Here is a 57,671-nt window from a genome sequence, read left to right on the forward strand (position 1 = left end):
TACTGGGTAAGCGAACTGCGAACTATGGTCTGGATTATCCCTTCCCGATGGGGAATGTAAGTTCCCATACCTATACATAGGCCAACAAACGATCATTTGCTTGCGGTTTGGAAGAAAAAAGTGGGAAAACGGTGGACTGGCACCACCGCTTTCTGCCAGATATAGAAGCCACCTTAGTTAGAATGAAGGATGGGTGATCTATGGCTTGATATAGCGCACAGTTTCGGAATAGGGTACTTAAAAAACTCCTGCCTCCAGAGAGCCGGTCGGCGGTCTCGTCGGCCCGAGAATACAATCTTTCAGTGACGACCATCTATGGCTGGAAAGCAAGGATGCGACAGGGTACACTGCAAGAAGATGAAGGAGTGCTTTCAAACCGAGAGAGGCCATTGGCAGAGATGCTTTCGCTCTTGCTCGAAACCCGAAGGGTTAGCGATGGTGCAGGACCTCAGGGACGACTGGTAGCCGAAGAGCGACGGATTGCCCTGCGAGATTCGATCGAGGATGCGGTGAAGCACGGTGCGCGCCTGGCTCCCATATGCAAAGCGCTGGGTATTCATCCATGGACCTAAGAAGGTCCGGTAATCAGGTGATAACTTGCTTGACAAAGAGCGGTCTCTCTCTTGATGAGGATGAAACTACAAGAAATAGTAGAGTTTTTATTAAGCAAAGGATTTAAGCAAGAATACAAACAATAATTTATTTTTCGAAATAGATACAAAGGATGGCCGTTGTTACGAATATCTAAAAGAAACATTGCTAGAATTGATCAATCCTTCCTGAAATGGCAACCCACACTTCGTTTATCATGCATGGCGGCTCGGACTACGAGTTGGGCCGTTTCTACCCCATTCCGTAACTCAATAATGTCCCGGGTAAGTTCTGCTTCTCGATAAAATTTATAGATTCGGTGGGCATGATAATTAAGGTCCGACATGGCCCGCTCAAGACTTTTCTTTGTTCGCACGATACCGGCGTGGTACCACATAATTGACTTAATTAAGTTCCAATCTTGATATATCACCATGGGTTCAAAATACTCTGGCGAAGCCGGTTTTTCCCAATCAGGAATGGCGGCAAGTCGCTTTTTGGCAATGGGCCTATGGGTTTTGCTTATATGTTCCGCCGCACGGATTCCCCACAGGAGTCCCTCCAGGAGGGACGTAGAAGCCAGCCGATTGGCCCCATGAACGCCGGTACAACTGACTTCCCCCACCGCATAGAGCCGTTGAATCTGGGTCTTCCCATTTTCATCAACCTTAATTCCACCACAAAAATAATGGGCCGCCGGCGTTACCGGAATAGGCTCCCGGGTAATATCGATTCCCCCCTCTAAACAGGTGGTATAAATCTTTTTGAACCGTTCGGGAATGGGTACTTCTCCTTTGTAATAGTGCGCCAAATCGAGATACACATAGCTTGTACCAAGCCGGGCCATTTCTTCGAAAATAGCCCGGGCTACCACATCCCGGGGCGCCAGATCTCCCAGCGGAGAGTACCGCTCCATAAAAGGTTCACCAAGTTTGTTAATCAAGCGGGCCCCTTCGCCCCGGAGACTTTCAGAAATGAGAAAGCGACGAATATCCTTATGATACAGGGCGGTAGGATGGAACTGCACGAATTCAGCATTGATAATATCCGCTCCGGCCCGGTAGGCCATGGCGATACCATCACCTGTGGCCTCTTTAGGGTTCGTCGTAAATTGATAAATGTTCCCAATACCACCGGTGGCCAATATCACCGCATCAGCAAAAAGGGTATGTACTATGCCAGTGGCGTTCTCCAACACATAACAACCAAAAACTTCCCGGGTTTTATAAATTTCCTGGCAATCGGTAGAATGGTGATTGTTTGTTATCAGATCGATAGCGGTCCAGCCGGTTTTTATTTCTACCCCTATTTTCAGAGCATAGGCGATAAGATATTCTTCGATAACATCGCCCGTATGGTCCTGAGCATGAAGGATCCGCCGGACCGAATGGGCCGCTTCTTCGGTATAGTCGTAGTCACCATCCCGACCACGACTAAAGGGTACCCCTACCGTATCAATAAGAAAATCGAATACCAGCCGGGGACCTTCCCGGGCCAACAACGTTACCGCTTCTTTATTATTATAATGACAGCCCGCTTCATAGATATCCCGGGCAAGAAGTTCAGGATTATCATTTCCATTCCAGGCAATAATGCCCCCCTGGGCATAGTGGGTGTTACATTCCCAGATTTCCTCTGCCTTGGTAATAACAAGGACATGCATGCCCGCCTGCCGGGCTCGAATGGCCGCTGAGAGTCCCCCAATACCAGCACCAATCACCAACACATCCACATGAAGCGACATCGTTTATCCTTCCGTTAATTCTATCATGCGAGAAAGGGCTGCCTTCGCCTGAGTTTTTGCAAGGGGAGGCACCGAAACCACAGAGAGTACAGTTCCCGGCGCTCCATTTTCGTAGTCCAGAATAAGACGAAGGGCTTTCAGCACTTCTTCAAGACCTATGCGCGCCATGTTAGGGCATAGGGATTCCCGCAGGGGAACAATCTTTTTTTCAGGGAATTCCGCTGCCGCTCGATACACAAAATTAAGCTCCGTACCAATAGCCCAGCAAGAGCCAGCCGGCGCCGCCCGTAGCATTCGGTACAACCATTCGGTAGAACCGGCGCCATCGCTGGCCGCAACCACCTCAGGGTCACATTCAGGATGTACCAGTACCTTTATATCAGAATAACAAGCCCGCACTCGTTCTACATCTGCCACCGTAAACGCCTTATGAACATGGCAATAACCATCCCACAGGAAAAGCACTCCATCCGCAGGTGGAAACATGCTTGCGACGACTCCCCCACTCAGGGAACTTACATTCCCCTGTTGATCGATTTTAAAAATTTTTTCAAGAGAAAGACCAAGGCGGCGGGCCGTATTAATACCCAGATTAAAATCGGGAGAAAAAAACACCGGTTCTTTACCTTCCATATAATGTGAAAGAATTTTTTCTGCATTACTGGAAGTGCAAATCGCCCCTCCCCTTTCGCCGGTGAGAGCCTTTACCTCTGCGTAGGAATTCATATACGTAAGAGGAACTACAGGACGGCCCACTACACCATCAAGCTGTTCCAGGGCTTTCAGCATGAGGGGAAGATTGATCATATCCGCCATGGGACAGCCCGCCCGAAGATCGGGGCTTATCACCATCTGGTTTTCCCGAGCCAGGATTGCGGCACTTTCGGCCATAAAACGGACACCACAAAGGAGGATATACCGGGCCGAGGTTTTTGCAGACTCCACCGCAAGCCGATAGGAATCCCCAATACAATCACTTATAGCAACAACCTCACCCCGCTGGTAATGATGGGCCGCAATAAAAAGTTTGTCCCCTAAGGCTTTTTTGATAGAGCGGATTTCCTCTTCTATCCCATGAATTGTGGAAGTGATATTCATGTGTTTCCCTTTGTATAATATTCAGTTCCCTTATTGCCCACTGCTCTACTTCCTCCTGGAACAGCCCCATCAAAGCCCCATTAGGATCGTCCTTTTTCATGCTTTAACGAAAAATCAAAGGCCCGGACGCTGTGGGTCAATTCTCCAAAGGAAATATAGGTAAGGCCCGTCCCCGCCAGTTGGGCAAGCCGTTCTTCGTTCATATTACCCGAAGCTTCGGTTTCTATTCGTCCACCTATAATTTCAAGGGCTTGGCGGATTTTCTCATTATCCATGTTATCCAGCATGATCCGATCCACCCCGAGGGCCAGGGCTTCCTGTACATCCGCCAGGGTCCGGGTTTCGACTTCTATTTTGAAACGGCGCCCCCACTTTTTACGGACCCGTTCCACCGCGGCGGTAATTCCCCCTGCCGCATCGATATGGTTATCCTTGAGCAGTACCATATCGTACAGTCCTATCCGATGATTGGCAGCCCCACCGGTGGCCACCGCATATTTTTGGAGCATCCGAAAACCCGGCAGGGTTTTGCGGGTGTCAAGAATTTGAACCGGCCGGGATCCCCCATACTGGCGGGAAATGCTTACTAACTGGTGAGCTCGGGTGGCCACCCCTGAAAGATGGCAAATAAAATTGAGGGCCGTCCGTTCTCCCATCAAAATAGATTTTACCGATCCCCGTACCTGGGCCACTATATTCTGAGGTTCTAGAACAGCCCCATCGTCATAGAACCACTTTATGGTTATCCTGCGATCAATCTGACGAAAAACTTCTTCAAACACCGCATTACCACAAAGAACCCCTTTGTCTTTTGCTATGAGTCGAAAGGTTCCCTTTTCTTTCCCTGTAAAAACAGCGATGGTCGAAACATCCCCTGCTTTTCCCAGGTCTTCTTTCAGGGCCTCGCGCACAAGACGAACATAGTATGCTTTTTTAAGTTCCATGGGCGTACTATATCAGAACTAGAGGAGCTTAGTAAATGTGTGGCGAGAATGTTTCCTCTTCGCATTGTTCCCAGCCCGCATGGTGTTTTTGATATTCCCCGGGAGATAGTCCTACCGCTTCCTTAAAGGTTTTCATAAAGTATTTTACATCCCCAAAACCAGAGCGCTCGGCGACCTCATACACCCGGTAACAGCCTTTTTTTAAAAGTTCTCTAGCATGGGAAAGACGTAAATTTTTTAGGTACTCATTAAAATTAACTCCCATGACTTGTTTAAACACTTCAGAAAAATAGGTATAGTTTACTGAAACGTGATTTGCCACCACCGTCATATTAATGGGCTCAGTAAAATGACGGTGAATATATAAGAGGGCTTCCTGGATAAACGGATAGGGATGTCTTCTTTCCGCAAGTTGCATATCCAAATACAGGAGTAAATCCTGCCAGTCCTTTTTGTATTCTTCAAACGTATAATAGTTAAAAACTTCTTGAAGACAAAGATATTTAGCATAGAGATAGGGGTCCTGATAGAGGGTTTGTTTAAAGGGGTCTCCCACCCGGTCATGTAAAAGTTTATGCAGACCCCATAACCATACCCCCTTCTTTTCGTCCCCTTGCGTCAGAGGGGGGGCAAAAATCCGTTGAATTTCCCGAAGCAAAGAAACCGTATCGCCACTTCCTATCTGATACACAAGGCGCTCAAAACTTTCAGAAAGTTTTCTTTCCCCTTGTTCATATAACGATACGGCGGGCTCTCCTCTCTCTAAAGAACGGTCATCCATATCCTCAGAACCCGAAAATTCATGGTGATACACAACCACGGGCTCACTACTGAGATAGGTGGCCAGGCATGCGATGCGGGCTTCTTCTAAAGCCCGGGAAGCGGTAGTAAGATAGGTATATACGTTTCCATACCCAACCTGCAGGGAATATCTGGCAAGGATGTTCTTTACTTTCTCCCAATCCTGTTCATAGATAAGGCAAAAAAGGGCATATCGTTTTTCTTCTATTATGTATACTAACTTCTTTAAATCTTCCAGCGACTCTACCTGTTCTCTTTCGTTAAAACGGATTCCCGCTATTCGATAGGGTCTAGCCAGCTGGGGAGACCGCCCCTGTAAGGGGGACTTCACCCGATTCCAGTATGCAAAATGCTGCAGGTTCTGTTCCAGCATCAGTTTTTTACGATGATGGATTTTTTCGAGGGCCCGCTCAATGGTCTGGATTAATTCCTGTTTATCAACTGGTTTTAAAAGATAGGCGGAGGCACCGGCATTGATGGCCGAGCGGGCATAGGCAAAATCATCATATCCCGAAAGCACAATAATTGCAGGCCGTTCATGTTCCGGATGCCCTTTGATATATTCCAGAAGGGCAACCCCATCCATCCGCGGCATTTTGATGTCCGTAATCACCACATCCACCGGCTCTTTTTCTAAAACTTCCCGGGCCGCTTCCCCATGGGAAGCCTCGAGAACTTCCATGGTCGCATCAAAATGTTCTCTGATAATTTTAGCAAGCCCAGCCCGAATGGGTTTTTCATCATCTACAAGAAGAACCCGCATTTATTCAATCCTCTCGATATGTTCCTTACTGCCAGACGCAGGAAGAGGAATACGGACTACCGTACCTACTCCCATGGCGCTTTCAATCTCCAGGCAATAGGAACGGCCAAAAAAGAACCACAGCCGCTCCTGAATATTCTGTAGCCCCACCCCGCCGGAGGCATCCTGCAGGGCCTGTCCTTTTTCAAGGGCCAGCCGAACCGCCGTAAGCCGCTCGGGAGACATCCCTATTCCTGTGTCCTGTACTTCTATCCAAATATACGGGGTTTTTTCGGTTACCGTGATGGAAATAGTCGCATCTTCTCCCCGGGGCTCAATTCCATGTTTTACCGCATTTTCTACGATAGGTTGAATCAACAGTTTAGGTATTTCCAGATTTTGATAGGGCCCCAGCGGGGCCACGAGCAGGGTAATTCTATAATCATTTCGAATATTTAAAAATTGAATGTAATCCTGGATATAGTCGATTTCCTGTTGGAAAGGGACTCGAGCATCCCGTAACCGCAAGGCATAGCGCATCAACCGCCCCAAAAGGGTAAGGCTCTGAACCACATCAGCCTGGTCATATACCTCTGCCTGCATTTTAATCGATTCCAGGGCATTATACAGGAAATGGGCGTTGATTTGATTTTGCATGGCCCGAATCTGGGTCTGGGCCACCAATTCATGTTCCTGTTTTGTTTCCTCTAAAAGGGTATTGATTTGAGCTACCATGGCGGTAAAAATAGTGGCCATCTCGGCCACCTCATCGTGGCCTTCCACCGACAGGGAGACCTGGAGATTCCCATCCCGAATCGCCCGAAGCCCATTCATGATAACAAAAAGACGGCTAAATAAGCGCTGGGTAGCCATATGGATAAACCCGAACATGAGGAGAATCGAAGCAAGTAGTATCATCGATGCCCCCAGACGGATAAGGGTAAGAGAAGCCACTATTGTTTTCATCGACCGATAATGGATAAGGGCTAGATCAAGCCGGGGGATGCGGGCAAACGCTACAAGATACTCATTTGCCCGGAATCGATACCTAAAATAGCCTGCGGTTTCTTTGGGGTACTCCTTTTGCAGGTAATTCAAAAGTCCCTCTTCGAGCATATTCGGTTGTACAAAGAAATTTGAACCGGCCATGACCACTGTTCGCCCTTCGGGCAAGGCATCAAGCCGCGTCCCCTGCTCCATAGTTCCTCTCATAGTGGGATGGTTATAGGCAAAGGGGGCAAACTCTTCCATCCGCACCCCAATCTGAAGGATACCAACATGGCGCTTGTTGAGTTGCAATTCACTGGTAAGGTATACCGCCGGTTCTATCTGGAGGGCCACATCGGAAATAATGTGATTTTCATAATTAAATATCCATCGGGGAAAATTCTTATTCTTGATGCGATCTTCCCGGAACACCAGGGGCCATCGCTCGGGGACAATGGGGTTTTCGATAAAAAGATGCACCTTATATATCATAGGCTGGGCAAAAAGAATCCGTTCCAGCGCTTTTGTATGATAGAGAAGGTTTTCTACAATGGTTCCCGTATCCTCAGGGCTAGAAAAAAGAAAAAAATGAAGAAGGGTGTAATCGCTTCCTATAACGCTTTCAAGCCGTTCCATCTGATCTATCATCGTTTCCATATAGGTCCGCTGGTCCCGGACCGTCCGCTGGGCTTCTAAGGCAAGAGATTCAATAAGGGAATTGCTCAAATACTCGGATCCCCCAATGATCAAAATAAAGAGGGGAATCGCTATTATTACCGTGTATACCACGGCTGCCTGGGTAGAAAATTTCCAGTGTCGCACAGGAACATTATACCAGCACCTCGGCGACCGATGTCAGAAAATATCTTCGGTTTGGTGTCTTTTTTTCGGTTTGAGGGATTTAGGTGTGGATGGCGGGCCCTCGCGAGAAAAAAGCCCGGCTCATAACGGGCCGGGCTTTTTAGAACCAGTCCTTGCATGGACCGGTCCTCTCCCGATCTTCAGCATCAGACCGTTCGGTTACTTTATGCCCAGCTTCTGTTTATTGATCTTCATCTTTTCAGTCTGGACAGCCTGGACCTTTGCGATTCCCTTATCCTGCTTAAACTTCTGAAGTTCGTTCCAGATCTGGTCAAACTCGGCATCGGTCTTGGCTCGCAAGAGCCGGGGCAGATCTCGGCCCCAGCGCCGGGCTATTTCTTCGGCAATAAGGGCTTCGTCAGAACCGGGGGTAAGCTGGAGATTGTCGTAGGCCGCAAAGGAACGTACATAGGGCCGGGTCCACAGCTGGGGCTGGGCCAGAGCAGGAGAGTACTTGGCTCCCCACTGATCTGCCCAGGGGTTATCCATGAGCATCCAGTAGGTATACTGAACACCATACTTTGTCTCCTGGGCATTCTTGTCAGTCTGATCAAGCTTTTCTATCTCCGGCAACAACTGGGGAACCCCATTTTTCATGGTATAGGTAACATCGGGGATACCAAAATAGGTGTCAAACTGCCCTTCCTCGCTGATTAAGTAAGTTAAGAATTGAATGGCCCGGGCGGGATCCTTACAATTTTTTGAGATAAGGGTGATGGTCCACCCGGAAATTCCTTGTCCCCCCAGGGTATGAGGATCCTTGCGGGAATTCTTTGGTCCATCCACCGCGATGTACACCATGTTGGGATCCCGGTTATACAGGGCCATCTGGGCGGCCTGCATATCCCAGTTTTGATATAAGAGGGCAAAATACCGCCCCTGGGCGGCCTTTTCTTCGATCTGAGAACGTTTATCTACAAAGATATCGGTAACCAAGAGCCCTTCTTCATTGGCCTTGCGGAACATTTTAAGCCAGCGGATGTAGTCCGGATCGGTACTGCGATCGTAGATTTTGCCATCCTTTTCGTAGGGAATAGCCAGGAAGTTCTGGATATACCCCTCGAGGGAAGCATTCCCCACATCGGTAAATTCCTGGAACCCAATCGGAATAAGGGGCTGACCACCCACGGTGGGGAACTTCGCCTTTGCGGCCCGCAGGGCATTCAAGAAGCCCTCGGGGGTGGTCATGTCGGGCTTACCAATGGCTTCGTAGATATCCTTTCGCACCAGGAAGGTCTGATTGCTGGTCAGTTTCCCCTTCAGTTTTTCGTAATCCTGGGGAGTATAGGATGCGTTAGGGTACCCATACACATGCCCATCGGGCTGGCGGTACCAGCCAAGTTTTTGAGGATTGGCTACCTTAAAGAAGTAGGGGTCATACTGCTGGGCGAGCACATCCAGAGGGAGCACCAGACCCGCATCAATCATCATGGGGACCTGGCCTTCCCACCACCCGATGGTGATAAGATCCGGCAGGGTATTCCCCGCAATCATGGAGTTCATCTTTTCCGCTTCATTCCCTGCGGGGACAATGAACCGAACATTCACCCCCGTTTTCTGGGTGATATACTTGGAAACCGCCGAATCCCCCCATTGCCGGGCAAACCAGCTAAAATTGATGTACCAGTCAAAGGTGATGGGGGTATCCTTGTTCAACTTCCACCCCGGCGTAGAACCCGTACCGGCGACCGTCTTTGTCCCGGCCTTTGGGGCTCCTTTATCCTGGGACCCTTCTGCGAACACCACAGCCCCTACAAGCAATAACGTCAGGGCTGTTCCAAGCAATTTCTTTACCATACAAAGCCTCCTTCTAACCCTTTATTGAACCTATCATGATCCCCTTCACAAAGTACTTTTGGAGAAAGGGGTAAATCACAATGATGGGAGCGGTGGTGACCACCATGGTGGCCATTTGCACCGATTGGGAGTTTACCTGCCCCGCCGAAATACCCACGGGCATGGCCACCACCGCCCGGGATGCGGTGGCACTTGCCACAACCCGATACAAAAAGGTCTGGATCGGCTGGAGATCGGGGTTGTTAATGAAGATCACCCCCATAAAGTAGTCGTTCCAGTTATAGACCCCATTAAAGAGGGCGATGGTCGCAAGAACCGGCATTGAAACGGGAAGGACGATACGTAAAAAGATAACAAAATCGTTAGCCCCATCGATCCGGGCCGATTCTTCCAGAGCCGCGGGCAACTCCCGGAAAAAACTCACAAAGATGAGCATGTTCCAGAAGCTAAAAAGACCGGGAATAATGTAGACCCAAAAGGTGTCGTAAAGACCAATGCTTTTAAGCAAGATAAAGTAGGGAATCAGGCCCCCCCCAAAGAACATGGTGATGGTCCCGAGGAGCATATAGAACTTCTGGCCTACGAGGTACCGCTTGGAAAAGGCATAGGCCACCATAGAGGTAAAGAAAACGCTCGTAATCGTACCAATCAGGGTTCGCCAGATCGTCACATTAAAGGCCTTAATAATGTTCTTATCCAGGAAGACAGTTTTATAACTTTCCAGAGTAAACTTTCGGGGCCACCAGTAAATTCCCCCCAGCATGGTATCGGCGGACTCGTTAAAGGACAGAACTACCGTATACCATACGGGGTACAGGGTGATGAAACAGACCAGAACCATCACGAGTTCTAAAATCCGCTCGGCAACCTTTTCTCGTAAGAGCTGTCTATGTAACGAAGCATGATGATGTATAGACCCAGACTTCACGGTTTCAACTCCTTCTCCACAGGTTCCCTAAAACAGGGAAACCTCATTCAATTTTTGGGTTACCTTATTGGCGATAAAGAGCAAAATGAAGGCTACCACCGACTTAAAGAGCCCAATAGCAGAAGCATAGGAGTACCGCATACTCCTCATGGCCACATGGTACACGTAGATATCAATCACATTAGAACGGGGCGCATTCAGGGGGTTCCACAATACCAGGATTTGATCAAAATTAGAATTCAGTAGCCCCCCGACGGCCAGGATGAAAAGGATCGTTATGGTTCCCTTGATACAGGGCAAAGTAATAGAAAACATCTGTCTAAGGCGGCTTGCACCGTCAACCGTGGCAGCCTCGTACAACTCCGGGTCAATCCCCACAATCGCCGCCAGGTAAATGATGGCGGACCAGCCAAGCTCTTTCCAGATATCAGAGATAATCACCACCCACCAGAAATACTGAGGTTCTGCAAGGAACGTTATACCCTCCTGGGTAAGGCCGGCTAATTTTAAAAGCTGATTCACCAGTCCCGTGTTGGAAAGCCAGGTGGTAAGGATTCCCCCAAGGACCACCCAGGACAAAAAGTGGGGCAGGTATGAAATAGTTTGCACCCACCGTTTAAACCGGGGACTGCGGAGTTCATTCAACAACAGGGCAAAAATGATAGGCAGGGGAAACCCGATAAGCAACTTAAGGATAGAAATCCCCAGCGTGTTGGTAAGGATGTTTAAAAATTCCGGATCCTTTATAAAATTGATAAAATGCTGGAAACCATAATTCGAAGCCCAGGGGCTCTGCAAGAAATTCCAGCTGAAAAGGGATTCGGTAATCCGGTAATTCCGTTTAAAGGCCACTAAAATCCCATACATGGGCGCATAGTTAAAAATGAGCATCCACAGAACCCCCAGCAGGGCCATGACCTGGAGATACCGTTGTTCTTTAAATTTGCTCCACCAAGTTCTTTTCATACCGTTCCTCAATACAGATGCAGTATACGGGGGGCTGGTAGAAGTTGGATAGCGTTGCATTTTTCATATTGGTGTTTTTTTTTCGGTTTTCGTCCTCTCAGCGCAATCGATTTCGTTGACCGGCAAAAAGGGAGATTCTATACTGGAAGAGTAGGAAGCAGACAGAGAAACATACCGGCCCGGGGAAACAAACCGGGAGCGTCGAGAGAGGCGGGTCTGGTTGCTTGTTTGCACCGCCGGCCATTTTGAAGGAACCGGTAAGATTCTCTAGCAGCGAAGAAAACATGAGCGCAGGAATATGTGATAAGGAGTTTGGGTATGCCAGACATAAACGGCTATTTTACCACTTTTCTGGAAGAAACCTTTTATAAAATCGAGCACTATGACAGGATGCCCTCATTTTTCATGACCCTGGTAAGTGCCTCCGATATATGGAATTTCCTCTGGTCCCATGGGGGGCTAACCTGTGGCCGCCGGGATGCGGACCGGGCAATCTTTCCCTATTATACCGCCGACAAAGTCGCCGATGGGCGGTTTTACACCGGGCCCTACACGGCTATACGTATCAGGGAGCAGCACGGAGATGGCATGGGGACTTCCGCGACGCATACCATGGTCTGGGAACCCTTTGCGGAAGAGAAAAACCCTGCATGGAATATTGAGCGGAACATCTACAAAAACACAAGCAGCTCTAAAGTATATTTTGAAGAAATTAACCATAGCCTGGGGCTTTGTTTTCAATATGGATGGCTTTCCAGTCATCGGTTTGGCATTGTACGCCATGTGCGGCTCATATCGCTTAAGGCGGAAACTCGCTCTCTAGAAATTCTTGATGGCTGTCAGAACATCCTGCCCGCCTGCATCACCGCAACGCTCCAGAACGATACCAGCGTGCTCCTGGATGCCTACAAAAAAACCGATCTCGAGCCGGAAAGTGGACTTGCCATCTTTGGGGTTTCTTCTATTGTTACTGATCGGGCGGAACCCAGCGAAGGACTATTGGCCAACGTGGGGTGGTTCAGCCACACCACCAGCGTATACCTCCACCCCACCACGGTTCAGGCATTTAAAGAGGGACGCCCTCTTCCGCAGGATACCTGTATCAAGGGTCTGCGGCCAAGCATGTTCACCTATCAACAGATAGAGCTGGGCTCCGCAAAATCTCAGGCCGAGTGGTATCAGGTATTCAATACGAGTCTTGATGCCTGCGCCATCGTAGAATTGGCGAACCTGCTGAAGGATCGAAGGGCCGCTACCGCCGCCCTCGAGCAGGATATACAGGCGGGACAGGCTCAGCTTGAAGCATACCTGGCCGCAGCGGACGCACACCAGCAGGGCGGAGACGAAATGACCTGTGTACATCACAAAGAAAACGTGCTTTTCAATATCATGCGGGGTGGTATCTTTTATGATACCTATCAGGTGCCCCTGGCGGATGTGCAGGATTTTATCGCCCACCGGAACAAGGCCCTTGCCCCCCTGGCAACGCAGTTATTCGGGGGGATGGGAGAAACTACTTCCTATCAACAGCTTTTAGAAAGGGCAGGGGCATCCCAGAATCCCCAATTTGAACGGCTCTGCCTTGAGTACCTTCCCCTTACCTTCTCCCGCCGCCACGGAGACCCCAGCCGCCCCTGGAACCGCTTTTCCATAGAAATCCAGGATGACCAGGGGAAACCCCGCCTGAATTACCAGGGAAACTGGCGGGATATTTTCCAGAACTGGGAAGCCCTGGCCTATTCGTATCCGGTCTATGTGCCAGGGATGGTAGCTAAATTCCTTAATGCCCTTACCATCGATGGCTATAATCCCTATCGGATCACCCGGGAAGGGATCGACTGGGAAGTCGCGGAACCGGACAATCCCTGGTCCAACATTGGGTACTGGGGCGACCACCAGGTTATCTATCTGCTTAAACTTTTAGAGTTGCTTGAAGCAACCCAAAAAGAACAGGTATACCGCTACTTGAACAAAAAGGTTTTTTCCACCGCCAATGTCCCCTATCGTCTTAAAACGTATCAGGAAATCCTTAAAAACCCCCGGGATACCATCGCTTTTGACCATAGTCGGCACCGAAAGATTATGGAAGAAGTAGAACGGTACGGGACCGATGCCAAGCTGGTCCGTTCCTCTGATGGGGAGGTGGTGCTCGTGAATATGACCACCAAATTACTCACCGTCCTTACGGCAAAGCTGGCCAACTACATCCCGGGTGGTGGCATCTGGCTTAACACCCAGCGGCCTGAATGGAACGATGCCAACAATGCCCTTGCCGGTTGGGGACTTTCCATGGTAACCCTCTACTATCTCCATCGTTACGTGTTGTTCCTGGAACAGGTGTATCAAGCGGCCCCCCAAACGGAGCATGAATTGCCTGAGGAGGTGCACCAGCTTTTCAGCCAGCTTGCCCACAATTTTGCCGGCACACCCCCCGAAACGCTCCAGGACCCCCTGGAACGACGGCGCTTTGTAGACAAAAACGGCCTTCTGTACGAAGAAGCCCGTACCAAGCTGTACGATCATGGGTATTCGGGAAGGACAAAAACCCTTTCGTCCGCGGAACTGCTAGCGGGTGTAGCGGCCTTCCGCACTCATATTCAATCCTGTATACGGCAAAACAAACGGGTCGACGGTCTGTATCATGCATATAATACCTTAAGCCTTGATACCAAAGGGGGCATGCATATCGATTATCTCGATGAGATGCTCGAAGGCCAGGTGGCAGTTCTTTCTTCCAATTACTTAAGCGAACAAGAAGCCCTGGACCTTTTCCGGGCCATCCGGAGAAGTCGCCTCTTCCGGGAAGATCAATACTCGTATCAACTGTACCCCGAAAAGGAACTTCCCCATTTCCTTGCAAAAAACAGGGTACAACCGGCAGAGTATGAGAACATTCCCCTCCTTAAAAAGATGGTAGAACAGCAGGATCGACGCATCCTTGCCATCGATATCGAAGGGATTGGACACTTTCATCCCAGTTTCCGTAATAGTTCGTATCTTGAAAGAGCCCTGGACAGGCTACTGGAAACGAACGCCTACGATCGGACTCTTATTGAACAGAGCCGCGGGGCCATTCTTTCCCTGTATGAAAAAATCTTTAGCCACCGCACGTTCACCGGTCGGTCGGGAACTTTTTACGCCTACGAGGGATTGGGCAGTATCTACTGGCATATGGTATCCAAGTTACTCCTGGCCGTGCAGGAACAGGCCCTGCGGACCCATACCCCGGCTATTCGGAAAGCCCTTATCGAAGCCTACTATGATGTTCGCAAAGGGCTTGGTTTTAACAAAACCCCGTCCCATTACGGAGCCTTCCCCATGGATCCCTACTCCCACACCCCCGCGGGACAGGGTGCCAAACAGCCGGGTATGACCGGCCAGGTAAAAGAAGGGGTCCTTACCCGCTGGGGAGAATTGGGTCTTCGTTATCAGGAAGGACTTCTTTTTATTCAGCCCCAGCTTTTACAGCACCGGGAATTTGATGAGCATCACCAACTGCATTTTACCTTTTGTGGGGTTCCCTTTACCTATGAACTGAGCCCCAATGAAAGAGCCCTTCGCGTAAGTACCAGCACCGGTACCTATGAACGCCCTATCGATGATTTTTCCCACTGTCATCTGAGTCGTGAAGAAAGTCAGGCCCTTATGCAGCGGGATGGGAGCATCCAGCATATTCACATCATGATTAAGGAAGAAGATCTATGGAAATAATTTCGATTATTGAAACGGCCAAGGGGGAAACCCCTTTTCAGAAATGGACAGGGGATGCCCTTTTTCAAAAGATAAAAACTCCTACCGAAAGGCCAAAGAGTCTTGTAGGGCTCAGGATTTTTCCTCAATCCCCACAGCAGGTCATTTTGGGTTTTGGGGGTGCCCTGACAGAATCTTCCGCCTACGTACTGAGCCTGCTCCCCCAAGAAAAACAGGAAGAGGTTCTGTTCGCCTATTTTGATTCTTCTGAGCACAACTATACCTTTGCCCGAACCCATCTTAATAGCTGTGATTTTTCCCTTGGAAACTGGGTATGTATGGGAAGCCCACCGCCCCCTGGCAGCGATCTTTCCGCAACCTTAGAAGGTTTTACCATGGAACGGGCCAAGCGTTATCAGATTCCCCTGCTCAAAAGGGCCCAGCAAGCCCATGGGACTCCGCTGAATCTGGTGCTTAGCCCCTGGAGTCCCCCCGCATGGATGAAGGACAACGGGGATATGAACCACGGCGGTAAGCTGAAAAAGGAATACTATTCCCTCTGGGCTCGATACATCGCTCGCTATATTAAAGAATTAAATTCCGAAGGGATTTTGGTTTGGTCTCTTACGATACAGAACGAACCAGAGGCATCCCAGGTGTGGGATAGCTGTCTCTGGACCGCCAGGGAAGAAGCGGAGTTTGCGGTTCACTATTTGCGGCCGGTTCTCCGGGAAGAAGGACTAGAGCATATCAAGATTCTTATCTGGGATCATAATCGGGATCGTCTTTGGGACCGGGTACAGGAAAGCCTTTCCTACCCTGGTGCGATAGAGGCAATCGATGGAGCCGCCTATCACTGGTATTCCGGGGATCAGTATGAAACGGTGCAACAGGTAGCTACCGCCTACCCTGATAAACTCCTGATTTTTACAGAGGGATGTATTGAAGCGGGGCCCCATCATGGGGCATGGTACAGCGGTGAGCGGTATGGCCACAACATCATCAATGATTTAAACCATGGCTGCCAGGCATGGATCGATTGGAACATCCTTTTAGATATGCAGGGAGGGCCTAATCATGCGGGGAACTACTGCGATGCTCCAATTTTAGCAGACCCTGCAAACGGGACAATCCATTACCAGAGTTCTTACTACTATCTTGGACACTTTAGTCGTTTCATTAGTCCCGGGGCACGGTTAGTACCCAGCCGGGTGCTTGGAGACTGGTTCCCGCCGGGTATCGATGGGCGTTTGCATAACCTGGTAGAAGCCTGTACGGTCAGGAACCCCGACGGAACCCTGGTGCTGGTGGTCATGAACCGCTCAGAAGCCCCTGTGTGGTATCAGCTTCAGTTCGAAGAACAAACCTGCTGGTACATCAACCTTGCGCCCCGGAGTATTCAGACGGTACAGATGAAATAAACGAGGATAGAATAAAGGCCAGGTTTGAAAGGAGAAATAACAATACTAACCATGAGACAAAATATATAAATTATAACAGAAAAAATCCTCCTAAAACCGAAAATTCCCACCATTTACAAGAGAAAAAGCCCGGATGAAACTTGATAAATTGCATTTTTATCCGGAAAGGAGGATTTATGAAGAAAGGGCTATGGTGGGGAATCGGTGTTTCCCTGTTCTTATCAGCCTGCAGCATGGGTATGCTGGATTCCGGAAAGGTTCTGGAACAAAACATGACGTCCCGGGCACTTACGGGTACCAATGGCACCCTGGAAATCACCAACATGACCGGCACTGCCATGACCGTTACCTGGAAGTCCGGAGTCCAGGTAAGCTATGCTCGGCTTTATGTATCGGAGGGGAACGGCACAGGCCTCGTGCTTGCAGCAAAGGACATGAATTATTCCAACGGAGTGTATTCTTATACACTGAGCCATCCCACTTTTACTTCTGGAGCAAAAATATACCTTACGGTCCTTAAAAACCAGAACGGTGTAGAAACCTGTATTCCCCAGGGTATTCTGTCCCAGACCACAAGCTGGGCACAGATCACCTATGGAGATGCTTCTCTTGGCCCCGAGTCCAGCGGCTCCACAGGCACCGGTGATTTAGTAGAAGGCGCAATATACAAAATTACCGCCGCCTGTTCGGGCAAAGCACTTGATGTTGCGGAGGTATCCAAAAACCCTGGTGCTAACATTCATCAGTGGGAGTTTGTACAGGGCGAGAACCAAAAGTGGAAGCTCGTATCCAGTGGCGACGGGTACTGGTATATCGAATCGGTGTGGAGCGGCCTCGTTTTGGATGGGGATGGCTGGGGAACCGCCGATGGGACTAACGTTATCCAATGGACCCGAGGAAACAACCAGGCGAACCAGAAATGGAAGATTGAGCCCAACGGAGACGGCACCTACCGCCTGACTAACCTTCACGCCAACAAGGTCCTGGATGTATCCGGCGCTTCTACGGCAAACGGCGCGAATGTTCAACTCTGGACATGGAATGCTTCATCGGCCCAGCGGTGGACCTTTACCCGGCTGGATTCGACAAGCGGAACAGGCGGGTCCAGTACCACGAACTTGATTCCTCTCCAGCCAAACATGGAAATGACTATCCAGTTCGTCAATAATACCCGGGGAACCTATTCAAATGACCGCATCTGGATTTGCGTTATCGGCCGCAATCAGGCGCAGCAATTCTGCTATCTCAAGCCCGATGGGACCCTGGTTCCCATTACGGCGAATCAGACCAGTACTGACTGGTCTTACAGGCTCAGTGATATTACTGGATTCCAGGTTCCCCAGAACATGAGTTCCGCCCGGCTCTATATTTCCATGGATAATTGGGTTGTCATGCGGGGTATTGTGGATGGCGCGGGCAACATCGGCATTGTGCAACCGGACCTGAACAATCCGGCGGATCCAAACAGCACCCTTATTTTCGATTGGATTGAATTCACCGTTGCTCCGGGAGCTTTCTGGGGGAACACTACCCAGGTAGATCAGTTTGGGTTCCCCATTGTCATGGAAATGTTCAATGATTCTGGGGCCTCCTATGCATCATTCAAAAAAGTCGGCATCAGCAAAACCAGGGAAGAAATTTTCTCTGCCTTTGAGCAGATACCCCAGGCAGAATTCCGCTCCCTGGTTAAACGGCCCTACCGCATCATTGCCCCCTGCAAAGGCGAATTCCGCGTCGGCAGGACCTACGGCACCTATATGCAAAGCTATGTGGACGAGGTATGGAACTACTACAAAACCAATACGCTTACCTTTAACCATCCTCTGGGGACATTTAACGGCCGTGTTCTCTCAGACGGGCGCTTTGAATTTACCCGAATCAGCGACGGCGGAAAATTCTACATCGCAAGAAAGCCCAATAATGATGAGGTTTTCGAAGGATCCGGAGTTCTCGCCTCCGGCAATACGGTAGAATTGGCCATTCAGGCCCAAATCTGCGCAGCCTTTAACCGGCACATTGTGCAGGATCCCGCTAATTGGGCCAATCCCAGCGCATACTATCAGGCAGGACCGGCCAATTACTACGCTAAATTCTGGCATGACAACAGCATTAACCCCCTGGCGTATGGATTCTGCTATGACGACGTCGCAGATCAGAGTTCCCTTATCGAAAGCCATGCGCCCCGGGGACTCGTATTAACGATCGGATGGTAATAACGACATGCAAGGAGGAAAATTGATGAACGGAAAACGTTATCCATTACTATTCATGGCTGCCACGCTGCTGGGACTCTTAGCATCATGCAACCTTGGCACTCTGGAATCCCCAGCCTTGGCCGGAAGTCCTGATTTAAGCCGCGCCATTACCGGACCGAATGGAAGCATCGATGTCACCGGTATGACCGGGACCAGCATGACCGTCACCTACAACGCGGGAAGTCAAATAAGCTCTGCAAAACTCTACGTTTCAGAAGGTAACGGTACTGGACTTGTTCTGGCCGCCCGGGAAATGAACTATTCTGGAGGTGTGTACAGTTACACCTTAAGCCACCCCACTTTCACAGCGGGGGCTAAAATTTACCTCACGGTTCTTAAAAATGTAAACGGTGTAGAAACCTGCGTTCCCCAGGGAACCCTGGCAAACACCCTAAGCTGGGCCAGTATTACCTATGGAGCCAGCAGTTCCGACACATCGAGTGGAACACCGGCCACTTTAGCATCCGGAGCAACCTATACGCTGGTCGCCAAATGTTCCGGCAAGGCCCTCGATGTAGCAGAATGGTCTACCACCGCAGGTACCATCGTCCATCAGTGGACCCTTGGAAACAATCAGGCAAACCAGCAATGGGTTATCACATCCACCGGCGATGGGTACTGGTACATCAAGTCTGTTCATTCCGGCTATGTATTGGATGTTAAAGACTGGTCACTTGAAGATGGAGCCCAGATTGTCCAATGGTACTGGGGAAACCAGGCAAACCAGAAATGGAAAATCGAGCTCATGGAAGACGGATATTACCGGTTAACTAACCAGCATTCCGGGAAAGTTCTGGATGTCTCGGGCGCTTCAACCCAGGATGGGGCAAAGGTACAACAATGGACCAATAACGACACGAGCGCCCAGCGATGGAAGATTACCCAGGTTACCGGATCTTCCTCAGGTGGCGGTACCGTGACCCCTGAAATACCGGGCTACCGCCTTGTATGGGCCGATGAGTTTGATGGTACAGCACTCAACGGAAACAACTGGGTTTATGATATTGGGACCGGCTCTGGAGGCTGGGGCAACAACGAGCAGCAGTACTACACAAATCGGAGCCAGAACGTCAGTGTTTCCGATGGGATGCTTAAGATTACGGCCCTCCGAGAAAACTACAATGGATCAGCCTGGACTTCCGCACGGATCAAAACCCAGGGGAAAAGAGAATTTACCTACGGGCGTATAACTGCACGGATTAAGCTTCCTAATGGGACGGCCCTCTGGCCTGCATTCTGGATGCTGGGAAGCAACATACCCCAAGTCAGCTGGCCCGCATGCGGCGAAATAGACATTATGGAACATATCAACTCAGAAGCCACGGTCCATGGCACTATACATTGGGACAGCAACGGTCATGCAAGCTGGGGCCAGCCTACCAACAACAATTACTGGAACAATTTCAATGTCGACGTCACCCAATGGCATGAATACACAATTGAATGGGACTCATCTTCGATAAAATGGTATGTGGACGGAAAACAGTTCATGGAAGCCAACATCGCCAACGGTGTTAATAGTACAGAAGAGTTCCACCGTCCCTTCTTTTTCATCATTAACCTTGCGGTGGGCGGACAGTGGCCCGGCTACCCAGACGGAAGTACCCCTTCTTCTGCATCCATGTACGTGGATTATGTAAGGGTCTACCAAAAATAAGGTTTTCTCAAAACCAGCAACGCTTTTTTAGAGGTACCACAAATGGACAGGCACCGTCAGCCTAGGAGTGGCTGTGGTGCCTCATTTTATGTTTCCCGCTGAATACCATACAATTCGGTGGTAACTTTTTAAAAATTTGGAATTGACAAAATGAAAATCTGGGTGAACAATAGTACTGTCTATTTTGTTCTTTCACTGTACAAACTAAAAGGAGGTTTGAATGAAGGCCAAACAGAACCTGATTCGGTGGCTTACGGGTATGCTGTGTGCCGTAAGTCTATGGTCATGCGCGAACCCTTTTAACTTAGGGCAGCATGTCGTGAAAAAAGAAGCAGCCGCAGCCAGAGCTGCAACTACAGGGTCGAGCCGCCGGGTCGTCGGCTATTTTGTTGAATGGGGTATTTACGGAGCCCATGACAATTATTATGTGACATCGATACCCTTCAACAAAATTACCCATATTAACTATGCCTTTGTGGGTATTAATCCAACGACCTTTGCAGTAGAAGTCTATGATCCCTGGGCATCCTTAGAAATAGTCTATCCCGGTGAAAGCTGGGATACTCCCTACAAGGGTAATCTGGGGATGCTTAGAAAGATGAAACTCCAGTATCCTCACGTAAAGGTTTTAATCTCCGTTGGCGGCTGGACCAAGTCCCATGGATTCCATGCGGCAGCCATGACCGAATCGAGCAGACGGACCACCGCCAAGAATCTGGTGGCCTTCATGAAACAGCATGGACTCGATGGTATCGATATAGACTGGGAATACCCCGGAATTAATCGGCCCGCTGATCCCAATGATCAATACGATAAGGGAGCCCCCGGCGGCCCCGAAGATATGGTCAATTTTCCGCTTTTCCTAAAGGCAATTCGGGAAGAACTCGACGCCCAGGGGGCTATCGATGGACGGTATTATGAGCTTACGGCAGCTATCGGTGTTGGCTACGACAAGATTGCAGTCACCGATCCAGCGGAATACAGCAAATATCTTGATGCACTTAACCTGATGACCTACGACATGCACGGCGGGTTCGAAACAACAATAGGGCATCAAGCCCCTCTCTACCCCAATCCCAACGACACCCATGAGCCCTTGGTGAACGAACGGTATAACATCGATTGGGCGGTAAAAAAGTTTTTAAGCCTCGGGGTGCCTGCATCCAAACTTGTATTGGGCATCCCCTTCTACAGCCGGGGCTGGAACAATGTTTCAGGGGGCTGGGATGTAAACGGCGACGGCAAAAGCGACGGAATGTTTGGAACCGGAGGGGGAACCCTGCCGGGCAAATGGGGTATCGGAGGCCAGAGCCCCTATTTCGCTATAAAACAGCTTGAACAGCAGGCGGGCTGGGAAAAATTCAGAGACCCCTACAGCAAGGTCCCCTGGCTTTTCAACAGAAACACCAGGGAACTGTATACCTATGATGATGCAACATCGGTTTCGGTTAAGATGGACTACATCCTTCAGAACAACCTTGGCGGCGCCATGTATTGGGAATTTGACGGCGACGACTGGAAAAATGGCTACGATCTAGTAAACATTATAGCGGACAAAATGCTTTCCGGAGGAACCGTTTCCCAGGACCAGACACCGCCTACCATACCGGCAAACCTTAGAGTTACCGCAAAAACCGCCTCATCCGTAAGTCTTGCCTGGGACGCAAGCACCGACGCGAACGGCATTGCAGGCTATGAGGTATTGATAGCCGGCTCGGTCAAAGCCACAACCACTACCACTTCGGCGACCATAAGCGGCCTGGCCGCAGCCACTTCCTACGGCTTTCAGGTCCGCGCCTTTGATCCATCAGGGAACAGGAGTACCGCAAGCCCGACCCTTACCGTAACGACCGAGGCAGACAGTACCGGAACTCCGGATAATCCTCCTGCCGAAAACGGACCAGCTACGGGTGTACCTGGGACACCCTTCCTGGAACAGACAAAATGGAACGGCGAGGCAACCTTCAGTCTACGGATGAACATGTGGTGGGGAAACAATGGGACCAAGCTGGAAATTTTGGAAAATGGCGTAGTAGTGGTAACAAAAACCTTGGTTGATAATTCCCCCAATCCTCAAAGTGCAATAATAGAATTTACAAACAAACCCAATGGGACCTACCGTTACAAGGCACGGCTCAGCAACCGGTTTGGCGCAAGCGAATCTTCTGAAATCACTTATACCGTAACCCAGGGAACAGGTGGATCTACCGGAGGCAGTACCGGCAGCGGAGACAGCGGCAGTACGGGGGGAACCACAGGAGGCTCAACGGGCGGTAGTACTGGCAGCGGGGACAGCGGCAGCACAGGGGGAACTACAGGAGGCTCAACGGGCGGGACCACCCCGGCCTGGACACCAGGAACCTATTATGCGGTAGGAGCTGTTGTTTCTTGGAATAACTATCTTTGGACATGCCGTCAGGCCCATACGGCCCTGGTAGGCTGGGAACCGGGGAATGTGCCCGCCCTTTGGCTTCAGGGTGAGAGCGCCGGAGGGAGTGGAGGAGATACGGGCACACCGGCCATACCAGGTATTCCTGGTGGGTTGAGCGCGACAGCCCTGGGAACGACGAGCATTCTCGTCCGCTGGGATAGTGTATCCGGTGCGACAGGATACGATATTGAAGCCGATGGAACCGTTATTTCATCGGTCAGTTCGCCCTGGACGCACAGCGGACTTGCCGCCGGCAGTTCCCACAGATACCGGGTAAGAGCAAAAAACAGTGCGGGCACTTCCGCATGGTCATCAGAAATACAGGCTGCAACCACCAGTAGTTCCGGAAACACAAGCGGCACACTCCCAAAGCGGATCATGAGCGGCTATTGGCATACCTGGACTGGCGGCCCTGGCTTTATCAAACTGCGGGACGTTAATCCATCCTGGGATGTTATCAACATAGCCTTTGCCGAACCAGTCAGTCCCGGGAGTGGAGACGGCCAGATGAAATTTGTTATCTCTGGACTCACCGCGGACTACACCATCAACGACTTTAAGAACGATATCAAACTGCTCCAGGGCAGGGGTAAAAAAGTGGTCCTATCCATCGGTGGCTATGAAGGTTATTTCTCTCTGAACAGCGCCTCCGCTGTTTCTACCTTTGTTAATGCTATATCTGGTTTTATTACTGAATACGGCTTCGATGGTATCGATATTGATCTTGAACAAACGTCAGTAGCCCTGCTCAGCGGGGCAGATCCGGATTTCCGCAATCCCCAGTCTCCCAAAGTGGTTAACATGATCAGCGCTATCCGCCAAATTTGTGATCGGTTTGGCCCTAACTTTATACTTTCCTGGGCACCGGAAACCTTCTATCTCCAGATGGGACACCAGTTCTACGCAGGACTTAACGCCTATGTGGATAACCGCTCCGGATGTTATATTCCCATGATTCATGCCCTCCGGGACAAAACTACCTATGTGCAGGCCCAGCTCTATAATTCCGGCTCCATCATGGGCAACGACGATAGGCCCTACAGCATGGGGACTGTGGATGGCATAGTCGCCATGTGCGAAATGCTGATCACAGGCTTTACCGTTAATGGGAACGCAAACTACTTCTTCCCCGGTCTGAGGCCTGACCAGATCGTCATCGGCGTACCCGCTTCTTCCTCTGCTGCCGGCTCTGGCCAGATATCAAACGCAAATTTACAGCAGGCATTTTCTATTTTGGAGAGTCGGTATCCCGGTATCCGCGGCATCATGGCCTGGTCCATCAACTGGGACAACTACCAGAACAACAACAGTTTTGTAGTTTCGAATAGGAATTATTTAAATACTTTACCTTGAGAGCACACACTTTTTTCTAACGAAAAAAGTAACCCCTCATAATAAAAATTTCTTTCATTTTGGGCCTCCCCTTTAGAAAGGGGAGGCAAACTTTACAAAAAAACTACAACCACATAACCTATTTCCCTACAGCGCCCATGCTGACCCCTTCCATAAGGTATCTATAGAACAACACAAAAAGAATAAGGGTGGGAAGAGTAGAAACGAAGGCCCCTGCCATTAAAACACCAATTCCTCGGAAAGGATCACCCCAGCCAGCAGTAAATCGTACCAGAGCAATAGGTAACGTGAGTTTGTCCGGGGAATTAAGTACTAAAAGGGGCCAGAGGAAACTATTCCAAGAACCTATAAATGTCATAAGAGAAAGAACGATAAGGGCTGGTCGCACAAAAGGCACTACTATCGAAATCATAAAACGAAAACGAGAACAACCATCGATCCAGGCCGCATCTTCAAGGTCTCGCGAAATCCCAAGCATATACTGTCGGAGCATAAACACACCAAAGGTACCCCCAAGGCCGGGAATAATAAGCGCAGAAAAAGAATCCATCATACCCAGAGCATGAACAATAAAATAATTGGGAACTAAAAACAAAATCCCGGGGAAGGCAAGAATGGCGATATATGCCCAAAGTACAATTTTTTTGCCACGAAATTCGAGCCGGGAAAGAGCATATGCTGCGGGGACACAAATAACTATCGTCGCAATGATAGAAAGGGCTGCCACAATCAACGAGTTCTGGATACCTTTAAGAACACTAATTCCACTGGCAGGAGCAAAAAGAAGTTTATAATTCTCAAAAGAGATTGTTTCAGGTATCCATCGGGGGACTCGTTCTGCCGCTGCTAGCTGAGAATCTTTAAGAGAGGTAACAAACATCCAAATAACAGGAGAAAACCAGAGGAGACAAAAAATCCACACAAGGATTGATTTAATCCAGACCCATTCTTTCTTATTGAATCCTAAACGACGCCGTCGTTTTTTAAGGAGCCCCGTTTTTTGTTCCATATCACATCTCCTCCGCATTTTTTATAGAACGGGTTAAACCAAAAAGTTGAATCAATGCAAATATAAGAACCACCGCAAAAATATACCAGGAAATAGCCGCAGCTCTTCCTAATGCTTGTACATTAATTCCGGTAGAATACAGGTAATGGACCATCGTTCTGGTACTACCTGCTGGGCCCCCGCCCGTAAAGAAATACACTTGGTCGAAAAGACCAAAGGCTAAAAGAACCTGTCGAACCACATCAAAAAAGAGAACATTCCGAATCCATGGCAAGGTAACATGAATAAAACGAAGCCAGGGACCTGCTCCATCCAACTCTGCAGCCTCGTATTGTTCTTTGGGTATCCGTCGCAATGCTCCTAAATAGAGAAGAACGCTAAAACCAACAATCCACCATACGGTAACAAAAATAATGATAGCCCACGCCCGACTAGTATTTTCAAACCAGGAGACCGTTTGACTAATAATTCCTAACTTGTGCAAATAGTAATTTGCAAGGCCCCCTGGATGGGATGCAAAGATCCATTTCCAGGTAGTAAGAATTCCCACAGAACCAAAAAAGGTCGGCGATACCAAAGCCACAAGGATCCACAATTTCCCGTAAATATTTTGATTTAAGAGACTAGCAAAAAGAAGCCCCACTATAATCACCAAGGGGAAACTAATAATCGCGAAAACAACCGTATTTTTTACCGCAAGCCAGAATTTATCATCCGTAAAAATTCTGACAAAATTTCCAAAACCTATAAAAGATTTATTTCCCAAAAGACTCCAATTATAAAAACTAATAACGCCGTTTATCACAAGAGGAATTACTATAAAAAGGAGGAATAGCGCCAGATGGGGCAACAAAAACAACCAGGAACTCATTTCTTTCCTAAGGGCATAAGCCGATTTCTTTTTCATGGAAACACCTCAAAAAATATATACCCCTACTACACAAAGGGGGAGCGAGCTCCCCCAATTCTTACTTTAGAGGGCTAGTGGGTTGCCCAGTAATCATTCAGAATAGTCTGTACCGCCTTAGCAGCCTTGTCCATTGCTTCTTCGGGACTCAATTTTTTAGTAAAGAGACAATCTTCGAGATACACCGCTATTTCATCCTGAACTTCCGATATATAGGGGAACATCTGGAAAGATTTCACATACTGAACCTGTTGAGCTACTGTCCAAATATGAGGAAGCTTCTCTTTCAGTTCCTTCCCTTCTGCAATAGACTTACGAGACGGAGTTTGACCTGCGGCATACCAGTCAATCATATGATCCCAAAGGTATTTTACCCAGCGCATGGCTGCTTCTTTTTTCTTTGCATCCTTCAGCATAGTATCGGTGAGCGCAATAACATGGGATCCCCCAAATACGGCTTTGGTGGTACCTAGCTGCGGGGCGACTGCATATCCGAAATCTTTCCCTAACAGGTTCTTCCAGGAATTGATTGTCCAAATGCCGGTAATAAGTACGGAAGCATCTCCCGATTCAAAAGCAGGACCTGGATCAACAATTCCCGAAGGAATAATATTTTTCTGCTGGAGTTCGAGCAAGAATTTCAGCACTTCTACACCCGCCTTTTGGAAAGCCGGAGCCTTAAAGTCGGGAGTTAAGAGGTCTCCCCCAAACTGCCACAAAAGATGGGTCCAAATCCAGGTCCAGTTCATGTTCTCATAGTAAGGAGTAACCCCTTTTGGCGTTACTTTTACCAGAGCTTCCATGGCTTTTACGAATTCCTCCCTTGTATACGGGGGTTTCTCTGGATCAAGACCTGCTTTACGGAAATTCGCCTTGTTGTACGCCATGTAGAAAATCCAAACATCGAGGGGTATTCCTATCAATTTACCTTTATACTCAAGTCCTGAAAGAAGATTAGGATAGATATCATTTACATCGATCCCATATTTTTTTAACTCATCTTTAGTAAATCCAGAAAACTGATCCAGATACAAGGGCATATCAAATTTTCGGATCAAAAGAACCTCTGGGGCAGTTTTGGTAGCCACACCGGTAGAAAACTTTTGCTTATACTCCGTAGAAGCTCCTACCACAAGATGGGTTACCTCCACATCAGGATTTGCCGCATTAAAGGCTTGGATAATCTTATCCATGTATGCCCCATCGGCCCCTGAAAGAGGAGTCATAAAGGTAATCTGGGTTTTACCCCCGCCTGTTGTTTTTTTACCAGTATCTTTCTGCCCCTCAGCAAAAAGACTAACCGATAAAACCGTACACAAACAACCTAACATTGCCCGTTGAAATATCTTCATATGGGCCCCTCCTTACTTAAAGGATTATATTACAAGACCGTGCTTCTCAGGCTTATCGCCCGAAAGCGGCTTGTTCCCATAACTTCAGATGCCCCTCTAAAATCCCCGAGAGGAACACATGTTTTATATCCCCGCATTACTGCGGTAACGAACACGCCTCTAACTCTTTTAAACCTCTCGATGATTGTACGGCACCTTCTGAATACTGTCAAGTTTTTTCTAAACTATTATAGACTTTTTTTAATTTTTGCCCTATAATTTGCTAAAGACCCCAGTAGAAGAAAAGGTAAAATACTTGTATTTTAGTTTTAGATATACTATCATCGAATCGTTAAAACAAAAGCGAATCCTAAAAGGATTATATTATGATCCATTTAAAAGACATACGGGAAGGAACAAAGATTTTTTTAGCCCTGGGCTCAGAAATTCGGCTTGAAATCTTAGCTCTTATCTCTGAACATGGCAAACTTAATATGAATGAACTGGCTGAACTATTGGGGCTTACCAAAGGGGCCCTTACAAGTCATATCCGAATGCTTCAGGAAGCTAATCTTATTCAGATCACCACCGCCACAGGGAAACGAGGAACCCAGAAACTCTGTAGTCTTTCCCATGATACCCTTGTACTGGACTTTAAACATAATACAGTTAATGATTCTACGTATGAAATCGAACTGGATGTAGGATTGTATTTTAATTATGCTATTACTCCCACCTGTGGGATAGCCACGGTAGATCATGTTATCGGCAGCTTTGATGATCCTCGTTTCTTTAGCCACCCTGACCGAATTAATGCTGGCATCCTCTGGTTCGCGATGGGCTTTGTAGAGTATCGGGTACCCAATTTCTTAAAACCCGGACAAAAAATGGAAGAAATGGTAATCAGCATGGAAATTTGTTCTGAAGCGCCGGGGGTTAATGAAAACTGGCCCTCAGATATTTATTTTCATATCAATAATACCTGTATTGGCTATTGGACCAGCCCGGGGGATTTCGGATCTCCTAAGGGAATGTTAACCCCTTCATGGTGGTACAACAATTTGAATCAATATGGCCTGCTCAAAGTTCTTACCATAAATCATGAGGGGACTTTTATTGATGGTATTCAGATTTCACCGATTACTATCGATGATCTCGACTTAAATCATCAAAGTGAAATTTCTCTTCGTATTAGTTCTCCCAAGGAAGCAGAACATTGCGGAGGGGTAACTATTTTTGGCAAAGGTTTTGGCAATTATAACCAGGGTATACGAATCCTGGTAAAATGGGCAGAAGCCACATAAATTGTGGACTCTGCAATAAAAACCGACTCCCCCATCAATCTTATATAAAGGACACAACCAATGAACAACAGAGAGGACTTTTCTGTACCAGGACTTAAGAACCCCCTTATTGTACAAAGGGCTGATCCATGGATCTATCGTCATATTGATGGGTACTACTATTTTACAGCTTCTGTCCCTGAATATGACCGTATAGAACTTCGTCGGAGCCGGACTCTAGCCGGCCTTGCCGAGGCCCCCACAAAAGTTGTGTGGTGGAAACATCAAAAGGGCCCTCAGAGCAAACACATTTGGGCTCCGGAGATTCATTACCTCGATGGCAAGTGGTATATCTATTATGCTGCAGGGCGGGCAGAGAACATCTGGCACATCGAAAAGTATGTGCTTGAATGTGAAGAAGAAGATCCCATGACAGGCCTGTGGTATGAAAAGGCCCGGATTGAAACAGGGGCCACCCATTTTACTCTAGACGCTACTGTGTTTGAACTTCGGGGGAAACGATACCTGGTATGGGCCCAAAAGCCAGACGATACTCCTACCGTAAGCAACCTAATGATCGCGGCTCTTAAAAACCCCTGGACCATCGAAGGAGAGCCTGTACTTCTTAGTCGCCCTGAATACGAGTGGGAACAGCGGCTTTTTCATGTAAACGAAGGTCCAGCGGTACTTATTAAGCATAACAAAATCTTTATTACCTATTCAGCTAGCGGGACCGATCATAATTACTGCATCGGCCTTCTAATAGCACCAGCAGAAGCAGATCCTCTTGATCCTTCAGTATGGCATAAGAACCCAGAACCGGTTTTTAAGAGTTCTGAAAAAAACCATATCTACGGTCCAGGACACAGTTGTTTTACCACCTCCGAAGATGGAAAACAGGATCTGCTGGTTTACCACGCTCGAGATTACAAGGAAATCAAAGGGGATCCCCTCTATGACCCCAACCGTCATACACGGATCCAAAGAATTTTCTGGACCTCAGATGGTATGCCAATCTTTGGAGAACCAATTCCAAACACTCAATAACCCAAAAGAGGCGTGGAACGTCGTTAAGGACCTTTTCAGGGTCTCAATAAAAAAGCTGGGCACCCCAAAAGGGGCGCCCCATGAAGAAGGCTCTTTTTTTATATTCTACCCTTTTTGAGGGGTATTTTTATGTTCTGTATCCCGGCCTAGTTTTATTTATCCTTTCGCGTTTTCAATGATTCCACGATACCCGTACTCAACTTGCTCTATCTAGTCGGCGTAATCAAAGGAATCGTCCCCGCTTCATCATAGGTAAGATAATCCACACAAACCGAACGCCGGTAGGATCCACCCCCCGGTAATGTGCCATTATGATAGAAAATGTACCATTTCCCTTTAAACTCAACGATTGCATGATGACTGGTGTTGCAGTTTTCCGCATGGTTCATAAGCTTACCCCCTGGAACCCAAGGACCAGTAGGCTTGTCACTCGTGGCATAGACGAGTTGTTCTTCCCATCCAGCGGCCCAGGAAAGATAATACCGTCCCTGATATTTATGAATCCACAGGGCCTCGGTAAAAGGCAGTCCCGCAACAAAGGGGAGCAAGAGTTTCTGGATCCCCACCTTCTCATCGAAGCTTATCATGTCTTCGTTAAGCTTCACATATTTAGGATAGGTGTTGCCAAAATACAGGTATGCCTGCCCATCATCATCAATCAGGACAGTAGGATCGATGTCATCCCAGCTCCAGCGGGGCTGACCTGCAAAACGGGTCATTTCTGAGGTAATGAGCGCTTTTCCAAGGGCATCCTTAAAGGGTCCGGTAGGTTTATCCGCTACGGCTACCCCTATTGCCATTCCTCCCGTCGCCGCCTGTGCCACACTCACGTAGTAATAAAACTTGCCGTTCCGCTCCACTACCTGGGCTGCCCAGGCATTTCCATCAGCCCACGCAAAATCCTTTACTGACAATACTGGCCCATGGTTCGTCCAGTGCACCATGTCCTGGGTAGAATAACAGTACCAGTCGTTCATCACATAGCTTGTCCCACCGGCGGGCGCTTCATCATGCCCTACATACAGGTACAGCGTATCTCCAACCACAAGGGCCGCAGGATCCGCAGAATAGATATCCCGAATGATCGGGTTTGACCAGGGAACTGATTCCTGTTGCACAGCCTCTGAAGTAACACAGGAAACAAGGAGTAGCCCCACAGAGAGGGAGATTGCAACAAATGAAAAATAGCGCCCTCTTTTAAAAAGAGAATACACCCCCAAAATTTCCTTCACATATCTCCATCTGTTCTGTTTCATTTCTTAGTCCTTATTCCCAAAGAAATATTCCCCTGTTTCGGGACAGAAAGTAGTAAACGTTATAGTTTTCCGATTCGTATTATCCTTTCGAGCCCAATCTACCGCTTCAGAAACAATCCCTTTGTAAGTCCCAATAGGGGAACCACTCGTAGTTTTAAGGATAATCGTAATATTAGAGCCACTCACAGACCATGTCCCAGTATAAGCCCCCGAAACAGTACCATCCAAATTCAGAGTTATTGCCACCGAAAGGGTTTCGTTCGCATCTTCTGTATTTACATTGCTACTACTCTGAACTCCTTCGTAATTGGTAAACTTAGCCCAGGTGGCACCCCGTATGGTATGGATTACCTTATAGGAACCCGACACTTCCTGAACCGTCATCGTTCTGAGGGTTTCGCCGTAGTATTCATTAGGATTCACGACCGGCCATCCATCTTCAGTAAAGTACAGTTGCCGAACCTGAAGATAAAACCACCAACTTTGTTTGAAATTGGTTCGGGTATGATGGGCCATAAAAATTTTGCCATTTTGAGCCACAAGGATAGATTGACCACCGGGACAACGCCAACCATATTCCCCACTAAATTGATGGGCCCCAAGAATTTTATTCCCATACTGATGGGAATCATTCCATGTCAAAGTAGTTAGGTCCTTCCCAGAGGCATCGTAATACGGCCCTGCGATTCCTTGAGATACAGGGCGACGACCAACCCGCACACTGTAATCGTACCCAAGATCTCCAAGGGAATAAAACAAATAGTAGTAATCTCCATAGCGGAAAAGACAGGCTCCTTCTGAGGCAACGCCGTTACCACCTGCAATTTGAGTTCCATATCCCCCACTTATTGTATCCGCCGGGTAACCACTTAGGGGCATTCCTGTATCATTATTAAGCCGAAGTATAGCTATACCCCCTTTCCAGGATCCATAGGTCATCCACATGTCCCCATTAGCATCCCAGATTATCTCAGGATCGATAGCTCCAAAGCCCTTATTCCAGGAACCGGCTCCCTCGTTCAAACAGTCCGCATCAATGGTTCCAGTGGTACGGGTAAAAGTGTAGCGAACTACCGTGGAACTCGTATACGTATTTGGGTCATACTCATGGGCGGGGAGGTATGGCCCTGTCACTTTATCAGCGATTGCAAGGCCAATCCATGCCCGGGGCCGGTTAGCGTTATCTGCCACATCCACAATCACGCCATGGTACATATAGTATTTCCCTTTGAATTTTATAACCGTAGGGGCCCAGGTATAGGCTGCATCATCGCTCGTAAAACCACACCAGCTTTTAAGATCTTCGTCCCATTTCCCCAGAGCAGGCGTAGAAAGACACTCCCAATTGATAAGATCCTTTGATTTTCGGACCTGAATACCCCCCTGCCAGGTATTACCAATACTTGCATCGGTGGAAAACACATAGTACGTTCCATCATCATCTTGAAATAGCTTTGGATCGTGGGTATTTACCGGCCCCCACGTTGCAGGATTAGTATCCGTGATAGTTTTTGTGTATTTATCGATAAGAATCGCAGTATCGCCAGTGGAACTGGAATACTCACTGGTAAGACGACAAGCGCCTAGAAATAAAAAGAATACCCCTCTTATCAGCATTTTAACCCATCTATTTGTTGTTAGTAGAAAGGGGGAATGAGAAGATTTAACCAATTGCATAGGGATTATCCTTTCTACCAGGAATCTTCCGTTAACAGGAAGACTCCTGGTAGGAAAATATTTATTTTTTTACCGGGATGCCCTTCATGAGGGCCTGGATTTGTTTGTCCGTGTAGGCCACATCGGCGATAAGGATCTCATCCATCTTCCCAACAAAGAGGGGATCGGGCCAGTTGCTTGCCCCAATATAGATTCCGTTCTTTACCACCACCGAAGGCAATAGTTTGGTATACCCAAAGGCGGCCTGCTTTCCATTTACGTACATCGTCATCTTCTGGCCATTCACAGTAATCGCAAGGTGGACCCATTCTTTAGTTGGAAGGGAAGGTCCTAATACAATCACCGACCCCTGGGGGGCAAAAATATCGGCCCGCATTACTGCTTCGGCGCCGCTAAAACCAAACCACATATCTGCCGTTGCCCCATCACCAAAATCGAAGATTCGGGCCCATCGAGGCCACGCCTCGGCATTTACCCAGGCTGCAAAGGTCCATTCTTTTCCTTCGAGGACCGTTGGTTTTAAAACGATGTATGTCTCTGCCCCATCAAATACTAAAGCCTTACCAACCTTTCCTTCGGTGGTTTTAGGTGTATTCTGGCTAATTTCCGCATGGTTCCCTTTACCAGAACTGTCCTTCAAAACGTTCCCTTCAATTTCATCCATCGTGTAAATTGCCAGAGCGTGTAAATCAAAATCTCCTGGAAGACTTTCCTGGGCAGTTTGAGCTCCGGAAGCACAGCTTCCTAAAGCCAAGATTGATGCAATAACAAGCCCCATCCAAAGAACTCGGTTTTTATTAGTATAGGTCTTCATCTCTAACCTCCACAAAACCTCTCGACAATCGTGGGGCCCTTAAAGGGACGCCCACGATCTCTTTACTTAGTACTGCAAAGAACAAAGTACCTTTACGTAACACCCTCAACCGTATGTCCTAGAACCAGAAGGCAATATTGAGGGGGATATAATGGCTAATAGCCTGAGCGGCACTTTTTGATTCATAGCGATTGAACTGAGCTTGGTACCCAATCTGGATATAACCATTAGAGAAATTCTTTTTGAGGTACACGTTCGCTCCTGCACCGAGGGCCATGCCAGAGGTTCCGTCGGTAGGTTTGGTTGGGATATAGGCCGCATCGATATTAGTAGAAAAACCCAGATCTCCACTATCACCATCCACATAGCAGCCCACCTGACCAGAAGAATCAGATATATACGTAAAGTTCGCCCGGAATCCCGCCTGAACCTGGGGAATAGGAAGATCGTACAGCGTATCTAGAACCACCCGATCTAACAGAATTTGCTTTGCTACAGTATGGAAATTATTCGCATAAGCAAAACGGTTACCCAGAGCAAGACGGAGCCCCGCCATAGGTCGAAAAGCTCCTGAAAGGTTGATATTATGCTTCATCCCCTGGGTTGAGGTCTTGTACTGGAAATTATACCCTGCCGCAAGATCAAAGCCGGTACCCATAAAATTGGAACTATCCCCACTAAGGTAGGCTTCTCGTACTACATCATCATCGCCTTCCCAGTTACTTGCACTATATTGAAGGCCATGGTAATACCCTGCTTTCAGATTTATCCCGATAGGCAAGGTATACTTCACATTGATCTTAAATTGATCGATAAGGTTCTGCCAGTAGTTGTTTGCAGGCATGCTCCCCCAACCATCATTGGTTCCCCAGGGTTTAATGGGAAGCCCCGCCAGAATAGAAAGCCCCTGAACCATCGGTGGTTTAATCTCGACAGCCGTAAGATACTGTCCTACATCCCGGTCCGCCACGTTGCTCGCATAAATAAAGCCCCAGGCCTGATCATAGGTGATGTATCCAAAGGCCTGCTCTTCGAATTTACCCGTAAGCACATCCAAATAGGGGGTCACGTTGATTCGTACATTTCCCTGATAAAAGGGAACATCGTCCCCATAAATGTCGTACCAGGTGTCAAGATCCGCCGCACCAAGACGAATTCCCAAAACAAAATGAATGTTTTGGGAATCCACAAACATGTTTACTTCGGTGCGTCCACCATACCAGGAACCTTGCCCTGCCCCATATTCAAACTGTTCCCAGCTACCACCCCCACTTTGCCGGGCATAGGTGGTTAACAAATAGTTAGAATAATCGGCATACCCGTGAAACGTGACCTGTTGGGCCTGGGCTACCAAGCCAAGGGCTAGCAGCAGGCTAGCCATAATACCTATTCGTTTATTCATATACATCCTCCATCTTTTGTTTTGTGCTCTCAAGAGCAACCGCCATGTAATGATTTCTTTCTTACGGAAGTGTCCCGTTATAAAGCTGGGTTACCTCGCTTGCCGAAAGGGCCCGATCATAGATGACCACATCGTCGAGAACCACCCCCTGGGCCTGCCAGGTATCCTGACCAAACATGATCGAAACCTGGGCAGCGGTAAAGTTTTCATAGGCGGTGTCATAGGTTCCCACCGCGGTTCCATTGATATAAAGGGTAGCTACCCCACTGGTATCCATCGTCTCAGTGACATGGAACCACTCACCCGTGGTAGGCAGGGTGGCAAAGATATCGCCCCAATTGTCAGCAAGGTCGTTCCGGTTACGGGCATAAAAACTCGTATCACTATTCGCTCCATGGCTCACAAAGCCTTCCCAGGGACCACTACTGGTCTTAAAAATCATGTGGGCCAGGGCGCCCCAACCAGTATTCCAGGTCCCCACCTTGGCCCAATAGAAAATGGTGAAGGTTTTTCCTACTAGATTATCAGGAAGGGTAAGATAAGCGACATTAAGAACGTTTGAAGCATTACTCAGATTCAATGATTTGTTACGATACCCTATTACATAGGAAGTACTCCCTGTAGCAGTGGCTGTATTATTGTTTCATGATTCATCATTAAGGTTCTCTTCAAATTGATACACTGCGACAGCCGTAGAATTGGTAAGATTGAGAGCAGATGTGGTCTCTGGCGCCTCCTGTGTGGTATTTCCACTACTCCTCCCAATCGTGGGCATCCCACAACCAACCATAAACATTCCAATCCCCACCAAGAAAATCGTTCTGGTTAAAACGATTCTGCTAACACCGGGCATATGCCCTCTTGAGCTTTTCTTCATGCTCAACCTCCTTCGCTTAAGGCATTCATTTTCTCAAAGGGGTTGATCATTACTAATTTAGGTATTCATGACAGGCAGCATTCTCTGCGACTCCCCCAAACAGAGAACACCTACCTAACTCTAGCTATTTTTCCTAGCCAACAAGTTTAAATTCAACCGATATTTGTCATGAAAAACCTAAACTAATAACCACAACCCCCTTATTTTTTCTGTATTTTACGGCACATATCGAATATTGTCAAATTTTTTCTAAACATTTATACAAAAATTTATACCATTAGAATCAGGATGAAAGGGATTAATAAAACAAGAAAATTATCAAAAAAATAGTTGCAAAGAAATATTTTATGTACTATTTTATTTATATCTAAACTTTAATCAGGGAGTTGCCAAACCCATGATTCATCTGAAGGACATACGGGAAGGGACCAAAATTTTTAAGGCTTTAGGATCCGCTGTTCGACTGGAGATTCTCTCTCTTCTTTCAGAATACCAGTATCTTAATATGAATGACCTGGCAGAATTGCTTAAAATCTCTAAAGGAGCGCTAACCAGCCACATCCGAATGTTACAGGAAGCGAATCTCATCGATGTAACCACCGCTATGGGGAAAAAAGGGATCCAAAAGATTTGCAGCCTTCCGCATGAATCATTAGTAGTGGACTTAAGTAACGACACCATCCCTGAATCGATGTATGAAATAGAACTAGACGTGGGGCTTTTTTTCGATTTCAAAATCAATCCTATCTGCGGGATTGCTACTATAGAGCATCTTATTGGAAGTTATGATGATCCCCGTTTCTTTGCTCATCCAGATCGGATTAATGCAGGGATATTGTGGTTTGCATCGGGTTATGTGGAATATCGAATTCCTAATTTCCTCAAATCTAATCAGAAACCAGAAGAACTTATTTTGAGTTTTGAAATAAAAGCAGAGGCCCCCAAGGGAAGCGACCGGGCTTCGGATATTCTTTTTTCAATTAATGACATTCCTTTAGGAACGTGGTCTAACCCCGTAGAACCGGTTACTCAAAAAGGGTTGCTCACCCCTACATGGTGGGAACCGACCTGGAGCCAATGTGGATTTATGAAAATCCTTTCCATCCGAGAAAATGGGACATTTATGGATGGGCTTCAACTTTCTAAGACCACTATTCATGATCTTGGGATTACCTCTACAAGCGACATCTGTTTCCGCATCAGTGTTCCCAACAATTCTGAAACCACCGGCGGACTTACTCTTTTTGGGAAAGGTTTCGGGAACTACAATCAGGGGATCAAGGCCAAGTTAAAATGGCACCCCCTCTAATTTCGCAAGCAAACTCCCCCACAGATTTTTATTCAGGAGGATATTTTTATGAAACACCAGCGGGAATGTCGAAAAATATCGACTATTACAATACTTAGTTTAGCAGGAGCGGTAAGCATGTTTTCAGCCTGTGCAGAACTACCCCATCGGATAGACCCGGTTACTCTTAAAAAATCTTCTTTACGTACTGGTGTCTCTGTACACGATCCTTCTATCGTAGCGGCAGATGGGAATTATTACGTTTTCGGCTCTCATATGGCCTCGGCCGTATCCAAGGATCTTATCAGTTGGCAGCCCTTACACTCGGGAGTTACAAAGTACAACAAACTATTCGACAATCTTTTTGATCCAGATTTAAGGGCTTTTAAATATGTAGGACGTAATAGTGAAGGGTCCTATTCGGTATGGGCCCCCGATGTTATTTACAATCCCGTGATGGGCAAATGGATGATGTATTTCTGCACCACATCGACCTATATCAAATCTAATCTTTGCTTTGCCACCGCCGACTCTGTAGAAGGGCCCTATCACTTTCAGGATATTATTCTGTATTCCGGTTTTACACGAACAACCATTAAGGAAACCAATGTGGAAGCGGTTGTAGGCCCAGAAAACACAACTCGATATTTTCATTTTAATAATTACAAAAATACTCTCTGGCCCAACGCTATCGATCCGGCCCTGTTTTACGATGCAGAAGGACGCCTATGGATGACCTATGGATCATGGTCGGGGGGTATTTTCATCTTGGAAATTGATCAAAAAACAGGGTACCCCATTCATCCTAAAGCCAATCCAGCAAAAGGCATTGACCCCTACTTTGGACGGCATTTAGCAGGAGGGTTACACAACTCAGTTGAAGGCCCTTATATCATCTATGACAAAACAAGTGGTTACTACTACCTTTTTGTATCTTATGGGAGCCTCCAGAGTAACGGGGGATACCAGATCCGACTGTTCCGATCTAAAAATCCTGATGGACCGTACACTGATAAAAAAGGAGAAACCCTCGATCAAGGGAAAGCAAACCATACTCCTTACGGAATAAAGCTGATGGGAAACTACAAATTCCCCACCTTTTTACAGGCCTACATGGCACCGGGACACAATTCAGCTTTAATAAATGAAACTGGTGACATTTTCTTAGTTCATCATACCCGTTTCGATGGAGGAAACGAATATCATGAAATCCGGGTTCGTCGCATGTTCCGTACCAGCGACGGGTGGGTTGTAGCAGCCCCCTTTGCGTACAACGGGACAGAAAAACTCGCCACTGGCCATACCATAGATGAGGTTTCAGGCTTTTACTATTTTGTCAACCATGGAACAACCATTAGCTCGGTAATCGAAGAGGGAAAAGAATATTTCCTACAGACAAACGGACGGGTCCGGGACAACACTGGTCGAGACATTGGTAGTTGGACCTACAATCCAACCACCGCAGACATACAGTTAGCATTAACAAACGGCCACTTCGAAGGAGTTCTTATCCAGACCAACGACGAAGCAGGCAACCCAACCCTTTCACTTACCGCTATCTCTGAAAATAATGAAGCCCTTTGGGGCGTTCAGTATTTACAACCATAAAGCGCAGCAAAGAGGAGCATACGAATGAAACACACAGCAATCATCAATTTAGATGCACCGGGCCCCACTATAAACAAACACATCTATGGGCATTTTGCAGAGCATTTAGGCCGTTGCATTTACGGAGGTTTCTACGTCGGCGAAGATAGCCCTATTCCTAATAAAGATGGTATCCGGCTTGATGTGGTAGAGGCCTTCAAAAGGCTAAACATCCCCAATCTCCGCTGGCCAGGAGGTTGCTTTGCCGACGAATATCATTGGATGGACGGGATTGGTCCTAAAAACAAGCGGCCCACCATGATCAATACCCACTGGGGTGGTGTTACAGAAAACAACCATTTTGGAACCCACGAGTTTATGGAACTCTGCGAACTTTTGGGAGCAGAACCATACATTACCGGAAATGTGGGTTCTGGTACGGTTCATGAAATGAGTCAGTGGGTAGAATATCTTAATTTTGATGGCCAGAGCCCCATGACCGAACTACGAAAACAAAATGGTCGGGACAAACCCTGGAATGTCCGTTTTTGGGGAATCGGGAACGAAAACTGGGGGTGTGGTGGTGGCATGACCCCTGAATATTACGCCGACAAGGCTCGAAATTATTCGGTATATTGTCGGAATTACGGGAATAAGCGGCTGTACAAAATTGCAGGGGGGCCTAATGTAGACGACTACCGATGGATGGAAACCCTCATGAAGAAGTTAGTATATTGCCCCTCAGGGCTTCCCGAAGATCGATTCGTCAATGGCATATCCCTTCACTACTATACTTTTGCAGGAAGCTGGGAACAGAAAGGGAAAGCCTTAGAAGCAGACAGCGACAAATGGCTTATATTAATGAAAAATGCCTGGCGCATGGATGAGCTCATTACCCGTCATAGCGCTATTATGGATCAATACGATCCTCGCCGAAAAATAGGTCTTGTGGTAGATGAGTGGGGCACCTGGCACCAGGTAGAAGAGGGTACCAATCCAGGTTTTCTTTATCAACAAAACACTATTCGGGATGCCCTTTCCGCAAGTCTTCATTTAGACATCTTCCATCACCATGCCAATCGGGTGGTGATGGCAAACCTAGCGCAGGCGGTCAACGTACTCCAGGCTCCCATCCTTACCGAGGGAGAAAAAATGGTGCTTACCCCTACGTATCATGTTCTTGAAATGAAAAAGGATCATATGGATGGTACTGCCCTCCCTATCATTTTGAACCCCGAAAATCCTGTGCTAGAATACAACAATACAACCTTCCCAGCCCTTTCAATTTCTGCATCTCGAAAAAATGGAAGATTCTTGCTTTCCCTCACCAATATAGATCCCGAGAAATCATACCCCATAAGCGTCGATCTGCGGGGTGGAGAGGTACAAAAAATGACTGGCAGAATTCTCACAAGCACAAAGCTTAACGGCCACAATAGTTTTGAAAATCCACACGAAGTAGAACCTCAAAATTTTACCGATTTCTCCATTAAAGGCGGTACGCTTCACTGCACTATTCCGGCTCATTCATTTATTACTTTTTCTTTTACAAGCACGGTAAACTAAAAAAATAGGGCTACGCCAGGCATTTCCTGGCGTAGCCCTTTAACATCGCCCAGACCTCAGAATTTTAAAATTTTGAAGTTCATCTCCGAAACATCAAGGTGGCTTGGTCATAGTTCGATGTTTCCTCTCGTACAGCCTTCCTATGGTGCTTCCGTAAGCACCCGAAGCTCCAAAATACCACCGGCATAACTCGTACCACCGGTGGTGGCGAAACGAAGCTCCGCAAAGACAAAGCCATTTTCATCAGCAGGGAGATTTTTAAGAATCTCAGGATCAATCCGATACTTCACATCCACCGGTCCATCGACCCCTTGAGGGTATAATTCTTCGGTGGCTATCACCGTCCCATTGACCGAAATAGTAAATTTCCGTTTAAAAGCTCCTACGGGGCCATCCAGACCATAGTACGCCACTAAGAGTGTATTAGCCCTATCTTTTTTGAATTTCATGCGATACGAGAAGTAGGATCCTAAGCCGCGGGCATCACGCCAGGTCATATCTACTGAAGGAAGATATCCCGAATAGGATTGCTTGCTCTTAAGATCGTGTTCAATTTCCGATTGCTGTTGTCCCGGGTACACCTTGTCGATGGTCTGGGGACCATAGATGTCTTCTCGACTGGGGGCTTTATACTCCTGAGAATCAAAGTAAATGGTATATCGCTCATGATGCAGGGCAAAATAGGGAATCAAAATGAAGCGCTGCCCCTCTGAAAAAGCGCCAGGGAGAGATTCAAATTCAAGACGGGTAGGATCTTTTATTTTTATCCACTGGGATGAATTCTGAGGGTCCCCTAAGAAGGCCCCTATTTTCGTAGGATCTGGATGATACATCAATGAAAGATGATCCGCCACTACATCGGTGGAAGGGAAATTCTCCTTGCCAAGCCGGGCCGCCAATACCAGAGGGCCATACATAAAAGCAATTCGCCGTTCCCTATCCCGGGTTACATAGACATGCAGACCCATATTCCATTCAAGCTGAATTGAAGACCCAGAAGGAAAAGGCCCCGGAATGGTTATGTATCCGTACTCTTCGGTAGTGTAAACTTTGTCGTTATACGAAACTTTAAAAGACTCCCTAGCCCAGGCAGGGCGGCGAATACGAATCTGAGAAATTCCCTGGGAAGAAGAGGTTCCCCCGGAGGAACTAATTTCAATGTGAGCTTTCGTTTCATACGGGAAATTGGTAATTAATTGAAAAACACTTCCTTCGTTTTCATATCGAGAAGGAATAAATAGATTTACATACAGGGTATTTCCTTCTCGCACCCAGATAAAACGATTATAGCGAGCAGGATTTTCCATTCCTGTGCCGGTACAACACCAGAAAGAATTATCTTCTGTACCATATACTTTAAAGTGCCCCGGATCGGTGGACATAAAGTAACATTTTGCCCCCGTTTCAGGTTCCTGTGAAGCCAGAATATGATTATACAAGGCCCGCTCATAAAAATCGGCATAATACGAACTGGGGTTCCATCGAAACAGGTGTTCTGCCAACTTGAGCATATTGTAGGTATTACAGGTTTCGCAGGTATCCCGGGCAAGGCGTTCTTGATCTAGGGGCCCAAAGTGTTCACGTACCGAATTTCCACCAATCACATAGGAACGATGGTCCACCACATTTTTAAAAAAGAACTCCGCAGCCCGACGATATTCTTCTTTTCCTGTAAGTTCATATAAGCGAGCCAAACCGATTACTTTGGGGATCTGGGTATTTGCATGGAGGCCCTGGAGCACATCAATCTCTTTCATAAGGGGATCCATAATACGATGATGGATAAATCGTTCCGCCATAGTAAGATATTTCTTCTCTCCCGTGAGGGCATACAATTCGGCAAAAACCTCACACATGCCCCCATGCTCACATTCGAGCATCCTTTGGAATTGCTGTTCGGTCATAGCGGAAGTTCTGTTGATTGCCCAGTCGGCCATCCGACGCACGATGGATAAGGCAAGGGGATTTCCCGTAGCCACGTACACATCTATGAGTCCCGCATATATCTTATGAATTGAATACCAGGGGACCCAATAGCCAGCGAGACTAAAGGCTTCTACCGAAAAAGTTCCTGTAGCGGCTATATCAAAGGGACGGCTTTCCACCCCTCCAAGATAGCCATCGGATCGTTGCAGACGGGCAAGTTCTTGAAGTACATAGCGAATCCGTTCTTCAATACGGGAGTCCCCTGTGACCTGCCAGAAAGCAGCCAGGGCAGACAAATAATGACCTAAAGAATGACCCGCAATCTGGCGACTTTCCCAACCACCGTAGCGGGCGGCCTTCGCTTCTGAGCCACGACCAAGGGCCTCAGACACTGGCGCCAAGAGTCGATCCGGTTCGAGACGAAGCACGTATTCAAGGCCCACCCTTTGAGATTGACCAAACAGAGAATTTTCTTGAAGCCGTACGATAGCCATCATTTTTCCCATGTCAGAAGGATTCATAGAAGCTCCCTTTTCCAAACTCTTACAGGATAACGATATAAATATGAGCAAAAGAATAAGAATACATCCTAAATACCGAAGTCCCTGCATAAAAAACTCCCCCTTTTTACCCAGAAAGCTCATACTAGGCTTTTTTAGGGATATTCTAAGGGGGAACTCTATTTTTTGTCAACAAAAACAATTACTATTTTAAACTAATCTAAACAAATCCCAAGCCTTTATCTCACTCCACCCCCCAGCCCACCGGGAAGAGGGGTTTTTCGTTCCCTTGAATAAGGGTATCCAGGGGAAGCTGCTCCACCGAACGGGGCCAGGCACAGGGAAGTCGGCCAGTACTGGGAACATGTCCAAGAAGGATATCTACCACACCGGCTCCCTCGGTACCGGGAAGCCAAGCCGCAAGGATGGCATCGCAGGATAGGGACTCCTCATCCAAAACAAGAGGACGACCACTTATAATCACCAGGATAACCTGCTTAAAGCGAGTCCGGGCTTCCCGGAGGGCTTCTTGCTCCCGGGGAGGAAGTTCGGGTCGTGCCGTATCACCCTTTCCTTCTGCATAGGGAAATTCGCCGGCCACCACGATACAAAGTTCACCCCTGTCCGATGCAGTCTTTGCGCCACTTTGAGGGGCATTCTTCGCTCCTGATCCTGAACCGGCGCCACTTCCCGGGGTTTCCTCAAAGTCAGCCCGCGGGTCATAGATGATTTCTACCCCAGGAAGAGCTTCTCGCAGGGCTCCTAGGATGGTAGTGCCGGCGGTGATGTTTCCGGGTTTACCCTGCCAGTCGATGGTCCAGCCGCCACATTGGATACCGATATCGTCGGCGGCCCAGCCGGCCACGAAAAGGCGGCGGGGACCGGTACCGGCTCCTGCTACCCCTCCCTTCTCTGCCCCGCCGGCCTTTTCGGCCCTGGCCCCGGTGGTCCCCGAGCCAGACCCACCTAACGGCAGAATCCCATTGTTTTTAAGGATCACCACACTTTTTGCCACCGCCTCCCGGGCCAGGGCCCGGTGGTCCGCAGAGCGGACCACCGAAGCCGGCTGGGCCGCAAGCACGGCCTCAAGGGGCGCATCAAACAAACCCATCTCAAACTTTACCCGCAAAATCCGGCGAACCGCATCATCAATCCGGCTGAGGGGAACCTTCCTCTTTTGTACTAATTGCTCCAGGGTGTCGATAAAACGGGGAGCATCGTAGGGGACCATCACCATATCGATCCCCGCATTTATTCCCTGTTCCACCGCCCGGGAATAATCCGGATCAATCTGATCAATACCGCCCCAATCGGACACCACAAAACCCGTAAATCCCCAGCTCTTTTTAAGGACATCGGTAATCAATTCCCGATGGGCGTGCATCTTGATGCCATTCAAACTGGAAAAGGATACCATGATGGTCCGTACCCCCGCTTCAACCGCCGCCTTATAGGGGGGAAACAGCACTTCCTCAAGATACGTCCTATCCGCCACCGTATCTCCCTGATCAATCTTATAGGTATCGGTTTTTGAAGTTCCCCAGCGGGTGCCGCCATCACCAATGAAGTGCTTTGCCGTTGTTACCGGCCGCACCGGCAGTAAGGCCGCCGCATCTTTAAAGCCTTCGATGTAAGCCCTTCCGAGGCGGGCTACCAGGGCGCTCGATTCTCCATAGGATTCATAAAAACGGCCCCAGCGGGGGTCCCGGCCAACCGCAATACAGGGGGCAAAATTCCAATACACGCCGGTGGCAGCCATTTCCAGGGCGGTGGCCTTTCCGATACGGCGCACCAGGTCCGCATCTCCCGTAGCACCCAGCCCGATGTTATGGGGAAAAATCGTAGCGTTTTGTAGGTTATTGTGCCCATGAACCGCATCGACTCCGTAGATGATCGGGATCTGGAGGCGGGTTGCGAGGGCCTCTTCCTGATACCGGCGGATCATGTCCTGCCAGCCCTGCACCGTGTTAGGTCGAGGGGCTCCGCCTCCACCACTTAACACACTACCCAGAAAATAACGACTGATATCCCCGGGCCGCAGGCTTCCCCGTTCAATCTGGGTCATCTGACCAATTTTTTCCTGGAGGGTCATGCGAGAAAGGAGATCCTCCACCCGTTTTTCAACAGGAAGTCCCGCATCCTTATAGGGAGCGTTCTGAGGAACCTTACCTTCCGCTGCGTTTTGAGTACGACACCCTATGACTCCTCCTGCGAGCAAAGAAAAGAACAAAGCCCCACCAACAAATCTCAGGATGTTTTTACCAAGAGAGGGTCGGTTTTCTTTCATAAGAAACCTCCTTTTCATCGCATAAAGCACCGTCAGTATACTATCGAAATCGATTTCGCTCAACAAAAGAAGGGTCCCTCCAGAAAATCTTCCTCCTTTTCTGAAAAAAAAGCGGCCCTTATCATTTCATCTTACCTTTTACAAACAAAAATGATAAAAAATAATTAGAAAAAAGGTCCCCAGAAAGGGGAAGTGTCTTCCTTGTTATAAAGCTGAAGCCTGGATGGAAGAAGGCAACCCACGGAGCGTCACCGGGTTGCAAAAAAGGAGGTTAACCATGAAACGAATCGCGTTAAGTGTCCTTGGTGCAGTATTGCTCTGTAATGCCGTAGGAGCGGGAGATTTCTCCTTGAATCTTCTTGCGGCCTATTATCCACCGAACCTAGGGGGCTACCAATCAAGCGGATTTGCCCCCATTAACTACACCTATATAGAAGGGCAGGAGCCCCCATCGGCCCTGAGAAGCCTGGGTTCCACCTGGGGTGGGGCAGAAGCGAAGGCGGTTCTTTCGTATACCCATTCAACACCTTTTTTAGCAGGGCCGGGGCTAATGGCAAACAATGCCGTAACCGGGAAGGGTTCCCTTGAACTTTCACCGGTTTCCATAAATGGCGTGGGACAGTGCTCCCTATCGCCCATCGCCTTTCTGGTCTTTGATGCCGGCGCAGCCCTTGGCACCGGCTGGACTGCCGGCCCCTTCCAGGGACTTGGGCTGAATCCGGCCAGCAATGACCTTTCCCTTCAGCTCACCCCCTTTGGAGGCCTTGTCTGGCGAGTCTGGGGGGCGGGGACGTTCCAGTTTGATGTGGCAGCCCTCTTCCCGGGCGAATGGAATCACCTTGTTTTTGTGGTGACCGCTAAAGTGGAATATAAGGCGTATACTGGCGCCACCGATCATCAGGCATGGCTCTACGAAGCCGATGGGGGAGAAAATTTTAACGGTACCAAATTCTACGGCACCTATATTGTCGGCTACCAGATGCCGCTCCTGGTGAACTTTATAGGTTTTATGGCTGAAAGCGAAGAATGGATCGACGAAGTGCGAAATTACAGTACCATGGCATCAGGCGGATGGGGATCAGACTTTCGATTCTGGCAGCTTAGTTCCTTGATCAATCTTAAGCTTGGAGAAAAGGATAGTCTTCTTCTCCTCTTTCAATTTAAACGAGATCGGGACTATACGGACGCCACCACCAGGAATCGCTCCTTTGAAACCCGGGTATTCGAAGCTCCCTACTGGTATTTTAACCGCATTGCCCTTTCGTATACCCACACTTTCTAGACTGCTAAAAAACGGCCCAAAAGGAAAGATGGGGAGACATTGCTCCCGGCAAGGGGAAACGGGGGGCATCCCCGGCGCCACCAGGGAGAGGACCTAATAAGGCCCGGAGAGCATGCATCAGACCATTAAAGTTTCGTACCGCGGGAGCTACCGGCAAATATCGGAAGTTCCAGCAAGCGGGCCCGGTTATATCGCTGAATGAGAATAAAGGGAACATTGGCCAGGAACGCATAGGCAAACATGATAAGGTTTGCCGGCCAGGGGTTCCAGAAAAGGCAAAGGGGATAGAACAGAAAGGGCAAGAGGTGAGACAGTTCGGCCCGGCAGGTTTCTAAAACAAAACGGGCAAAGTAGTCCCGATCATGCTGGGCCAGGTGGGATTTATCAAAGGGATGAAAAGGGAAGAGGGCCCCCGCCTCTGGCAAGCGATCCTTCCATGTATGAATTCGGAATAACCGACGATACAGCGAACCACGGCGTTCCCATCGGTGGAACCGTCATCCACAACGATGATTTCCCGGGGCCGCAGCGTCTGTTTCTTTAGGGACTGCAAAAGGCCAGGAAGCCGCCGTTCTTCGTTACGGGCGGGGATAATCACCGAAAAAAGTGGCACCGAAAGAGAAGGAATTGGCCTGGCATCCTCACCGGTATCACCGGGCTTAGAATCAGGGGGATCCAAAGAAAGCAGGGAGAGGGGGGCCGTATAAAAACGGCGCAGTCGCAGAAGCCCAAGGGATGCAAGACATATAAAGATACAGAACTGTATCAGGTCCCCCATGATACCTACTATACTGACTTGGGGACACAAAGAAAAGGGCGCGATCCCTTTTTATTTACCCCCCCCGATTCAGAGCCGTTAGAGGCCTTGGTTTCAGCAAGCCTCAGAAAAACGCGCAGGTCCCGCTGGGTAACGATCCTGCGGGCGCTTTCGATAAATTCATCCATGTGAGCAAACCCCTCGGATTTAAGGAGTGCCGCCTGAATCCCCATCTCTAGCCGGTCTAGTTGACGAATAAAACGAGCCTCGGGGCTGGTACCGGCTTCAAATTCTTCCCAGAGAGCAAGGAATCGCTCTGCCTGCGGCAAACCCGCCACGACCCTGACAAAGGCTTCCCGCTCCCGCCGGTATTTTTCTTCTTTAGAAATGCCATCGGCGGGGGTAATATCCCCCGCATACACTTCTCCCAGTTCATGAATCAGGGCCATTTCCACACAGCGATGGGCATCGAGGCCGGCAAAATCCTCGGTTTTACCGAGGTGGTCCGCCAGAAGTAACGCCAGCAGGGCCGTACCGAAGCTATGGTCCGCCACCGATTCGGCCCGGAGTTCCGGCACCCCGCGCTTAAGCCAGCCCTGCCGATACAGGCCCTTCAGGTCCATCATCCGAACAAAGGCCCGCAGAACCGTTTCGGCCACAGGAAGATCAGCTGGTGACATCCGATCTTCCTGGATCGGTTGTTTTGATTTAAATAGCCGTCCTTCACTATCCTTAAACTTGCGTTTCATACGACAAAATCCTTCGATCCCAGCGATCCACCGCGATGGCAAGTACTGCCCAAAGAAGGCATATCCCAGCGGTAGCTAGCCATAAAGACCTATAACTTCTTTCCGCAATGATCCATCCGCCTATCAACGGTCCAATGACCCATCCCCCCGAATAACATACTCCTACAAAAGATTGAAACGAAGCCCGCCAGTTGGCCGGAGAATGTCGGGCAAGAAAAACCCCTGTATTCGTGGCTGCGATAATTTCACCTATCGTCCATATCACGGTAGATAAGGCAAATCCCCAGAACGAAAGTGGGAAGGATAACATCCCAAAACCAACCACATAAAAAAGACCTGAAAGAAATAGGCATCGCATTGGAGTCCAGAAACGTAAAAGACGCGCAATCGGGATAGAAAATAAAATAACCATTATCGCATTAAGAGACATAAGGTATCCCATAGTTCGTGGTCCCTCATTCCCCATGAGACGAGATACCGTCATAGGCAAGCCAAACCCCGTTTGCGAATAGGTAAGATTAGAAAGAAAGGCAATCCCTGAAAAAGCCATAAGTATAGGCCTAGACACAAAGGCCAGAAAAGCTCTCCGATCATCGTGATGTTCCAATGATGAGGCCACATGACATTCCTGTGGTATTTGAACTCCAGTAGCAATGAGCAATACTGAAAACACGGTAGTAAGAGCATCGCCCCTAAAAAGCCAGGGAAGAGAACGCTCAAAAAGTACCGCCGCCACAAGAGGTCCCAGGGCAACACCCACATTAATAGACCAGTATTGGAGACCAAAGACCTCTTTGCGTTTATCCGTAGGAGCTAGATCAGTAAGAACAGCACTAATAAGCGGTCGGGCGCCACCTCGAAAAAGGCTCCCTAATATAATAAGCGAGGGAACCCATGAGGCATGAACCATAAAACTCAAAACCAGATTGATGCCAGCATCCAGGCCCTGAAACAGAATAAGACTCTCTTTTCTACCAAGTCGGTCAGCCACCCATCCCGAAAGTACTGAACCAATCACAGAAGCGGTAAACACAAGGGAAATGATAAAACCGGTACGAGCCGTGTTATAACCTAAAATACGGGATAAATAAAGCGCCAAAAAAGAACCCACAAAATCACCAAATCGGTTTATCATCGTAGCAAAAAACATAGACCACAAAGAAGTTCCAAACCCCCGATAGGGGATAAGAAGTTTTTTGATAATTTGTAACGATTTATCTGTATAAGCTTTGTACATAATAAAAAGACTATACCCTAAAAAAGAGGACTAACAAAATAGCCTACGCCTCTTTTCCCTAGATTCTGAGAAAAGAAAAGATTGTAATTTTTTGAAGAATACCTAAGGTCGCCAGGACAATATCATTTCTACACTTCCAGCTTTCTTAGTTTCCGTTCCCCAAAGGGGATATAGAACGCCAGGAGGCCCCCAACAAGGAAAAGCGGCACGACCACCATGGCCAGTGTTAGCTGTACCCATGTCTGAGCCCAGAAAATGGTAAGCACTGCGGCACCAATCAATACTAGAATCTCCATGAGAATCATGACCACCGCGTTCATGTTTTGCTTCATGGCCGCCACGGGACTTTCCCAATTGAGCCGGGGGGCTAGGGTATCGATATACAGGCCTATCACATTAAACAGCGCTGAAAACGTTAAGGAAGAAGCCAGCACAAACGCCCCCAGGGGAAGCTCAAGTTGAAATAAAAAAAGGCCAAGGAATACCGCTATCAGGGAACCTGCAAGACCAAAAAGAAGACCATGCAGCAACTTTGCCATAAGATACAGGGAGGAAGAAACCGGTAGGGTTTTCATATAGCTTATATGCTTGGCATCCCGAGAAAGGGCAGTGCAGGTAATGCTGGTGGCCGACCCAAGGAAGGCCCCCACCAGACTGCTCGCGAGAACCTGGTAAAGGGGAGTAAGGGATGTCCGGATGGCTTCCCGTAGTTCGTTCAACGAACCCTGATTTCCCAGAGAAACCACCAGGCTTATCCCAATTAAAAGGGGAATCAGGATAATGATGAAGGGGCCGTTCAAAAAATAGACCGGTTCCCGGTTCATGCTTCGCAGCTCCCGCAGAAGAAGGGCCACCAGTTTTCTCTGGGGGCCGGTCTTCGTCTTAAGAAAAGCCGCTGTTTGGGTTCGGCTCATTCGCTTGAGGTGCTGTTCGGAGAACAGACGGATTACCTTCGTATGGAGCGGCGCCAGGACAAAGAAAACTCCGTAGGCGGCGAGGGAAACTAGCCCCACAATCCCCAGTAACGCCAGGGTATACCACGGATGGGCCGCTTTAAAAAGCGCCACCAGGATGAATTGGAGGGGCGGCAGTGCATCAAGAAGCCGTACAAAGGTCTCGTTGGGACCCTGGAGCAGGGCCATCAATTCTTCGGGAGTAGCGGATGAGTAAAGGAAACGGTTTATCGAAAAATTAAAGAAGAAAATTATCCCCATCATGGCTAAACCGACAAGTACCAGTATCCGGTCCCGGTTACGGAAAAACTTGCTCGTTAAAAGAAGGGGAATACTGATGCAGTAGCCGAGGGCGCTCACCCATATCGTTGTCATAAGGACCACGAGCAAGGCGTTTATAAAAAAGAGCCAGGGCATCTTCTCCGCAATCCCATACAGCACAAAACCACCACCCATGGCAAAAAGAGCAAAAGAAAAATGGGGGATCGCGAGGGATGCGGCCTTACCCACCAACAGGTGAACCGGTCGCACCGGCAGGGTCGCCAGATAGGTCTCCATCTCGTTCGTATACACCGTAGAAAAGCCAGAGATAAAACTTATGAAGGCGACCACAAGGCCACCATACAAAAGAGCATAGACGAGCACCAGCCGGGCAAGACCGATAGGGGCCAGAATTTGATATAACGAAGAATACACCTCCCAGGACATATACCCAAAGGCACCAAATATATACCCAAAAAGGATGATGGTACCCCCCAGTTTCAACAGGCTTTTTGCAGATATCTTGCCGTGAGGATCTCGCAACGTCGGAAGCGCATAAAAGGTGGTAAAATAAAACCGGATGATGGAGCCTATGGCTTTCATACTCTGGAGCCTCCGCTTTCATCGCCACTTTCCACTAGTTCCAGGAACAGGGACTCCAGGGAACCATCCTTTCCCCGAAGATCCTTAAGCTCATCCAGGGTACCGGTAAATACAATCGTCCCTTTATTGATGATGGCAAGGCGGTCACAGAGTTTTTCGGCCACTTCCATCACATGGGTTGAGAAAAAGACACATTTTCCTGCCCGGGCCCGCTCCCGCATAAGTTCCTTCAGGTTAAAGGCTGCCTGGGGATCAAGTCCAACCAGGGGTTCATCGAGGATCCAGTTGGACGGATCCGAAAGGAGGCTGGCGCATACCATGAGTTTTTGCTTCATTCCCCGGGAGTAGCTGCCGATCTGACCGGCAAGCACATCGGCTATTTCGAAACGTCTGGTATAGACTTCGATCCGTTCCCGCCGGGTTTCCCGGTCTATTTTGTACAGGTCCGCAATAAAATTAAGGAATTCGATACCCTTCAGCCGGCTAAAGAGTTCCGGGTTATCCGGTACATAGCCGATGCGGGCCTTTGCTTCCAGGGCCCGGGAGGGAAGTTCCAGCCCATCCACGGAAATAAGCCCCTCATCAGCCTCAAGGGCTCCGGTAATCAACTTGATAGTGGTGGTCTTTCCGGCTCCGTTGGGGCCAAGAAATCCGAAAATACACCCATCAGGGATGGTTAGATCGATAGAATCCAGGGCCTTTGTTTTATTCTTGCTGTAGGTTTTGCTTACGTCTTGTAGGGTAATCATCCCATCCTCCCTTCTTATTGCAGAATAGTTATCTCTACCCGTCGGTTCTTAGCTTTGCCGGCCTCAGTGCTGTTATCCGCCAGGGGTCGTGTGCTCCCCCATCCCTTGTATATAAACCGCTCCGCCGGAATACCCCGGGCGGTCAGTTCATCCACGATTTTTTTAGCCCGCCGAACCGAAAGCTCCTGCTCTGCCGCAGGGCGTCCCACGGCGGCGGTGTGACCTTCCACCAGGATAAGCGGTTGGTTGGGGGAAGAACCCAGGACAGACTTTATGGCCCGGGCAATCAAATCCAGTCGCCCCCGCTCGCTGCTCAGAATTTCGTCTGAATCGGCCACAAAACGGATATCCCGGACGGTGAGCTTTACTCCCTCGGGGACCGCCGCCACCTCTATGTTTTGGGCGGGGAGGTCCACCGTAGCCGGCCTATCCGAAGAAGCCCCCGGGCTGCCACGCCCTTCATCAAGCTGAAAGGCCCCATCCACCGTGACCCCATCGCTTCCTGATCGCAGGGCTATGCCCTCGGGGACTTCCCCTTTCTCTCCTCCAGAAGGTTCAGCCTTACCCACAGGGGACGCCACCCCACCGGATGCCGGGGGGCTTCTCTTATCATCAGCCCCTATTCCCCCGGCCCCTGGTGCCCCGGTCCCCCCGCTAGAGGTCCCTCCACTAGCCACGGCGCCAGTTGAATCGGCGCCAGAGGAACTCCGCCGGTCAGCAAGATCACTTCCCCCACCGCCGGAAGCCCCACCCGCCGCGGCACCCGTCGAATCGGCACCACCAGCCTTGCCTCCCCCTCCGGGGAGCCCTTCGGGGGCGCCCAATTGCCGAGCCACCTGGGCAAGGACCGCCGAACGGTCAAAGGGCAAGAAGCTTTCGCTGAACGTCAGGGTAAACCCCTTGTAACGCACCGAAGAACCATCGGGCCACAGAAAGGTTTCATCCAGGGTATCCCGCATCAGAACAAGCCGACCATCGGCAACCCGAATCAATATATCTACCACATGGGTACCACTTGCTTCGATAAAGGGGCCTGAAGCCTCCTGGCCTACCCCAGGTTGATTCGTTTGGGAACTCCCGCTTCCCATCGTTTTTTGATCCGTTTTGCTTCCCCTGCTTGTGGCCGTCTTGTAGCGGGTAGCATACTGAGCCTGTATCCGATAGACCTGTTCTCCCTTATAGGGCTCCTCGCCCAGGAAACGGTATTCCGCCAGGATAGGAAGTTTTACCTGATTACCATCGTTACGGGGATCTACGATGCGTTCCCCCGCAGCAATCCAGATATCCCCCGGGCGAAGGGCTTTCTCAGGGAAAACAGGGAAATTGCGCAACAGCGGGTATCCCCGATCATCCACCAGTCGTATTGAGCCTGTTTTTGAGAGGATAAATTCAACCGGAATGATATCATCCAGCGGCCGGGCCACTTTTTGCAGGTCCCGCAGGGTTTCCTCAAACACGTAGACCGTGCCGCGGTATCGCACCCCCTCGCGTTCCTGAAAGGGATCCAGGCGGTAACGGGTTTCCCGATATACATGCCCTGTATATTTGCCATTATCGTAGCGGGCCCAGTTAGACCGCTCAACCAGCGTATAGGGGCCGGGGAAGCTCTGAACAAGAACAACCCCGGAGGCGGACGATGGCATAGGTAGGGAATTAGAAGAAGAAGGGGCTCCCTGGTTCTGGGAAAACAGATAAACGGGAAAGACAGAATAGACAATGATTGTCCCCAACCAGCACAGGGGACTTTTCCGTTTTTGCATGGATTCAGTATCTGACATAGTCCCTTATTATGCAAGTATGATATAAAAAACACCTCAGTCTATGGTCCTTCGGCACATCTAAAATCTAAAAAGGGGCCCCCTTTCCATAATTTCATAATTTTCCATACTTTTCTTCTCGCCCCCTGACATTTTCATTGTTTTCATATACATTTCCCCTATGGAATTATTCCGTTGTCCCTGGTGCCTGTCGGATCCGCTGTACATGGCCTATCACGATACCGAGTGGGGAACTCCCCTCTGGGACGATGGGGCCCTTTTTGCCCTTCTGGTACTGGAGGGAGCCCAAGCAGGGCTCTCATGGCTTACCATCCTTAAGCGGCGCCAGGGCTACCTTGATGCGATGGATCGCCTCGATCCCCTCCGGCTTGCCCGGTATACCGAAAAAGACATAGATCGGCTCTGTCAGGATCCCCGGATCATTCGAAACCGGCGGAAAATAGTGTCGGCTATTTCCAATGCCCGGGCCTTTCTTAACCTTCAAGAGAAAAAAGGAAGTTTTGCCCAGTGGCTGTGGGGTTTTGTAGACGGGAAGCCCCTGGTAAACTCGTGGAATGATATAAAACAGATACCGCCTAGCACCCCCCTTTCTGAACGGATTTCCCGGGAACTTCAAAAAGAGGGTTTTTCCTTTGTGGGCCCCACCATTGTATACGCGTATATGCAATCGGCGGGCCAGGTAAACGATCATTTAGTACGGTGTTTTCGGCACAAAGAGTTAACGGGGAAACAGTAAAAGTCCTGTAAAAAGGCCCAATCGACAGAAATCTTTCTTGCTTGAATTGCACCAATATCGGCCCTGGTGTATACTACCTCTACACCGTAGGCTCGATGTAAGAATACCGCCGGAGGTGATTTCCCGGTTCCCTTTGTATGGTATTGGAAGGCAAGGGTAGATAGGGGAACCAAACCGGTAATGCGATATCCGGGAGGGTTGTGATGTACAAACGGGATATTCTGCCTTCTCGTCCCAGTCCGGTAGAAGAAGGGAATCCTATTTTTGGGACCTGGACCAAGGCCTTTGACGATGTGAACCTGCTGAGCATTAAACACCCCTTCTCTACCCATCTTCCTAAGTTTATAAAAAAATATCGAATAAAAGAGTGGCAAAGCTTCCAGATTCAAAATGATACCTACTATCTCACGGTAGTGGTAAGCAATGTGCGCTATTTCCGGATTGCCCAGGTTTTTGTATGGAATAAGGAGAGCAAAGAAAAACTGCTTTTCCGTAAGGTCCTGCCCTTCGGAGCATGGAAATTACCCCGGAGTCTGTCTAATGCGGCCTTTACCAGCCGGAGTTACGGATTCTACATTCGAATTCATAACTGGCTCGATGCGGATCTTATCGAACTTGACCTTGACGTAGAGCCCACCAAAAAACGGCCGTCCTTCACGGCCCACCTGGAACTGGATTTTGCGCGACAGAAAACCACCCCTATGGTAACCCACCTTCCCTTTTCAGAACGACGATCCATGTATTCGTTCAAAGCCATGACCAGTGTACGGGGGGACCTCGTGTTTGGGGGACAGCATCTCTCATTTAGCCCCGAACGCACCGCAGGGCTATTCTTTGATTACAAGGGCTTTTTCCCCTATCGAATGCGACACCTGTGGTGCAATGGTTTTTCCTACCATGAAGATAAACAGCTTTTTGGATTTAGTATTGCCGAAGGCCAGACCCGGGACACCTTTCGATATAACGAAAATGCCCTCTGGTTCAAAGGGGAACTTACCCCTTTGCCACCCGTAAAAATCACCATGCCCGAGGGCCCCGAATCGGACTGGGTGATTCAGGACCTGGAAGGCATGGTAGATCTTACCTTTACTCCCCAGGAAACGATCCGCTTCGGCTTCAATTATTTTGTCGCCCATAGTGAATACATCGCTCCCTTTGGGGTATATAATGGGATGTTAGTAACCAGAGATGGGATACAGATCCCCGTCCGTAACCTCTGGGGAACGGGCGAAAAATTGTACTTACGGGTGTAAGATTTATGGCAAAACGCCCACCGGCAATTTATGAACCAGGAGAATTAGATCGGATTCGTCAGAAATTAGGGCCCCTTGACCCTGAGGAGGCCCGCCAATTAGCCCAAAAATTGGGCGGGGAAGTAGGGGTAGAAAAAACCTACATTCCTCAACGAGAACATCCCCATCGCAAGGGTAGAGAAGAAACGGTCTCCGTTTCGGTGAAGGGAAGTGCTCCACGCCATAGGGTAGAAGTAATCGAACAAGAAGACGAAACGAAGGGGTGGCGAAAAAGTAAAAAAAACCCATCGTCGGCCAGCGAGGATGATCCTACCAAAACCTTCCATCTCTCGTATCGAGAACGGGTAAAAATGGATCGCTGGGCCAGCGATGTCACCTTTGAAATAAAAAGCCCCATCCAGGTACTGTTTTCCATCCTGTCGGTCTTTAAAGATCCGCCGGATCTCGTATACCATCGATTTGTCACCGAGCGGATGAATGAGTATTACAGCAAACTAGAGGCCCTCGTTACCGCCGTCCGGAGCCTTTTACCCCGAAACAATGTACACCGGAACGAAGCATTTAGGCTCCGCTATCCCTTTGCGTACCAGGTTATGGACACCCTCCGCTACTGGAATATTGAACTTATAACCAGCGAACTAGGTCGTCTCCAGGCCCATCCCCGGACGGTACAGGTTTCGGATTTCTCAGATATCCTCAAGGCCTTTTACCGGCCAATCATCCTTCTGGAACAATTAGATATAGAACATCACGTTAAACCCCTTTTTAAGATCCTCTATACCTTTTTGTATCAGGAAAATCCCCAGGAGGCTCAGCAAAAACACCAGGCCATGGTTCGCAAAGCCCTCGTCAATTATCCCCTGGTAATGAAAAATATCCGGTATCTCTTGTATCCCCTCCTGATGAAACTGCTTTCCGATCGATGGTTTGATTACGAAGACTTCTTTAAGTGGCGAAAAAACAGGATCTATCACTTCTTGCAGATTAAAGAAAGCGATCGGCTGTCTCCACCCGAACCAGAAGATATGGGCCCCCGGGAACCAAAAGAAAAAGAAGCGGAATCCAGCCCCGCTCCAGAAAAAGAAGAAGACATCCCTCCCCTTATCCAGGAACCTGTCGAAACGCTTCAGAGTACCGAGTCTTCCCAGGGAACCGGTGAACAGCCTTCCCCCCAAGAGACAACAGGAGGTACAGCAGAACATGGGGCGGCTCCTGTTGCGGCGGTTTTATCCCGGGCCGTGCAAAAAGGGCTGGATACCTTAGGGCACCTTTTCCCGGGGATTCCCTGGCAGCGTCTCGGCGAATACCCCGATCTGTATCCGTACTTTTCGCGGGTCTTTGATTTTCGCCGGGGCTATGAACTTATTCATCCCCGGGACCCTATGCTCCACATTGCGGTGCTCATGCATATTTTGGAAGAACTCTTTTATGGGCTACGCTATGTTCGTTTCGGTATTATCAACACCGAACACACCGACCCCGCCCGCATCGATGATACGATCAGTCGCATTATCACCAATTGGCACGAATACATCGAACGAATCCTGGAAAAAGATTACCTCCATCGCCTGGATGAATATAATGAGGCCCTTACTACCGCCAGCGACAGCCGATCTTCCAGCTTTACCAAACGGCTCCTTTTGGAGATTAACTGGATTAAACGTCTGTATTTTTTGCCTTACCACACTTTTGATTCCTTCGGGCCCCCACCCTTTAATCGAAATGAAATTACGCCTATCTACTCAGACGTCCATAGCCTTAAAAAAATCCTTACCCTGGTGGCGGCGGATATCGAGGAGGCTATAAAAAAGGGAGGAGCCGAAAGACAGGTAACCTGTTCTACCCTGGATAATCCCTGGGAACCCTACGTGTTTCAGATCCCCAATCCCCTTTCGGTCCGGCTTGATGCTCTTTTAGGGGGAAAGAAATCCAGGAAAAAAACCAATGCGGCCCTTATCTTTTTCACTATTGCGGTGGTAACGGTCCTGGATCATATCATGAATAACCAGCAAAGTTGGGCCTACTCTGAAAAAGCGGCGGGGCCCCTCCGTTCCACGGAAGAAGAATTTTCCGAGGGCCTATCCGCCCTGGCAAGTCCCGATCCGGAGGCGCTTTTTAAGGAATCCTTAAAGAACCGCGAGAGTCCGGCTGAGTAAGGAGGACTCTGGGTTCTACCTTCCCTAAGGCCGTACCTCTACTCTCTTAATCCGCCCGAAGGGGTACTATGTCTGTTTACAGAACATCCGACCCTAGGACTCATGGCCAGGGCGACCAACATCCTACGCTTTTA

The 57,671-nt window shown here is 48.7% G+C and carries 42 protein-coding genes (1 of these 42 running past the window's edge); 15 read left to right on the plus strand and 27 right to left on the minus strand.

The features are described 5' to 3' along the window. The first annotated feature begins 302 nt into the window (after positions 1 to 302). Positions 303 to 572 (plus strand): hypothetical protein, encoded by a 270-nt coding sequence (locus C5O22_RS06690; protein ID WP_132780441.1) that lies wholly within the window; start codon positions 303 to 305, stop codon positions 570 to 572. 197 nt (positions 573 to 769) lie between these two features. Here the strand turns inward: C5O22_RS06690 and nadB are convergent, their stop codons facing one another. The 8 genes from nadB to C5O22_RS06730 all read right to left on the minus strand — a co-directional run bounded on the left by nadB (position 770) and on the right by C5O22_RS06730 (position 11,459). Then, positions 770 to 2,335, minus strand: coding sequence for an L-aspartate oxidase (gene nadB, locus C5O22_RS06695; protein ID WP_132780442.1), 1,566 nt, complete (start codon positions 2,333 to 2,335; stop codon positions 770 to 772). 3 nt (positions 2,336 to 2,338) lie between these two features. Beyond that, complete coding sequence (gene nadA / locus C5O22_RS06700) at positions 2,339 to 3,433, minus strand: quinolinate synthase NadA (protein WP_132780443.1); 1,095 nt, start codon at positions 3,431 to 3,433, stop codon at positions 2,339 to 2,341. An 80-nt stretch (positions 3,434 to 3,513) separates the two neighbouring features. After that, positions 3,514 to 4,377 carry a carboxylating nicotinate-nucleotide diphosphorylase gene (gene nadC, locus C5O22_RS06705; protein ID WP_132780444.1) on the minus strand — a complete coding sequence of 288 codons (864 nt, stop codon included), beginning with the start codon at positions 4,375 to 4,377 and terminating at the stop codon, positions 3,514 to 3,516. Positions 4,378 to 4,405: 28 nt separating this feature from the next. Further along, positions 4,406 to 5,941, minus strand: coding sequence for a response regulator transcription factor (locus C5O22_RS06710; protein ID WP_132780445.1), 1,536 nt, complete (start codon positions 5,939 to 5,941; stop codon positions 4,406 to 4,408). Next, entirely contained in the window at positions 5,942 to 7,729 is a 1,788-nt protein-coding gene (locus C5O22_RS06715) for a sensor histidine kinase (protein ID WP_132780446.1), read from the minus strand. Positions 7,730 to 7,927: 198 nt separating this feature from the next. Next, positions 7,928 to 9,565 (minus strand): extracellular solute-binding protein, encoded by a 1,638-nt coding sequence (locus tag C5O22_RS06720; protein WP_132780447.1) that lies wholly within the window; start codon positions 9,563 to 9,565, stop codon positions 7,928 to 7,930. 13 nt (positions 9,566 to 9,578) lie between these two features. Further along, a complete protein-coding gene (locus C5O22_RS06725; RefSeq protein ID WP_243692891.1) occupies positions 9,579 to 10,493 on the minus strand; it encodes a carbohydrate ABC transporter permease in 915 nt (304 codons plus the stop codon). 27 nt (positions 10,494 to 10,520) lie between these two features. Then, positions 10,521 to 11,459, minus strand: coding sequence for an ABC transporter permease (locus tag C5O22_RS06730; protein ID WP_243692892.1), 939 nt, complete (start codon positions 11,457 to 11,459; stop codon positions 10,521 to 10,523). A gap of 318 nt (positions 11,460 to 11,777) precedes the next feature. On the opposite strand from C5O22_RS06730, the gene C5O22_RS06735 reads away from it, so the two are divergent. The 5 genes from C5O22_RS06735 to C5O22_RS06755 all read left to right on the plus strand — a co-directional run bounded on the left by C5O22_RS06735 (position 11,778) and on the right by C5O22_RS06755 (position 24,266). Further along, positions 11,778 to 15,170: a hypothetical protein gene (locus tag C5O22_RS06735; protein ID WP_132780449.1), complete on the plus strand. Its 3,393-nt coding sequence runs from the start codon at positions 11,778 to 11,780 to the stop codon at positions 15,168 to 15,170. Next, positions 15,161 to 16,570, plus strand: coding sequence for a glycoside hydrolase family 30 protein (locus C5O22_RS06740; RefSeq protein ID WP_132780450.1), 1,410 nt, complete (start codon positions 15,161 to 15,163; stop codon positions 16,568 to 16,570). Before C5O22_RS06735 ends, C5O22_RS06740 begins: the two co-directional genes overlap by 10 nt. 176 nt (positions 16,571 to 16,746) lie before the next feature. Then, positions 16,747 to 18,783, plus strand: coding sequence for a beta-1,3-glucanase family protein (locus C5O22_RS06745; RefSeq protein WP_132780451.1), 2,037 nt, complete (start codon positions 16,747 to 16,749; stop codon positions 18,781 to 18,783). 25 nt (positions 18,784 to 18,808) lie between these two features. Then, positions 18,809 to 20,482 (plus strand): RICIN domain-containing protein, encoded by a 1,674-nt coding sequence (locus tag C5O22_RS13660; protein ID WP_165910441.1) that lies wholly within the window; start codon positions 18,809 to 18,811, stop codon positions 20,480 to 20,482. A gap of 220 nt (positions 20,483 to 20,702) precedes the next feature. Next, a complete protein-coding gene (locus C5O22_RS06755) occupies positions 20,703 to 24,266 on the plus strand; it encodes a glycosyl hydrolase family 18 protein (RefSeq protein ID WP_132780453.1) in 3,564 nt (1,187 codons plus the stop codon). Positions 24,267 to 24,384: 118 nt separating this feature from the next. Here C5O22_RS06755 and C5O22_RS06760 read toward each other — a convergent pair whose 3' ends face one another. The 3 genes from C5O22_RS06760 to C5O22_RS06770 form a co-directional block, all read right to left on the minus strand. Next, a complete protein-coding gene (locus C5O22_RS06760) occupies positions 24,385 to 25,275 on the minus strand; it encodes a carbohydrate ABC transporter permease (protein WP_132780454.1) in 891 nt (296 codons plus the stop codon). A gap of 1 nt (position 25,276) precedes the next feature. Next, the gene (locus tag C5O22_RS06765) at positions 25,277 to 26,182 is read right to left on the minus strand and encodes a carbohydrate ABC transporter permease (RefSeq protein ID WP_132780455.1); all 906 of its coding nucleotides are present in this window, start codon (positions 26,180 to 26,182) and stop codon (positions 25,277 to 25,279) included. Positions 26,183 to 26,256: 74 nt separating this feature from the next. Beyond that, entirely contained in the window at positions 26,257 to 27,534 is a 1,278-nt protein-coding gene (locus tag C5O22_RS06770) for an extracellular solute-binding protein (protein WP_207895357.1), read from the minus strand. Between the two features lie 365 nt (positions 27,535 to 27,899). On the opposite strand from C5O22_RS06770, the gene C5O22_RS06775 reads away from it, so the two are divergent. Beyond that, positions 27,900 to 28,817, plus strand: coding sequence for an ArsR/SmtB family transcription factor (locus tag C5O22_RS06775; protein WP_132780456.1), 918 nt, complete (start codon positions 27,900 to 27,902; stop codon positions 28,815 to 28,817). A 60-nt stretch (positions 28,818 to 28,877) separates the two neighbouring features. Then, complete coding sequence (locus C5O22_RS06780) at positions 28,878 to 29,843, plus strand: glycoside hydrolase family 43 protein (protein WP_132780457.1); 966 nt, start codon at positions 28,878 to 28,880, stop codon at positions 29,841 to 29,843. A 206-nt stretch (positions 29,844 to 30,049) separates the two neighbouring features. Here the strand turns inward: C5O22_RS06780 and C5O22_RS06785 are convergent, their stop codons facing one another. The 6 genes from C5O22_RS06785 to C5O22_RS13665 form a co-directional block, all read right to left on the minus strand. Continuing rightward, positions 30,050 to 31,099 carry a glycoside hydrolase family 43 protein gene (locus C5O22_RS06785; RefSeq protein ID WP_132780458.1) on the minus strand — a complete coding sequence of 350 codons (1,050 nt, stop codon included), beginning with the start codon at positions 31,097 to 31,099 and terminating at the stop codon, positions 30,050 to 30,052. Between the two features lie 3 nt (positions 31,100 to 31,102). Further along, positions 31,103 to 32,716, minus strand: a complete 1,614-nt coding sequence (locus C5O22_RS06790; RefSeq protein WP_132780459.1) for an arabinan endo-1,5-alpha-L-arabinosidase — start codon at positions 32,714 to 32,716, stop codon at positions 31,103 to 31,105. Between the two features lie 121 nt (positions 32,717 to 32,837). Continuing rightward, a complete protein-coding gene (locus tag C5O22_RS06795) occupies positions 32,838 to 33,590 on the minus strand; it encodes a LamG domain-containing protein (protein WP_243692893.1) in 753 nt (250 codons plus the stop codon). A gap of 118 nt (positions 33,591 to 33,708) precedes the next feature. Next, positions 33,709 to 34,992: a hypothetical protein gene (locus C5O22_RS06800; protein ID WP_132780460.1), complete on the minus strand. Its 1,284-nt coding sequence runs from the start codon at positions 34,990 to 34,992 to the stop codon at positions 33,709 to 33,711. 61 nt (positions 34,993 to 35,053) lie between these two features. After that, positions 35,054 to 35,572 carry a LamG domain-containing protein gene (locus tag C5O22_RS06805; RefSeq protein WP_243692894.1) on the minus strand — a complete coding sequence of 173 codons (519 nt, stop codon included), beginning with the start codon at positions 35,570 to 35,572 and terminating at the stop codon, positions 35,054 to 35,056. 63 nt (positions 35,573 to 35,635) lie between these two features. Continuing rightward, the gene (locus C5O22_RS13665) at positions 35,636 to 35,869 is read right to left on the minus strand and encodes a hypothetical protein (RefSeq protein ID WP_243692895.1); all 234 of its coding nucleotides are present in this window, start codon (positions 35,867 to 35,869) and stop codon (positions 35,636 to 35,638) included. A 397-nt stretch (positions 35,870 to 36,266) separates the two neighbouring features. On the opposite strand from C5O22_RS13665, the gene C5O22_RS06810 reads away from it, so the two are divergent. Genes C5O22_RS06810 through C5O22_RS06820 form a run of 3 tightly spaced genes read left to right on the plus strand, consistent with a single transcriptional unit; the run spans position 36,267 to position 40,310 of the window. Then, positions 36,267 to 37,178: an ArsR/SmtB family transcription factor gene (locus tag C5O22_RS06810; RefSeq protein ID WP_132780461.1), complete on the plus strand. Its 912-nt coding sequence runs from the start codon at positions 36,267 to 36,269 to the stop codon at positions 37,176 to 37,178. 48 nt (positions 37,179 to 37,226) lie between these two features. Then, positions 37,227 to 38,765: a glycoside hydrolase family 43 protein gene (locus tag C5O22_RS06815; protein WP_132780462.1), complete on the plus strand. Its 1,539-nt coding sequence runs from the start codon at positions 37,227 to 37,229 to the stop codon at positions 38,763 to 38,765. Between the two features lie 24 nt (positions 38,766 to 38,789). Beyond that, on the plus strand, positions 38,790 to 40,310 hold the full coding sequence (locus C5O22_RS06820; RefSeq protein ID WP_132780463.1) for an alpha-N-arabinofuranosidase: 1,521 nt from the start codon (positions 38,790 to 38,792) through the stop codon (positions 40,308 to 40,310). Positions 40,311 to 40,450: 140 nt separating this feature from the next. Here the strand turns inward: C5O22_RS06820 and C5O22_RS06825 are convergent, their stop codons facing one another. Beyond that, the gene (locus C5O22_RS06825) at positions 40,451 to 42,847 is read right to left on the minus strand and encodes a glycoside hydrolase family 127 protein (protein WP_165910442.1); all 2,397 of its coding nucleotides are present in this window, start codon (positions 42,845 to 42,847) and stop codon (positions 40,451 to 40,453) included. A 133-nt stretch (positions 42,848 to 42,980) separates the two neighbouring features. Then, positions 42,981 to 45,023 (minus strand): glycoside hydrolase family 3 protein, encoded by a 2,043-nt coding sequence (locus tag C5O22_RS06830; RefSeq protein ID WP_165910443.1) that lies wholly within the window; start codon positions 45,021 to 45,023, stop codon positions 42,981 to 42,983. A 277-nt stretch (positions 45,024 to 45,300) separates the two neighbouring features. Here C5O22_RS06830 and C5O22_RS06835 point away from each other — a divergent pair, with 277 nt between their 5' ends. Next, positions 45,301 to 46,305 carry a hypothetical protein gene (locus C5O22_RS06835; protein WP_132780466.1) on the plus strand — a complete coding sequence of 335 codons (1,005 nt, stop codon included), beginning with the start codon at positions 45,301 to 45,303 and terminating at the stop codon, positions 46,303 to 46,305. A 125-nt stretch (positions 46,306 to 46,430) separates the two neighbouring features. Here C5O22_RS06835 and C5O22_RS13805 read toward each other — a convergent pair whose 3' ends face one another. The 7 genes from C5O22_RS13805 to C5O22_RS13740 all read right to left on the minus strand — a co-directional run bounded on the left by C5O22_RS13805 (position 46,431) and on the right by C5O22_RS13740 (position 53,392). Next, positions 46,431 to 46,751 carry a glycosyl-4,4'-diaponeurosporenoate acyltransferase CrtO family protein gene (locus tag C5O22_RS13805; RefSeq protein WP_486389492.1) on the minus strand — a complete coding sequence of 107 codons (321 nt, stop codon included), beginning with the start codon at positions 46,749 to 46,751 and terminating at the stop codon, positions 46,431 to 46,433. Then, on the minus strand, positions 46,637 to 47,083 hold the full coding sequence (locus C5O22_RS06845; protein ID WP_132780468.1) for a glycosyltransferase family 2 protein: 447 nt from the start codon (positions 47,081 to 47,083) through the stop codon (positions 46,637 to 46,639). Before C5O22_RS06845 ends, C5O22_RS13805 begins: the two co-directional genes overlap by 115 nt. 8 nt (positions 47,084 to 47,091) lie before the next feature. Further along, on the minus strand, positions 47,092 to 47,811 hold the full coding sequence (locus C5O22_RS06850) for an HD domain-containing protein (RefSeq protein ID WP_132780469.1): 720 nt from the start codon (positions 47,809 to 47,811) through the stop codon (positions 47,092 to 47,094). Beyond that, positions 47,795 to 49,048: an MFS transporter gene (locus C5O22_RS06855; protein WP_132780470.1), complete on the minus strand. Its 1,254-nt coding sequence runs from the start codon at positions 49,046 to 49,048 to the stop codon at positions 47,795 to 47,797. The genes C5O22_RS06850 and C5O22_RS06855 overlap by 17 nt, the downstream gene beginning before the upstream one ends. A 128-nt stretch (positions 49,049 to 49,176) precedes the next feature. Beyond that, the gene (locus tag C5O22_RS06860) at positions 49,177 to 50,865 is read right to left on the minus strand and encodes a hypothetical protein (RefSeq protein ID WP_132780471.1); all 1,689 of its coding nucleotides are present in this window, start codon (positions 50,863 to 50,865) and stop codon (positions 49,177 to 49,179) included. Then, on the minus strand, positions 50,862 to 51,614 hold the full coding sequence (locus C5O22_RS06865) for an ABC transporter ATP-binding protein (RefSeq protein WP_132780472.1): 753 nt from the start codon (positions 51,612 to 51,614) through the stop codon (positions 50,862 to 50,864). The genes C5O22_RS06860 and C5O22_RS06865 overlap by 4 nt, the downstream gene beginning before the upstream one ends. A gap of 14 nt (positions 51,615 to 51,628) precedes the next feature. Continuing rightward, complete coding sequence (locus C5O22_RS13740; RefSeq protein WP_279432191.1) at positions 51,629 to 53,392, minus strand: OmpA family protein; 1,764 nt, start codon at positions 53,390 to 53,392, stop codon at positions 51,629 to 51,631. 160 nt (positions 53,393 to 53,552) lie between these two features. Between C5O22_RS13740 and C5O22_RS06875 the strand changes: the two genes are divergently transcribed. The 3 genes from C5O22_RS06875 to C5O22_RS06885 all read left to right on the plus strand — a co-directional run bounded on the left by C5O22_RS06875 (position 53,553) and on the right by C5O22_RS06885 (position 57,537). After that, positions 53,553 to 54,128, plus strand: a complete 576-nt coding sequence (locus tag C5O22_RS06875) for a DNA-3-methyladenine glycosylase I (protein ID WP_132780473.1) — start codon at positions 53,553 to 53,555, stop codon at positions 54,126 to 54,128. A gap of 203 nt (positions 54,129 to 54,331) precedes the next feature. Continuing rightward, a complete protein-coding gene (locus tag C5O22_RS06880; protein ID WP_132780474.1) occupies positions 54,332 to 55,381 on the plus strand; it encodes a DUF2804 domain-containing protein in 1,050 nt (349 codons plus the stop codon). A 5-nt stretch (positions 55,382 to 55,386) separates the two neighbouring features. Continuing rightward, positions 55,387 to 57,537, plus strand: coding sequence for a hypothetical protein (locus tag C5O22_RS06885; protein ID WP_132780475.1), 2,151 nt, complete (start codon positions 55,387 to 55,389; stop codon positions 57,535 to 57,537). 123 nt (positions 57,538 to 57,660) lie between these two features. Here the strand turns inward: C5O22_RS06885 and C5O22_RS06890 are convergent, their stop codons facing one another. Continuing rightward, positions 57,661 to 57,671: the 3' portion of a GAF and HD-GYP domain-containing protein gene (locus tag C5O22_RS06890; RefSeq protein ID WP_132780476.1), read on the minus strand. 1,558 nt of this gene lie beyond the right edge of the window; 11 of the gene's 1,569 nt are visible here — the last part of the coding sequence; its start codon lies off the right edge, out of view; it ends in the stop codon at positions 57,661 to 57,663.

It is taken from the genome of Treponema sp. J25 (assembly GCF_004343725.1).
In the GTDB taxonomy this organism is placed as follows: Bacteria; Spirochaetota; Spirochaetia; order Treponematales; family Breznakiellaceae; genus J25.

What these genes read in the sequence shown, in the direction of transcription:
- C5O22_RS06765 (WP_132780455.1), bottom strand. Translation starts at nt 26,182, where the DNA reads ATGAAAAAGAAATCGGCTTATGCCCTTAGGAAAGAAATGAGTTCCTGG.
- C5O22_RS06880 (WP_132780474.1), top strand. Translation starts at nt 54,332, where the DNA reads ATGTACAAACGGGATATTCTGCCTTCTCGTCCCAGTCCGGTAGAAGAA.
- C5O22_RS06740 (WP_132780450.1), top strand. Translation starts at nt 15,161, where the DNA reads ATGGAAATAATTTCGATTATTGAAACGGCCAAGGGGGAAACCCCTTTT.
- C5O22_RS06835 (WP_132780466.1), top strand. Translation starts at nt 45,301, where the DNA reads ATGAAACGAATCGCGTTAAGTGTCCTTGGTGCAGTATTGCTCTGTAAT.
- C5O22_RS06745 (WP_132780451.1), top strand. Translation starts at nt 16,747, where the DNA reads ATGAAGAAAGGGCTATGGTGGGGAATCGGTGTTTCCCTGTTCTTATCA.
- C5O22_RS06730 (WP_243692892.1), bottom strand. Translation starts at nt 11,459, where the DNA reads ATGAAAAGAACTTGGTGGAGCAAATTTAAAGAACAACGGTATCTCCAG.
- C5O22_RS06845 (WP_132780468.1), bottom strand. Translation starts at nt 47,083, where the DNA reads ATGGGGGACCTGATACAGTTCTGTATCTTTATATGTCTTGCATCCCTT.
- nadB (WP_132780442.1), bottom strand. Translation starts at nt 2,335, where the DNA reads ATGTCGCTTCATGTGGATGTGTTGGTGATTGGTGCTGGTATTGGGGGA.
- nadC (WP_132780444.1), bottom strand. Translation starts at nt 4,377, where the DNA reads ATGGAACTTAAAAAAGCATACTATGTTCGTCTTGTGCGCGAGGCCCTG.
- C5O22_RS06820 (WP_132780463.1), top strand. Translation starts at nt 38,790, where the DNA reads ATGAAACACACAGCAATCATCAATTTAGATGCACCGGGCCCCACTATA.
- C5O22_RS06775 (WP_132780456.1), top strand. Translation starts at nt 27,900, where the DNA reads ATGATCCATTTAAAAGACATACGGGAAGGAACAAAGATTTTTTTAGCC.
- C5O22_RS06790 (WP_132780459.1), bottom strand. Translation starts at nt 32,716, where the DNA reads ATGCTGATAAGAGGGGTATTCTTTTTATTTCTAGGCGCTTGTCGTCTT.
- C5O22_RS06825 (WP_165910442.1), bottom strand. Translation starts at nt 42,847, where the DNA reads ATGCAGGGACTTCGGTATTTAGGATGTATTCTTATTCTTTTGCTCATA.
- C5O22_RS06760 (WP_132780454.1), bottom strand. Translation starts at nt 25,275, where the DNA reads ATGGAACAAAAAACGGGGCTCCTTAAAAAACGACGGCGTCGTTTAGGA.
- C5O22_RS06810 (WP_132780461.1), top strand. Translation starts at nt 36,267, where the DNA reads ATGATTCATCTGAAGGACATACGGGAAGGGACCAAAATTTTTAAGGCT.
- C5O22_RS06865 (WP_132780472.1), bottom strand. Translation starts at nt 51,614, where the DNA reads ATGATTACCCTACAAGACGTAAGCAAAACCTACAGCAAGAATAAAACA.
- C5O22_RS06735 (WP_132780449.1), top strand. Translation starts at nt 11,778, where the DNA reads ATGCCAGACATAAACGGCTATTTTACCACTTTTCTGGAAGAAACCTTT.
- C5O22_RS06815 (WP_132780462.1), top strand. Translation starts at nt 37,227, where the DNA reads ATGAAACACCAGCGGGAATGTCGAAAAATATCGACTATTACAATACTT.
- C5O22_RS06830 (WP_165910443.1), bottom strand. Translation starts at nt 45,023, where the DNA reads ATGAAAGAAAACCGACCCTCTCTTGGTAAAAACATCCTGAGATTTGTT.
- C5O22_RS06710 (WP_132780445.1), bottom strand. Translation starts at nt 5,941, where the DNA reads ATGCGGGTTCTTCTTGTAGATGATGAAAAACCCATTCGGGCTGGGCTT.
- C5O22_RS06785 (WP_132780458.1), bottom strand. Translation starts at nt 31,099, where the DNA reads ATGAAACAGAACAGATGGAGATATGTGAAGGAAATTTTGGGGGTGTAT.
- C5O22_RS06875 (WP_132780473.1), top strand. Translation starts at nt 53,553, where the DNA reads ATGGAATTATTCCGTTGTCCCTGGTGCCTGTCGGATCCGCTGTACATG.
- C5O22_RS06885 (WP_132780475.1), top strand. Translation starts at nt 55,387, where the DNA reads ATGGCAAAACGCCCACCGGCAATTTATGAACCAGGAGAATTAGATCGG.
- C5O22_RS06780 (WP_132780457.1), top strand. Translation starts at nt 28,878, where the DNA reads ATGAACAACAGAGAGGACTTTTCTGTACCAGGACTTAAGAACCCCCTT.
- C5O22_RS13665 (WP_243692895.1), bottom strand. Translation starts at nt 35,869, where the DNA reads ATGAAGAAAAGCTCAAGAGGGCATATGCCCGGTGTTAGCAGAATCGTT.
- C5O22_RS06755 (WP_132780453.1), top strand. Translation starts at nt 20,703, where the DNA reads ATGAAGGCCAAACAGAACCTGATTCGGTGGCTTACGGGTATGCTGTGT.
- nadA (WP_132780443.1), bottom strand. Translation starts at nt 3,433, where the DNA reads ATGAATATCACTTCCACAATTCATGGGATAGAAGAGGAAATCCGCTCT.
- C5O22_RS06800 (WP_132780460.1), bottom strand. Translation starts at nt 34,992, where the DNA reads ATGAATAAACGAATAGGTATTATGGCTAGCCTGCTGCTAGCCCTTGGC.
- C5O22_RS13740 (WP_279432191.1), bottom strand. Translation starts at nt 53,392, where the DNA reads ATGTCAGATACTGAATCCATGCAAAAACGGAAAAGTCCCCTGTGCTGG.
- C5O22_RS06850 (WP_132780469.1), bottom strand. Translation starts at nt 47,811, where the DNA reads ATGAAACGCAAGTTTAAGGATAGTGAAGGACGGCTATTTAAATCAAAA.
- C5O22_RS06855 (WP_132780470.1), bottom strand. Translation starts at nt 49,048, where the DNA reads ATGTACAAAGCTTATACAGATAAATCGTTACAAATTATCAAAAAACTT.
- C5O22_RS06860 (WP_132780471.1), bottom strand. Translation starts at nt 50,865, where the DNA reads ATGAAAGCCATAGGCTCCATCATCCGGTTTTATTTTACCACCTTTTAT.
- C5O22_RS06795 (WP_243692893.1), bottom strand. Translation starts at nt 33,590, where the DNA reads ATGAAGACCTATACTAATAAAAACCGAGTTCTTTGGATGGGGCTTGTT.
- C5O22_RS06720 (WP_132780447.1), bottom strand. Translation starts at nt 9,565, where the DNA reads ATGGTAAAGAAATTGCTTGGAACAGCCCTGACGTTATTGCTTGTAGGG.
- C5O22_RS13660 (WP_165910441.1), top strand. Translation starts at nt 18,809, where the DNA reads ATGAACGGAAAACGTTATCCATTACTATTCATGGCTGCCACGCTGCTG.
- C5O22_RS06770 (WP_207895357.1), bottom strand. Translation starts at nt 27,534, where the DNA reads ATGAAGATATTTCAACGGGCAATGTTAGGTTGTTTGTGTACGGTTTTA.